The following is a 56,722-nucleotide window of genomic DNA, read 5'->3' as shown; positions in this document are numbered from 1 at the left end:
TGCACTTCGAGACCGTCACCAACGTCGCCAACATCGCCGGCCTGGCCGTGCTCGACGGCCACCTGCTCCGCGCCGACCTGCAGGACCTGCTGCAGCGGCGGCTGCCGTACGTGCCCGCGCTGCGGCGCAAGCTCGCCCCCGTGCCCCTCGGGCTCGACCACCCGTACTGGCAGGAGGAGGACGATCTCGACCTCGACTACCACGTACGCGAGATCGGCCTGCCCCCGCCCGGCGACGACCGGCAGCTCGCCGAGCAGGTCGCCCGCCTGCACTCCCGCCGCCTCGACCGCGGCCGCCCGCTGTGGGAGATCTACCTGATCCACGGCCTGCCCGGCGACCGCACGGCCCTCTACACCAAGATCCACCACGCCGCCGTGGACGGGATCGGCGGCGCCGACGTACTGGCCGCCCTGCTCGACGTCACCCCCGAACCCGCGCCCCCGCCACCCGTCGAACCCGAGCACGACCAGCCGCCGCCCGGCCTCGCCGAGATGGTGGCGCGCGGCCTGGCCCGGCTGGCCACCAACCCGGCCCACGCCGTGCGGTTCGCCGCCGACGCCGTCCCTCACCTCGACGAGATCCCCGTCGTGTCCCGGCTGCCCGGGGCCGCCCTCGTCTCCGGAATCGCCCGCCGCCTCGCCGGTGAGGGCCACGCCCCCGACCTGCCGGTGCTGCCCGCGCCCAGGACGCCGTTCAGCGGGCCCGTCTCCGCGCACCGGCGCTACGCCTTCGTCTCGCTGCCCTTGGAGGAGATCAAGCAGGTGCGCAAGGCGTTCGGGGTCACGGTCAACGACGTCGTGATGGCGGTGTGCGCGGGCGCGCTGCGCCGGTGGCTGGCCGCGCACGGCGGCGTGCCAGGCCCGGCCGCTGGTGGCCGGAGTGCCGTTCTCGGTGCGGCCGGGCGAGGGCACGGGCCGGTCGGGGGAGGGCTCGGAGCGCTCTGGGGAGGGCGCTGGGCGGTCCGGCGAGGGCTCGGGGCCGGGCAACCAGGTGGCCATCATGACGGCGCCGCTCGCCGTGCACCTCGCCGACCCGGTGGAGCGGCTGCACCACGTACGGCAGTCCATGCACCGCATCAAGGACCGCTTCTCGCTCGCGCCCGCGCGCTGGCTGCGCGAGTTCAGCGAGTCGATGCCGGCCGCGCTCATGGGACTCGCCGCGCGTTCGGCGTTCGGCCTGGTCGGCCAGGCCGCGCCGCCCATCAACCTGATCGTCTCCAACGTGCCGGGACCCCAGTTCCCGCTGTACGTGTGCGGCGTCCGGCTGCTCGGCAACTACCCCGTCTCGGTGATCACCGACGTCAGCGGCGGCATCAACATCACCGCCTTCTCCTACGACGGATGGCTCGACGTCGGCGTGGTCACCGATCGGGACATGGTGCCGGACGCCTGGGAACTGACCGACGACCTACGCGCGGCCCTCCAGGAGCTACGCGAGGCAGAACCCGGCCGGCCGCATTAGCGCCGCCCGGCCGGCTCCACTGCGCCGTTCTGGGCGCGCCCGGACGGCGTCGCTCGGCGTGAGCCGCTCGCACCCCACCCTGCCCGGCGCTGTCCGGCTCGTTCCTCCTGTGCCGTTTCAGCGTGCACCGCCAGCGGCGCCCGGCTTGCCTCGCTAGCGCCCCTGGGCCCGCGCGGAATTGTCGGTGGCGGGTGACACGCTGGGTATCGGCGTGCTCGTGGGTAGGGGGTTCGAGCAAGGGTCGGTCGGCGGATGGCCGCCGTGCCCGACGAAGCGGTCAGGCGAAAAGGCCGGGCGAAGCGACCGGGCGAACGCGACCGGCGGCGGAACGCGGCCGGGCGAACGGGGCCGGGCGAACGGGGCCGGGCGAACGCAGCCCGGTGAAGGGGGTGGTCAGCGGATGGCCAGGGTGCCGAGTGAGGGCTCCAGGAGGTCGAAGACGCGGCGGGCGATCTCCGTGACCTCGGCGGCCATGCGGTCGATCGCCGCGTCGTCGCCGTCCTCGGCGGTCAGCATGCGGGCCTGCAGCTCGCGGAAGATCAGCCGGTCGGCCGCCGCGAGCTGTGCCGCCACCGCCCGCGCCCCGACGGGGTCGCCGGGCATCTCGGCGGCGAGCTGCTCGGCGAGCGCCTCCTCGCGCAGATCATGCAGCTCGCGCAGGCGCGCCACCAGGGTGGGGCTCTCGGCGATCATGCGGGCGAAGGCGGGCCCGGTGAAGCCGATGATCGCGTCGTGGCGTTCGATCGCGGCCAGATACTCCCGCCGCATCGCGGCCAGCGCCGACTCCCCGGCCGGGCGGCGGGCGAGCGTCGAGGCGGGCCCGGCCACGAACTCCTCGTGGTGGTCGAGCGCCAAGTCCTCCTTACGGGGGAAGTAGTTGGTCACGGTCATCTTGGCGACCCGCGCCGCCGCGGCGATGTCGGCGATCGTCGTGCGGTCGAAGCCACGTTCCAGGAACAGTTGGGTAGCGTGGTCAGAGATGGCCTGCCTGGTCTCACGCTTCTTCTGTTCTCTCAAACCCAAGGTGTCGGTGCTCATGGCTCCAGTCTTACATAAAAACTTAGGTTCGACCTTATTTTAGGTTGACTCTTCGATCGAGAGAACCTAAAGTTAGGCGTGACCCAAGTTTAGGACGGCGTCCGTGCACGCAAGCGAGGAGAGGGTTTTGTCCCAAGCAGCAGAGGTTCTCGAACTGGACGACAACACCGCCGACGGTGTCACGACCGTCGGGGCCGACTCGGTCAAGGCGTATCTCAAGGAGATCGGCCGCGTGCCGCTGCTCAGCGCAGAGCAGGAGATCGACCTGGCCAAGCGGATCGAGGCCGGGCTGTTCGCCAGGGAGCGGCTCGACACCGAGCCGGACCTGCCCGACGACCTGCGGGCCGACCTGGAATGGATCGCGGAGGACGGCGTACGCGCCAAGCAGCGCATGCTGGAGGCCAACCTGCGGCTGGTGGTCTCCATCGCCAAGCGCTACACCGGGCGCGGCATGCTCTTCCTCGACCTCATCCAGGAGGGCAACCTGGGTCTGATCAGGACGATCGAGAAGTTCGACTACCGGCTCGGCTTCAAGTTCTCCACGTACGCCACGTGGTGGATCAAGCAGGCGATCACCAGGGCGATGGCCGACCAGGCCCGCACGATCCGCATCCCCGTCCACATGGTGGAGCTGATCAACAAGGTCGCGCGGGTGCAGCGCCGCCTGGCGAGCGACCTCGGCCGCGAGCCCACGCCCGAGGAGATCGCCAAGGAGTGCGAGCTCGACGTCGATCGCGTCATCGAGGTCCAGGGGTACGGCCGCGAGCCGATCTCCCTGCACACGCCGCTCGGCGACGAGGGCGACAGCGAGTTCGGCGACCTGATCGAGGACACCGAGGCCGTCTCCCCGGCCGACGCGGTCTCGTTCACGCTGCTCCAGCAGCAGCTCCGGGCGCTGCTCGACCAGCTCACCGAGCGGGAGGCGGGGGTGATCAGCATGCGGTACGGCCTCAACGACGGCAAGCCGATGACGCTCGACGAGATCGGCCGCGTCTACGGCGTCACCCGCGAGCGCATCCGCCAGATCGAGGCCAAGACCATGTCCAAGCTCCGCCACCCGTCGCGCTCACTGGCGCTGCGCGACTACCTGAGCTGAGCGCCGCCGCCTCCGGTGTGAAAGGCTGCGCAAACGGGTCATCAAGAGTGTCGCCACAGCGCTCTCAGGGCCGGGCCGTCGGCCTAGATTCCGTGGCGTGAAACGCGCCCGTTCGAGCCTCGCCCACCAAGCGACGTACGCAATCAAGCATCCGGAAAAGATCGTCCCTCACCTGCGGCGGCTGGCCCGCGACACGTGGTTCAGGCTGCGCACGCGGGACCACGTCTCCTACTACCGAGCCGTCATGCGCTCCGACACCGCCCGCGACCCCGAAGGGGCGGTCGGCTCGCACAGCCACAAGCGCTGGCTGGAGGTGGGCCGCATGCAGTTCGACTACCTCGTCGAACACGGGCTCAAGCCCGAGTGCCGCCTGCTGGAGATCGGCTGCGGCAACCTGCGGGCCGGGCACCTGTTCATCGACTACCTGCACACCGGCAACTACTACGGCATCGACATCTCGCCCGACATCCTCATCGCCGCCCAGGACACCATCGTCCGGCACAAGCTGGCCGACAAGCTGCCCCACCTGACCCCCGTACGCGACCTGCGCTTCGCCTTCCTGCCCGATGCGCACTTCGACGTCGTGCACGCCCACAGCGTGTTCTCGCACTCGCCGCTGCACGTCATCGAGGAGTGCTTCGCCCACGTGGGACGGGTGATGAAGCCGGGCGGCTGGTTCGACTTCACCTTCGACCGCACCGAGGGCAAGGAACACCACGTATTGCGCGAGGACTTCTACTACCGCACCGAGACGCTGGCCGGCCTGGCCACCTCGTACGGGTTCAACGCCACGTTCATGGAGGACTGGGAGCGCGGGCCGCACAAGCAGTCGAAGATGCGCCTGACCAAGCGCACCACCCTCTGACCTGGCCTGTCCGTCGCGGGTGAGAGTGGAGCCCGTTGCGGGCGATGGCTCGCGCCGTTGCGGCGCGAGAGGTCATGGGTGCGGCGCTCGACCGGGGCAGGCCGGGAGCAGCCATGTGCAGGGCTCTGCGGCGCCCCGGGCCCTGCGCCGGGGCAGGTTCCAGCCGGCGGACGGGCGTTAGGGTGATCACCATGCACCGCAGCCGCGTCTACGCCCTCCTCATCGACACCCCCACCCCGGAGGCCGAGGCGGCCGCCGCCTTCTGGGCCGCGGCTCTCGGAGTCACGGCCCGGCCGCTCCCTGGTGAAGAGCAGTTCATCAGCCTCCACGGAGCCATGCCCGGCCTCATCGTCGCCGTCCAGTCGGTGGACGACGCCCCTCGCTTCCATGTGGACATCGAGACCGACGACGTCGAGGCGGAGACCCGGCGCCTGCTCGGCCTGGGCGCGGAGGAGGTGTCACGCTGGCGGGAGTGCCGTACTCTACGCGTCCCCGGCGGCCACCTCATGTGCGTGCTGCCCGTGCACAGCGACCCCGCGGTCTTCGAAGCCGAGGCCAGCACCTGGCCCTGACGGAACCCGGCCTCTCGGGGCGATAATGCGGTGCGCCCGTGCCGGGCGGCTGCCTAGGGTGGGGGCACGTGAGAGACGTACGCGCGTTGCCCAAAGCCCACCTGCACGTGCACCTGGAGAGCACCGTCCGTCCCGAGACCGTCCGCGAGCTGGGCGGCGAGCCCCTGCCCGAGGGGGTGTTCCGGAGCTTCAGGGAGTTCGCCGACCGCCGCGCCCAGATCCGCGCGCTGCTCCGCACCGCCGAGCACTTCCGCCGCGTCGCGCTGGAGTTCTGCGCCGACGAGGCCGCCCAGGGCACCAGGTACGCCGAAGTGACGTTCACCGCCGCCTCCCACGGCGAGCGGGTCGGGCAGCCGGACATGCCGCTGGCGGCCGTCCTCGACGGGCTCGCCGAAGGGCGGGAGCGGTACGGCATCGAGTGCCGGGTGCTGCTCGACCACTCCAGGCGGCGGCCGATCGAGCGGCTGTGGCGGACGTACGAGCTGGCCACCCGGCACGACGAGGTGATCGGCATCGGGCTGGCCGGCGACGAGAGCCACCCGCTCGCGCCGTTCGCCGCCGTGCTCGACGCGGCCAAGGACACCGGGCTGCACCTCGTGCACCACGCGGGGGAGGCGGCGGGGGCGGCCAGCATCCGCGAGGCGCTCGACATCGGGCACGCCGAGCGCCTCGGCCACGGCATCAGGGTCCTCGACGACGACCGTCTCGTGGCCGAGGTCCGCGAGCGCGGGATCCCGCTGGAGGTCTGCCCCACCTCCAACGTGCTGCTCGGGCTCGTGCCGTCGCTCGCCGAGCACCCGCTGCCCCGGCTGCGCGCCGCCGGGCTCGCCGTCACGATCAACACGGACGGGGAGACCGCGCTGGCCGGCGAGTACGCCCGGCTCCGCGACGTCTTGGGCTACACCGACCACGACCTGGCCGACTTCGCCAGGGCCGGCATCGACGCCTCCTTCGCCCCGGAGGCGCTCAAGGCCGAAATGCGGGCCGGCGTGGATGCTTGGCTGAAGGCGGACGCATGACCCCCGCCGCCGACGTTGCGCCGTCCCGTGGCCGTGCGCCTCGCGTGTCCGGGGCCGCGCCATCCGTTGAGGCGGTGGTCGCGTGACTCCCGTCCCTGACGGCGCGCCGGCCGCTGAGATCGTCACCGCGTTCGGGGGAGCGGGGGAGCCCGTGTGGCTGGGCGGGGCGTGGCGGGCGGGGCCGGTCGTGCTCAAGCCGGTCACCTTCCTGCCGGAGACGCTCTGGCGGGCCGAGGTGCTGGCGTCCCTGCCCGAATCGCCGCGGTTCCGGCTCGCCCGGCCGATCCAAGCGAGCGGCGGCGGTTGGGTGGTGCGGGGCTGGGAGGCGTCCCGGCTGGTGGCGGGGGAGCCGGATGTACGCAGGCCGGACGACGCACTACGCGCCGGCGCGGCCTTTCACGCGGCCGTCGCGCACCTGCCGAGGCCCGCCTTCCTCGATGACCGCGACGATCCCTGGACACATGGGGATCGGGTGGCCTGGGCGGAGCGGCCCGTGACGCTGGACGCGGCGGGCCTGCTGGAGCCGCTCGTACGGGCTCGCCGCCCGATCGATCTGCCGTCCCAGGCGGTGCACGGCGACCTGGCGGGCAACGTGCTGTTCGCCCCCGGCCTGCCCCCGGCGATCATCGACTGGCCGGTCTACTGGCGGCCCGCCGCGTGGGCGTCGGCGATCACGGTCGTCGATGCCCTGTGCTGGTACGGCGCCGCCCCCGCCCTGGCCGCCCGCTGGGCGCACCTGCCCGAGTGGGGGCAGCTCCTGATCAGGGCGCTGATCTACCGCATCGTCACCGACCAAGCCCTCCTCGGCGGGGACGGCTGGACCCGCGACCGGGTGGCCGCCTACCGCCCGGTCGCGGACCTCGCCGTCACGTACGCACAACACCCCGGCTGAGCGCCGGCACCGGCGCTCGGCCTCGGCCCCGCACCGGCCCCAGCCATCCGGACAACCTCGGAAAGCGAAAGCCCCGGGAGGCGGGAAGCCCCCCGGGGCCGGAAGCACCAGAAGCGCCTGGTCAGCCGCGCGCGACCTGAACGACCGCCGCGCCCAGCGGATCCAGCGCCACCTCGCCGGACACCTGACGCCCGGTGAGCAGGTCCGTACCGCTCACGTCCACGGCCACCGACGCCCCCGACTCGGCGCTGTGGTTGAGCAGGAACACGTACTCGTACGCGTCATCGCCCCGCACCGAGCACTCCACGTGCGCAGGCACGCCCTCGAAGCGGGAGCGCACCCCCGACTCGGCGACGACCCGCGCCACCGTCTCGTCGAACGCCTCCTGCTCCAGCAGCGTCGCGAAGTACACCACCCGCCCGGCGCCGAACCGGTTCTCGACCACGGCCGCGCGCCCGGCCAGCAGCCCGTCGGCGTACGTGGCGAGGGCCGTGCCCGTCTCCAGGTGCAGGTCCTCGCGCCACCAGGTGGAGGCGGCGCGCCGCCCGTCGGCGAACTCCACGGTGAACGACTCGTGCGGCCGCGCCGGCCAGTACTCGTCGATCTTCGCGCCGATGAGCCGCCGGAACGCACCGGGGTAGCCGTCCGGCCTGACCCGGTTGTTCGCGTCCACGACGCCGGAGAAGAACGACATGATGACGGTGCCGCCGTCCTGCGCGAACTTCTCGATCCGGGCCACGCCCGCGTCGTCGATCAGGTACGCGTTCGGCACCACCAGCACCTTGTACCCGTCGAGCGAGGAGGCGGCCGACACCACGTCCACGGCGTGATGCCGCTCCCACAACGGCGTGTAGTGCCGCATCACCGTGTCGGTGTAGCTCCAGTCGTTGCGCGGCAGGCCGAAGACCTCCTCAAGGCCCCACCAGCCGTCCCAGTCGAACAGGATCGCGATGTCGGCCGACGAGCGGGTGCCGGCGACCGGCGCGAGCAGCTTCATCTCCCGCCCGAGGTCGGTGACCTCCCTGAACGTCCGCGACTCCGGCCCGGAGTGGGGCAGCATCGCCGAGTGGAAGCGCTCCTGCCCGCCCCTGCTGGCCCGCCACTGGAAGAACATCACCGAGTCGGCGGCCCGCGAGACCGCCTGCAGCGAGCCGAGCCGCATCCGCCCCGGCTCCTTGACGACGTTGAGCTTCCACTGGCTGACCGCGCTGGCCGCCTGCTCCATCAGCATCCACGGCTGACCGCCCTTGAGCGAGCGGAACAGGTCGTAGTTGAAGGCCGCCGACACGTGCGAGCCGGCGTCGGCCGGATCGGGGTAGATGTCGAGCGCGGCCGCGTCCTCCTCCTGCGCCCACTTCCAGTAGTCGGCGTGGCGGAAGAAGCGCATGAAGTTGGTCATGACCGGGATGTCGTCGCGGAACGAGCGCACGATGTCCCGCTCGGCCTTGAAGCACTCCAGCAGCGCGTCGGAGGTGAAGCGCTTGAAGTCGAGGCGACGGGTGGGGTTCATCCACGTACGCGGGATGTGCGGTACGTCCACCTGCTCCCAGTCGGTGTAGACCTGACCCCAGAAGCGGGTGGTCCACGCCTCGTTGAGCGCGTCCAGCGTGCCGTACTTGCGCTTGAGCCACTCGCGGAAGGCCACCGAGGCGGCCGGGCCGTACGACGTGGGCCCGTACTCGTTGCTGATGTGCCACATCGCCAGCGCCGGGTGGAACGAGTAGCGCTCGGCCAGCTTGGTCGTGATGCGCGCGGCGTACTCGCGGTAGATCGGCGACGACGGGTCGTAGTGCAGCCGGTTGCCGAACCCGAACGGCTGGCCGTCCTCCCTGATCGGGAACACCTCGGGGTGCAGGTGGGTCAGCCAGACGGGCGGCGCGGCCGTGGGCGTGGCCAGGTTGACGCTGATGCCGTTCTCGTGCAGCAGGTCCATGACCTCGTCGAGCCAGCCGAACTCGTACGTGCCCGGCTCCGGCTCAAGCGACGCCCACGCGAAGACGCCCAGGCTGACGATGTTGACGCCCGCCTGCCGCATGAGCCGGACGTCCTCTTTCCACACCTCCCGGTCCCACTGCTCGGGGTTGTAGTCGCCGCCGTAGGCGAAACCGCCGACACGTCGCCTGAAGGCTTCCATGCGGTCCATGCTCATCGGTCCTGGGGGGCGTCGGCCGTCACCACGACGGTGGTGAGCCGTGGCTCGTCGCCGCCGAACGCGTACACCGAACCGGTCAGCAGCACCGTACGCTCCTCGACCACGTCGGCGACCGAGCGGCGGATGGACAGCCCGACCTCGCCCGGCTCGACCACGCGCCGCCCGTCACGGCCGGTGAACGACAGCAGCCTGGCCGGCACCTCGAACTCGACCCGAGCCGACCGCCCGGGCTCCAGCTCGACCCTGGCGTACCCGACGAGCTGGGCGAGCGGCCGGGTGACCGAGGCGATCCGGTCGGAGGCGTACAGCTGCACCACCTCCGCGCCGGCCCGGTCGCCGGTGTTGCGCACCGTCACCGAGCAGCGGATCGGCTCGCCCGCCACGACCTCCTCATCGGCGGTGAAGCCGGAGTAGCCGAAGCTCGTGTAGCTCAGCCCGTGGCCGAACGCCAGCACCGGCGCCGGGTCGAGGTTGGTGACCGACCCCGCGCCGCCCAGCTTGGGGTGGAGATAGCTGTACGGCTGGCCGGCGATGCCGCGCGGCATGCTCATCGGCAGCCGGCCCGACGGGTTGACCGCGCCGCTCAGCACCCGCGCGATCGCGCCCGCGCCCTCCTGGCCGGGGAAGTACGCCTGCACGACGGCGGCGGCGCGCTCGATGATGCCCGGCACCGCGTACGAGCGGCCGGTCATCAGCACCACCACGGTCGGCGTGCCGGTGGCGAGCACCGCGTCGGCCAGCTCCTGCTGCGCACCCGGCAGGGCGAGCGACTCCACGTCACAGCCCTCGCCCGAGGTGCCCCGCCCGAACAGCCCGGAACGGTCGCCCAGCACGACGATCGCGACGTCCGACTCGGCGGCCAGGCGGGCGGCGTCGGCGATCCCCGAGCGATCGCCGTCGTCCACCCCCGTGCCGCGCGCGGTCTCGATGCGCGCCTGCGGCAGCTCCTCGCGCAGCGCCTCCAGCAGGGTCGGCGCGGCGATGCCGGTCTCCACGTCGGGGAAGTGCGGCAGCACATGGTTGACGAACGAGTAGCAGCCGAACAGCGCCGCCACCTGGTCGGCGTTCGGCCCGACGACCGCGATCTTGCGGCCCGCCGTGTCGCCGAGCGGCAGCACGCCGTCGTTGGTGAGCAGCACCACCGACTCCTCGGCGAGGCGGCGGGCGATGTCGCGGGAGGCGGGGTCGTCGAGGTCCACCTCGCCCTGCGGCTCGGGGTCGTAGTCGTCGTCCAGCAGGCCCAGCTCTGCCTTCTGCCGCAGCACCCGCAGCAGCGCCCGGTCGATCAGCGCCTCGTCGATCCGGCCCGACTCCACCGCCGCGCGCAGCGGGTCCAGGTACGTCACCCCGGTCGGCAGCTCGATGTCGATGCCCGCGCTGAGCGCCTGCACGGCCGCGTCACCGGCGTCGGCCGCCACGGCGTGCAGGGTGTGCAGGAACGCGACCGCGAAATAGTCGGCCACGACCGTGCCGTCGAAGCCCCACGTGTCGCGCAGCACGCCGGTCAGGTAGCGGGGGTCGGCGGCGATCGGGATGCCGTCGATCTCGGCGTAGGAGTTCATCACCGAACCCGCTCCTGCGTCGCGCACCGCGACCTCGAACGGGAACAGCAGCGTGTCGGCCACCTCGCGGGCGCCCGCGTGCACGGGCGCGAGGTTGCGGCCCGCGCGGGAGTTGGAGTAGCCGACGAAGTGCTTGAGCGTGGCGATCACACCGGCGGACTGCAGGCCGCGCACGTAGGCCGAGCCCACGGTCGCCACCTCGTACGGGTCCTCCGAGATGCACTCCTCGACCCGTCCCCAGCGCTGGTCGCGGATCACGTCCAGAACAGGGGCCAGCCCCTGGTGCACACCGAGCGACCGCATGCTCGCACCGATCGCCTTGCCCATCTCCTCCACCAGCTCCGGATGGAAGGTGGCGCCCCACGCGGGCGGGGCCGGGTACGTCGTGGCCCGCCAGGCCGCCAATCCCGTCAGGCACTCCTCGTGCGCGATGGCCGGGATGCCGAGTCTGGTGTTCTCACGCAGCCACCGCTGCCGCTCGGCCAGCGTCTTGCGCGCGGCCTCCGGCTCGACCGGGGTCGTGCCGAAGTGACGGGTGATGTGGCCGACGCCGTTGCGGGCGAACTCCTCGAACCCGAGGTCCTCGCTCTGCATCGAGTCCTGCAGCGGGGCGACCACGCCCTTCTTCCTGTTGACGTTCAGCCAAACGCCGACGAGCTGGGCGAGCTTCTCCTGCAGTGACATGCCGGCGAGCAGTTCCTCGACCCGCCGCGCCCGCTGCTGCGCGATCTCCGGCTCCGGCGGATCTTCAAGTGCTGGCATGACCCCTCGCGACTTTCCTGGTACCGGAAAGTTTCTGGTTAACTTTCCGATAAATCATCGTGACTTTGCCGAGCTGTTACGCTAAGGTCCGGGTCGTATCCCTGTCAATAACCCGCTCATATGGCGGAATACCGCCTGTTCAGCGGGCCGCCATCGTTCGGGCGGGTTTTCCGAAAGTCGCAACTTCACCGGTGCCGCCGGAAGGCGGCGCCACGGCCAACGGGAGGTCCTGTGCGTCGAGCCACGCTGGCCGACGTCGCCGCGGCCGCAGGAGTGTCCGTACCGACGGTCTCCAAGGTGCTCAGCGGCAAGAAACACGTCTCGGCCGCCACCCGCGACAAGGTGCTCGAAGCCGTACGAGCCTCCGGCTACGAGGCTCCGCGCCCGCCCAGCAAACCCCGCGCCGGCATCATCGACCTGCTCATCGACGGCCTCGGCTCGCCGTGGGCGCAGGTGCTGATCAGCGGCGCCGAGAAGGCCGCCGCCCGCTGGGGCTTCTCCCTGGTCGTCACCTCCTCCTACCGGCCCGACTTCGACCTGCGACGCTGGATCGGCATGGTGCGCAAGCGCAACACCGACGGCATCGTGCTCGTGCTGTCCAGGGCCGACCAGCGTGAGATCGAGGCCCTCGAGGAGCTGCTGCACGTGCCGCTCGTGCTGCTCGACCCCGTCGGCCAGCGCGACCCCCGCCTGTCCACCGTCGGCGCCACCAACTGGCTCGGCGGCGTCATGGCCACCACCCACCTGCTGGAGCTCGGACACACCAGGATCGGCTTCATCGGCGGGCCGCTCGACACCCAGTGCACGCTCGACCGGTACGAGGGCTACCTGGCGGCTCACCGCACGTTCGGCATCGAACCCGACCCCGCGCTCACCCGCTACGGCAACTTCATGGTCGGCGGCGGCAAGACGCTCGGCGGCGAACTCCTCGACCGCGACGACCCGCCCACCGCCGTCTTCGCCGGCAACGACCTCCAGGCCGCCGGCGTCTACCAGGCCGCCACCGAACGCGGCCTGCGCGTCCCCGACGATCTCTCCGTCGTGGGGTTCGACGACTCGACGCTGTGCGAGATGCTCTCGCCGCCGCTCACGACCGTACGGCAGCCGCTCGACGACATGGCGAACGAAGCCGTCCGCCTCGTCCACGAGGAGCTCACCCACCCGCGCGGGCCGTCCGGCACCCGGATCGAGCTGGCCACGAACCTGATCATCCGCCGCAGCACCGCGCCACTGAAGGCCCGGCCCTGAGCCTCAGTGAGTTGGCGGGGGTGGTGTGGCGGTGTCAGGTGTGCGCACGCCACAGCACCGCCTTCTTGACCGCCCGATCCTGACTTGACCGCCCGATCCTGAGCCTTGGTTCGGCTGATCGGCGTCGCGGCGGGGGTCCGGCCGCGCGCACGCCGCAGCACCGCCCTCCCCCGATCGACCACTCGCGACCGGGCCAGGCTCAGCACGGGTCGGCCGGAGTGCCGGCTGCCAGCGCGTCCGCCGCGGCACCTCTCGGTCGGAGGCGGAGGGGGCCGGGAGAAAGCGGCGTCTCGCCCGAAAGCCCGCGAGGGGCCTGACCGGAGCCCGCCAGCGTCTGACCGGAGTGGCCTGCGAGCATCTCGGCCAGCGCCCGGCCTACTAGCACCTCAACCCGTCCGGCTTGTGAGCGCCCCGACCCGAGCCTGGTTTGCGAGCGCCTCGCCCAAGTTCGGCCCGCGAGCGCCGCAGCCTGAGCCTGGCTTGTGAGCGCCTCGCCTGAGCCTGGTTTGCGAGCGTCTCGCCCACGTTCGGCCTGCGAGCGCCGCCGCCCGAGCCTGGCCTGCGAGCGCCTCGCCTGAGCCTGGCTTGTGAGCGCCCCCGCCTGAGCCTGGCTTGTGAGCGCCCCCGCCTGAGCCTGGTTTGCGAGCGCCTCGCCTGAGCCTGGTTTGCGAGCGCCTCGCCCACGTTCGGCCTGCGAGCGCCCCGCCTGACCTGGCTTGCAAGCATCGCCGCCCGAGCCCCGGTCGGCGAGCGCCCCCGCCCGAGCCCGGCCCGCGAGCACCTCGCGCCTCGCCTGCGACGGTCAAGCCAGAGCAGGCTGCGCCCGGAACAGATCAAGCCGGATTGGACCTGAAGGGCGCACCCACGAGGAGCGGAGCCTAGGAGCCTCGGAGCGGAGCCGGCGAGCAGGCATACCGAGGGAACGGTCAGAGGAGACCGGCGTCGCGGACCTTCATCGCCACGTGCACGCGATTGTCCGTGCCGAGCTTGGCGAAGATGCGGGTGATGTTGGCCTTGACGGTGGCCACGCTCACCGACAGATCCCTGGCGATCTCCGCGTTGGAGCTGCCCTTGGCGACCTCGATGGCCACCTCCCGCTCGCGTTCGGTCAGCTCGGCCAGCTCGCGTGCGGCGTCGGGCCGGCGCGGCTCGTAGCGTCCGGTGGCGGCGGCGATCACCTGCTGGGTGACGCTCGGCGACAGCACCGGCTCGCCCTTGGCCACCGCCCGCACCGCCTCGATCATCTTCGGCGGCGGCGTGTCCTTCAGCAGGAACCCGTTCGCGCCGATCTGCAGCGCCCGCAGCACCATGTCGTCGGCGTCGAACGTGGTCAGCACCAGGATCCGGGGCGGCGACGGCTGCCGAAGCAGCAGCTCGGTGGTGGTCAGACCGTCCTGCTCCGGCATGCGGATGTCCATCAGCACGACGTCGGGCCGCAGGTCGCGGATCACCGTCATCGCCTGCTTGCCGTCGCCCGCCTCGCCCACGAGGTCGATGTCGGACTCGCCGCCCAGGATGAGCCGCAGCCCCGTACGCACCATGGGATCGTCATCCACGATCACGACTCTCACCACGCGTCAAGCCTCCCACGGCAGCAGCGCGTCGAGGACGAAACGCCCGTCGCGTACGTCATGAGTGATCTTCCCACCGGCCATCCGCGTCCGCTCGGCCAGCCCGATCAGGCCCAGCCGCCCACCCGGCCCCGGCCTGCCCGGCACGGTCGCGTTGCTCACCCGGATCCGCAGCCCGTCGCCCGGCCGCCCGCCGATCTCGGCCCGCACCACGCTCCCCGGCGCGTGCTTGCGCGCGTTCGTCAGCGCCTCCTGCACGATCCGGTACGCGTGCCGCCCCGTCTGCGTCGGCAGCCGATCCCTCTCTGTGACGGTGTCGTGCACCTCGACCTGCTGCCCGGCGGCGCGTACCTCGGCGAAGAGCGCGTCGAGGTGGGCCAGCGTCGGCTGCGGCGCGGCGGGCTCGGTCTCGGCCGCACCGTCGTGCTCGGCCTGGTCGTCGTGCCCGCCCCGCCGCAGGGTGCCCAGCACGGCGCGCAGCTCGTTCAGCGACTGGTGCGCGTTCTCCTGGATCGCCAGCGCCGCCTCCCGCGTCTGCTCGGGCGTCAGGTCCTTCCGGTACGCCAGCCCGCCCGCCAGCATCGCCAGCAGGGAGAGGCGGTGCGCCAGGACGTCGTGCATCTCCTGCGCGATCTTCAGGCGTTCGGCCAGCTTGGCCTGCTCCACCCGCTGCGCCTGCCCGCGCCGCTCCGCCTCCAGCCGCTCCGCCTCAAGCTCGCGCCGACCCCTCAGGTAGAGCCCGAACGCGGTCACCGCGGCCAGGACGGCGGCCGAGACGATCGCGTAGAACACGGTCAGCTGGATGTCGTCCTTCCACCGGCTGTAGAACACCTCGCACGCCCAGAACAGCACCGCGACCGGCACCACCTGCCGCCACCGGCGATGCGTGGCCAGCGAGGCGAACGCGACGATCGCCGGCCCGCCCATCGTCATCGAGAAGGCCGTCGGCACCGCCAGCACGGCCGCGATCTGCCACTGCCACCTGCGCCGCAACGGCAGCAGCGCCATGCCCGCCGCGCCCGTGGCCATGTCGGCGAGCAGCATGCCCACGTTCACCTGAGGTCCGTAGGTGCCGCTGCTGATCAGTATCACCGCGGAGAGCAGCAGGGGCAGCGCGGCGAACAAGTAGAGCAGCACGGCCCCCAGCTTGTCGGTGGACCGCCCGATGTGTGACCGCCCTGCGGCTGACCGCCCGCTGGCTGATCGCCGGGTGGCTGACCGCCCGGTGGTTGACCGGCCGGTAGTGACGGCCTCAGGCATGCCGAGCCGCCCGTCCGGACCTAGGCGTTCGGCCGAGCTCGGGCGCGACAGGTCCGGACGCTCGGCCTGGTCTAGACGCTCGGCCGGGTCTGGGTACTCGGCAACACTCTGCCGCGGCGGATCCGAGGGCTCGGCGGTGTGGCTCGGGTGCGGCGGATCCGAGGGCTCGGCGGTGTGGCTCGAGCGCGGCGGACCCAAGCGTTCGGCGACGTCACTCGAGCGCGGCGTGCCAGGGTCATCGCCTGGTGTCTCGTGCACCGGGCTGGGGTCGTGGCCTGATGCCCGGTCGAGCAGGGAGGGGTCGTGGCCTGATGCCTGGTGCGGCGTGCCGGGGTCGTCACGTGCCATCTGGCGCGAAGGGACAGCGTGGTGGTCGTGCACGGCCATCAGCCTAAACATGGCCTGGCCTGCGCGTTAGCACCCTGGGTCGACTCCGCTATAGACCCTCGGCTACAACTCGCCGCGCAGGTGTAGCCCTGGCGACGGCGACTTTCGACCCTGGTCCGATGTGATCCGGTGGCGTTTCCGATGAACTTCTGATCGTGATCGAACTCCACCGCGTCACCAAGACCTACAAGGGCGTGAAGGCGCTCGACGACGTGTCCTTCACCGTCCACCCCGGCTCCGTCACAGGCTTCCTCGGCCCCAACGGCGCGGGCAAGTCGACGGCCATGCGCATCCTGACCGGCCTCATCAAGCCCACATCAGGCCGCGCCACCGTGCTGGGCAAGCCTTATGCCGAGCTGGCGCGTCCCGGCTACGACGTGGGCACCCTGCTCGACGCCGGCGCCCAGCACCCCGGCCGCACCGGGCGCGAGGTGCTCACCCTGGGCGCGCTCATGCTCGGCCTGCCGAAAACGCGCGTCGACGAAGTACTCGGCATGGTGGGCCTGACCGCCAAGGAGGCCGGACGGCCGGTGCGCGGCTACTCACTCGGCATGCGACAGCGGCTCGGCATCGGCCACGCGCTCCTCGGCCGCCCCAAGGCGCTCATTCTGGACGAGCCCGCCAACGGCCTCGACCCCCAGGGCATCCAGTGGATGCGCGAGCTCCTGCGGGACCTGGCCGCCTCCGGCTGCGCCGTTCTGCTCAGCTCACACCTGCTGTACGAAGTGGAGCAGGTCGCCGACCGCATCGTGATGATCGGCGCCGGGCGCGTCCTGGCCCAGGGCACACTCGCCGAGCTCAGCCAGGGCCGCAGCCTCGAACAGACCTTCCTCGACCTCACCTCCCGCGCATCCCGCACCCCCGCCTGACGCTGGCTTCGGCCTGGTCTCCCAGCCCCCACGACCCCGTCTTGGAACCCGATGATCTCTCTCAGTCCCGATGACCTCGTCCGCCGTAGCAATGCGACCAGGCATCGTCGCCTGCAGTCGCGACCTGGACAGGTGCCATCGTCCGCAGTCGCGACCTTGGCCGGCGCCGTCGTCTGCAGTCGCGATCTGGGCCGGTGTCGTCGCCCGCCGTGGCGGGTCGGCCCGGTGCTATGGCGTGCCATCGCAACCCGATCCGGCCCTTACCTACCGTCGAGATTCGGCTCGGCGTTTTCGCGTGTTGTCGCGGCCTGTCCTGGCGTTGTGGCTTGCTGTGGCGGCCCGATCCGGCGATGCGGTCCCGCCGTTGCGAGCGGATCGGCGTCTTCGCCCGCCGTCGCCGGCTGGCCCGACCTGGCCCCGTCTACTGCCGTTACCCGATCCGGCGACCGTGCGTCACCTGGCTTCCGGTTACGTTCCGGATGCCGGTCCGGCAAGGGCCTGCGTCGTCAAGCGGGTCTGCATGCGCGGGCCGGGCGGGCGAGCGTCGGCGGCTCCACCGGGCTGGCGTTCAAGGACCCTCCGCCGGTCGTCGCCCGCAAGGCGGCCCACGCGGCCCTGCTCGAGAGGCGGCCCATGCGGTCGTGTTCGGGAGGCGGCCCATGCGGTCGTGTTCGGGAGGCGCTGCATCTGGTCATCGAGACACGGCCACGTTGGGGGTTTCCCTGCCATTCGGCGTCGTCCGCGAAGCGTCCTTACGCAGGGTGCGCTCGATAGCCGTCCGTGAGGCGCTTGTGAGGCGGCCGTAGTTGGTCGTCGTCGCTCGCCAATTTGGCGTTGCCCGCGGAGCCTCCCGGCGCGAGTGCGCTCAACCGTCGCCTTGAGGCGGTCGTAGTTGGTCGTCGTTTCGCTGCTTGGTGTTGCCTGCGTAGCCTCCCGGCGTGAGTGTGCTCGGGTGTTGTCTGTGAGGTGCTTGCGGGGCGGCTGTCATCGGTCGTCGTTTCGGCGCTTGGTGTTGCCCCGCGGAGCCTTCCGGCGTGAGTGTGCTCGGGTGTTGTCTGTGAGGTGCCTGTGAGGCGGTCGTAGTTGGTCGTCGCTTCGCCACTTGGTGTCGCCCGCGAAGCGTCCCCACGCGACTGCCCTCGACTGTCGTCCGTCAGGCGCTGAGCTGTCGCCCGTGCAGCGCTTGCGGGGCGGCCGCAATTGGTAGTCGCCCGCGAAGTGGCCATCGAAGGATGCGCTCGGGCAGCGCCTGGCCTGGCCGGACGACCCCACGTGACACAGCACCCGCACGCTCAGCGGTCGCTCGCGAAGGGCCGCGCTCGGCCGTGGCCCTGCCACTTGGCCATCGGACGCAACGCGTGTGTGACGCGGCTGCACTTAGGCGGCACTCGTGAAGCGTTGGCGACGGCTTCCACTCGGCGGCTTCTAGGCCGGAGGGGCTGGCGGTTGCCTGGCCAGACGATCGGCGGGTGCCTGGCCAGACGGCTGGCGGGTGCTTGGCCAGACGGCTGAGCGTGGCTCGCCCCTTCTTCCCCCTACTTCTTCACCCCCACCACCGACAGAACCACCCCTTGCACCCATAGCGATTGGAGCTGCTCATGACCACCCACATCGCCCCACGAACCTGGCAGCGCAGCACGTTCGGCACCCTGCTGCGAGTTGAGACGCGGAAGCTGCTCGATACCCGGACCAGCCGGATCATGACCGCCGTCCTGGTCGTCGTCGCGGTCGCGCTCGTCGCCGGCCGGGGCGTCGTGACGGGGACAGCCGACCTGTTCACGTTGGCCGGGACGGCGGGGGCGGCGTTCGGGATTCTGCTGCCCGTGCTCGGCATTCTGTCGATCACCGGCGAGTGGCATCACCGAACGGCGCTGACCACGTTCACCCTGGAGCCGAGACGGGCGCGGGTGCTGGTGGCGAAGTGCGTGCCGGTACTGGTGGCGGCCGCGCTGGCGTGCGTCCTCGCGGTGCTGGTCGCGCTGCCGGTGACGGCGGTGGCGGCGTCCGTGGCGGGCGTGGAGGCGTCGTGGCGGCTCGAGCCGTACGAGCTGCTGGGCTGGATCGCGACGATGGTGCTGGTGACCGCCCAGGGCCTGGCGTTGGGGCTGCTGGTGCTGAACGCCCCGGCCGCGATCGTGATCTACCTGGTCAGCCCTATGGTGTGGAGCTTCGTCGGTCAACTTGGCAAGGGAGGTAAAGCCATGGCACAGTGGCTGGACCTCAACTCCACCAGCGACGTTCTGATGAGCGGCGACGTGACAGGCGGCGATTTGGCGCGCCTGGCGGCGTCTGTGACGGTCTGGATCGTCGTCCCTGCCGTGGTGGGGACCCTGCGAGTGCTCCGCAGCGACGTGACCTGATGCTTTACCCACAAGGTAGATCTATGCCGGTTTCGTGGCGATATGTTTGCCAATGTCCGGTTTTAAGAGGTAGCGTCGTAGACGTCACCGAGCAGTGACCCGCGCCTGACCAAGAGAGGCGGGGCCTGCCTCGGTTCTTCGGATCCCACGATCCACGCGGATTCCCGCTGCGCTCCACGTAGCGTCTGTACGGCGTGCTGCCCGGCTACGTACGTCCCGACGAGCGCAAAGTTCCCGTCCCCTAACAAAGGACCTGAATTTTCCTATGTCTGCTCGCCTGCGTTCTGTCGCCCTGCTCGCCGCCTCCGCCGCCGCGGCCATGACCGTCGGCGCGTCCACCGCTCACGCCGGGACCGGCGTCGAGCAGCGCGGGGTGCTGAAGGGCTCGACGACTGCGTCCTACTTCTGGGACGACGCCTCCGGCCGAGCCGGCGACACCGGGCTGCCCGCGGCGGGCAAGCCCATGCAGAAGGGCCTGGCCGCCAGCCCGAGCTGGCCCCTCATGACCGAGGGTTACGTCATCTACAAGGGCAAGAAGCTGCCCTTCTTCGTGGGTGACCGCGGCCCCGGCGCCCCGTCCAACCGCGGCGTGATGCTCGACCTGGACGCCAAGACCTTCGCCGAGCTGACCGGCGGCACGTTCAACCCGCGCACGCTGGGCGTCGACGGCGTCAACGGCGAGGGCCACATCAAGGTCGACTACATCATCACCAAGTGGGGTGACGGGGTCGGCAAGAAGAGCTACCCCGTGGCCTTCTCCACCGGCGCCTGGGCCGAGAAGGACGACAACCCGGTCATCCAGCAGGTGTCCGTCAAGGTTCCTGCCACCCGGTAAGGCCGGCCATCAGACGTCATCGAAGAGGGCGCTCCCATCGGGCGGAGCGCCCTCTTCGGCGTTTCCCACGGACGTCAGCGTCGCCGTGATACGCGGGCGTCGGCATCGCCGCTTCATGCGGGAGGCCGGTGTCGGCGTCTCATGTGAGCGTCAGCGCTGGTGTTTCATGCGGGTGTCAGCGCAGGTTCGGTACGGGCACCTTCGACCAGTCGATGTCCGAGCCGAAGTAGAAGCTCGGGTACGCCGGCTGGTTGTAGCCCGTCTGCTGCCTGGCCACGTCGACCCGGTACTGCGGGTCGTGCATGAGCGTGTACAGCTTCCTGTCGGTCACCTCGGTGCTGACGTAGATGCGGATCGCGCTGCTGTCGGCCGTACGGACCAGCAGCTCCTCGCGCCAGTCGCCGAAGACGTCGGCCACCAGGCCAGGGTTGCCCTTCGTCCAGTTGTTCGTCAGCGTGCCCTCGGCCGTCAGCAGCGTTCCCCTGCGGTGGTCGTCGATGGTGGGCGTCTGCAGGACGTCGGTGGCGGTGCCGTTGACGAGCTGCGTGGTCATGTCGGCGGCCCAGCGGATGCTCATGTTGGTGCCGGGGGTGTTCCTGCCCAGGTACTCGCCGCGCGCCGACCACAGACCGGCCTGCACCGCCTGGTCCGGCGGCATCGAGGACCACATCTCCAGGCCGCGGATGCCCGGGTCGATGTCGCCGACCATGCCGCGGCCGGTGTCCACGCCGCTGTAGCCGCCGTGGATCACCTCGCCGGTGGCGGCGTCGCGCAGCGCCCAGCCGTACGGGGCCCACGAGCCGCCCTCGTGCACGGTCCAGATCTCCAAACCGGGATGATCGGGGTCGAAGTCGCCCACGTGCATGGCGTCGCCGTGCCCGAGCCGTACGTTCTGGCCCGGCACGTTGCTCTGCGGCGGCGCTACGTCGAAGGAGGAGTACAGCAGGTCGCCGTCGTCGTCGATGGTGGCGGAGCCGTACACGATCTCCTGCCTGCCGTCGCCGTCCACGTCGGCCACGCCCATCGAGTGGAAGCCCTGCGTGGTCAGGTCGGCGTACTTCGGGTTGCTGCCGGGGACGCCGTGCGGCGAGGCGTTGAACGGGTTCGTCATTGGGGCGTGGCCGCTGTCGACGTACCAGCGCTCCTTGAGCCGCCTGCCGTCCCAGTCGTAGGCGACCAGCGTGGTGCGGGTGTAGTAGCCGCGCGCGAAGATCGCCGACGGGCGCCGGCCGTCGAGGTAGGCGACCGACGACAGGAAGCGGTCCACCCGGTTGCCCGGCTCGATCCTGGCCATCGCGTAGTCGCCCCAGAGCAGGCCGTCGTCGTCGCGTCCCGGCTTGTAGTGGACGGTCTGCAGCTCGCGGCCCGTCGCGCCGTCGAACACCGACAGGTACTCGGGGCCGGTGAGGACGAAGCCGGCGAACTCGCGCAGCCGGTTGTTGCCGCTGCGGGAGGGCGCGTAGACGTCGATGAAGTACGTCGCCAGCTCCTCCGCGTCGGCCTTGGAGAGCGGGTACCGGTACTTCGGCTCGATGCCGAGCGCCTCTTCGATGGTCTTCGGCCAGCGCCCGGCGACGACCTCCGGATGCTCATGCCACTTCGTGAACATCGCCGCCAGGTGGTCGAAGTAGTCGGCGGCGCTCATCCGGTAGTCGTCGGTGTGGGCGTACCCGGCCTTGCGGTCCTCGCGCGGCATCGTGATGTAGCGCTCGGAGACGACCTGGCCCTTGGCGCCGTACCGGATGATCTTTGTGCCCGGGGCGGTCTTCAGCATCATCTCCGAACGGCCGTCGCCGTCGAAGTCGTAGACCAGGAACTGCGTGTAGTGGGCGCCCGAGCGGATGTTCACGCCCAGGTCGAGCCGCCAGCGCAGGGTGCCGTCCAGCTCGTAGGTGTCGAGGTACGTGTTGCCGGTGTAGCCGCGCTGCGAGACGTCCTTGGAGTTCGACGGCTCCCACTTGACCACGTACTCGTACTGGCCGTCGCCGTCCACGTCGCCCACGCTCAGGTCGTTGGCCGCGTACGTGTACGCCTCGCCCGCCGGGGTCACGCCGTCGGCGGGCTTGCGCAGCTTGAGATTGTAAAACGTTTTAAGCCAAGGCCTGACAGCAGGGCTCTTCCGGCCCTCGCGGCCCCTCGCGATCGGCGCCACCCGGTACTCGGAGCGGGACGTGCCCGCAGGGTCGCGGTAGTTGGTGCTGTCGGTCACCGTGGCGATCGGACGGCCGTCGCGGTAGACGCGGAAGTCGGTGCCCGTCATGCCGTTCGGGCCGTGCCCGGTGACCTCGTCGCCGAGCAGTCGCCAGCTCAGGAACACGCCCTCGCTGGTGGAGGCCGCCACCAGGCCCCGATCGAGATGCTCAAGGCGCGGGCCCGGGCGGTGTTCGCCCTGTGGTGCGGAGGCGGCGGTGGCGGGGGAGGGGGTCATGGGCAGGCACATGAGTGCGGCTAAGCCCACGGCCATGGCGCGGCGGATGCTGCTGGGGGGTCTCATCGTGACGAGCTCCGCTCATTGAATCGATTAAATTTGGCTGGAGATTATTGGGGACTGTGAGGTTTGTCAAGGGCATGTTTCGCCAGGTGATATAGGGGGTGGCGGGGGCGGCCGAGGTCGTGAACCACCTTGAAAGCGTTCAGTGGGAGGGTGGGGAGGACCGCTGTGCGGCGCTGTGATGTACGCGCGATCGGGGGGTGCCAGCACCGTCGCTTGAGCTCAGGGCGCCTGCGCCATCGCTTGAGATCGGGGGCGTCACCGCCGCCCGCCTCGTACTGCGACGGTCGCCGTGCCCTCTGGCCGCCGTCCGTTTGCGATCGCGGCGATCGTCGCCACGGCCTGCTCAGCCGCAGCATGCGGCCTCGACCGGCTGCGGCGATCCCGCTGACAGTCGCAGGTTGCGAGTGTGCGGACGATCTTCGGAGGGGCTGGCAACCCCGGTTGATCGGAGCACGATGCGAAAGCCTGGCCCGACGTCTTGGCCTACACGCTGCGGCTGCGGGCGCAGGACCGGCATGGTCTGCCCGTGGAGCGGCCAGGCCGCCGTCAAGCGCAGGGGCGTTGCGGTAGCTCTACGGCAGCGTGACGGCGCTGGCCGCCGTCACCGGCGCGCTGCATCGGGCCGCCGGTCGCTACCTTGAGGTCATCACGTGGTGCGCCCAGAACTTCGAGGCGATGGCCGACCCGGATCAGCGCCTGGGCGCGTCCCTGGGCTACGTTCGGCTCGGTGAGGCACCCGTCTGCCCCCGGCTGCGCCGCGCGGACGCTGCGCAGGCGGGGCGGTGCTCGTGGCTGTGCAGATCGGGCGGTGTTGGGGCGCTGCACAGGGGAGGTGCCCTGCGTGGTTGCAGTGTTTGGCGGGGCGGGCTCGGTGGTTGCGCAGGTCGGGCGGTGTTGGGGCGCTGCACAGGGGAGGTGCCCCGCGTGGTCGCAGTGCTTGGCGGGGGTGCTCGGTGGCTGCGCCTGGGGTCACTGCTGCTCTCCCCGCGCCGTCGTAGGGTTGTTACTTCCGCAGGTGGCCCCGGGACTCTTCGCCCCGGGCGGTCGCCGCTTGGTCGGCGGGGCCGCCGCGCCTCCGGCCGCTCCACACCCACGCGTGCGCCGCTACGGTCATCGGCCCCCGTGCAGGAGGAAGCGGGAAGCCGGCCACCTGGTCCGGGCGTGGCCGGTCGCCCGTCGCCCCGCGCAGGTGGAAGCGGGTCAGGGGGCGAGGGTCGTGCGAACGGGGAGGGTGAAGCCTTCGGGGAGGGCGTCGGTGATGAGGCGCGTGACGGCGGACCAGGTGCAGACCCTGATCGGGGCGCTCAGCTCGAACTTGCGGGCGTCGCTCACCACGATGGTGTCGCGGGCGATGGAGATCAGGCGGCGTTTGGTCTCGGCCTCGTAAGGGGTGGCGCCGTACACGCCGGCCTCGTCGAGGGCGGTGGCGGCCAGGAACAGCGTGCGGACGCCCAGGTGTTCCAGCGCCGCGAGGTTCTCCGGGCCGCCGAAGGAGCGGGTGTCGCGGCTGTACTGGCCGCCGATGCCGATCAGGGTGATGTCCGGCCGGGGTGCGAGGGCGGCGATGGCCGGCAGCGAGTGGGTGACGACGGTGAGGTCGGCGTCGGCGGGGAGCAGTTTGGCGATCTCCAGCGTGGTCGTGCCCGAGTCGAGCGCCACCGTCGTGCCGGGCTCGATGTGGCGTACGGCTGCGGCGGCGATCGCGCGCTTGGCGTCGGCGGCCTGGATCGAGCGGTCGGAGAACGGCAGAGCCGTGGCGTCCGCCGGAGTGGCGCCGCCGCGCACGGCTCTGATCAGGCCGTCGCTCGCGAGGCGTTGCAGGTCGCGGCGGATGGTGTTGGGGGAGACGCCCAGCTCGTCCACCAGGTCGGCGGCCGAGACGTAGCCGTCGCGCGAGACGCGGCGCAGGATCGCGGCCCGTCTCCCGGGCGCGGACCCGTAACGCAGGCCAGGGTCGGGCTGCCGGTCCGCGGGCATGCCGGAAACGGAGGTCGGGACGCCCTGGGGGGCGGATGCGGTGGTGGGGACGACCTGGGGGGCGGATGCGGTGTCGGGGGCATTCTGGTCGCCGGGGCGGGTGGCGGGCATGTGGCCATGATGCACCATAAGTTGGCACTTTTCCGCCAACTTATGGATTTATAGTGACAACATGACGCCGAACGGGCTGCTGGCCGGGATCGATGTGGGCACCACCCACGTCAAGGTGGGCTTCTTCGACGGCCGGGGCGGCGAGGTGGCCTGCGTCCGGCGGAAGACGCCGTCCGACCTTCCCGCCCTCGTCAAGGTCGTGACGGACGCGCTCGGGGAGTGCGCGGAGCGGGCGGGACGCGGGCCGGAGGCGATCGGGATCGCCGGCATGGCCGAGACCGGCGTACCGCTCGACGCGGAGGGACGGCCGCTCACCCCGCTGATCTGGTGGAACGACCCGCGCGGCGCGGCGGAGATCGCCGAGCTGGGCCTGGACGACGCCACGCTCTACGCCGCCGCCGGCCGCTGGGCGGATGCCAAGGCACCGCTGGCGAAGTGGCTGTGGCTGCGCCGCCACGAGCCCGGGGTGCTGAAGGCCATGCGCTGGTGGGCGGGCGCGCCGGAGGCGGTGGCGTACGCGCTGACCGGAGTGCTGCGCACGAACGCGACGCTGGCCGCGCGCACCCTCGCCTACGACGTACGGACCGGCCGCTACGACGCGGACCTGATCGCCGAGGCAGGGCTGGACGGCGACCGGCTGCCGCCGGTGATCGGCGCGGCCGAGCCCGTCGGCGGGCTGGTCGTGGACGTGCCCGGCGTACGGCGCGGAGCGCCGGTGGTGATCGCCGGCCACGACCACGCGGTGGGGGCGTGGGCCGCCGGGGTACGGCGGCCGGGCGACGTGGCCGACTCGCTCGGCACCGCCGAAGCACTCATGGTGCCGGCGGAACGCGCACCCGACCCGCGTACCGGGATCGCGCTGGGCGTCACGGCGGACCCGGCGCTGGACGGCGAGCGTACGGTGCTCGTCGGCGGCCTGCCGACCAGCGGGGCCATGCTCGACTGGGCGCTGCGCCTGCTCGGCGGCAAGGGGTATGACGACCTGCCCGTCCTGCTCGACGGCGTGCGGCTGCCGACCGGCATCGTCGTGGAGCCGTACCTGAGGGGGAGAGTGGCGCCGGCGCCCGACCGGGGTCGGCGGGCGGTGCTGGCGGGGCTCGATGCCGCGCACGGGCCGGGCGAGCTGCTGGCCGCCGCCGTCGAGGGCACCTGCCTGCACGCGCGCTGGATGCTCGACGAGCTGGCCGCCGTGGCGGGAGCCGTCCCCGAACGGCTGGCCGTCTTCGGCGGGCAGGTCAGGATCCCGGCGTGGATGCGGGTGAAGGCCGCGGTCTCGCCGGTGCCGGTCGAGATCGTCCGCTGCCGCGACGCGGTCTGCGCGGGCGCCGCCCTCATCGCGGGCCGGGCGGGCGGCTCGCTCGCCGACGTACCGGTCCTGCCCCGCGAACGCCACTCCGACGAGCCCGGCCTGCGCGCCGCCTACCGCCCGCAGTACGAGACCTTCCTGTCCAGGGCCGCGCCATGACCCAGGACTCAGACCTTCCTGCCCGAGGCCGCGACATGACTTTCATGGCCAGAGCCCAGGACGCGACCTGCCCGGCCGAGCCCGCGGCGCGAACCGCCCGTACCAGCCGGAAGACCCACCCATCACCCGAACGGGAGCACGCATGACCACCGCCGACCAGCCCACCCTCGACCTGCTCGCCCGCCCATCGGGCGGGTTCGCCATGGTCGCCATGGACCAGCGCGAGAGCCTCAGGCAGATGTTCACCGCCGCGACGGGGCGGCGCGCCGGTGACGACGAGCTGCGGGAGTTCAAGCTGACGGTGGCGCGCGAGCTCGGCCCGTACGCCTCGGGCTTCCTCATCGACCAGGACTACGGGTTCGAGCAGGTGGCCGAAGCCGGCACGGTGTCCGGCGGGCTGATCGTGGCCGTGGACAGCCTTCAGCAGGACCCCGACGGGCCCGTCGAGGACACCGGCATCGACGACCGCGTGGACATGGAGGCGGCGCGCAAGCTGGGGGCGGTGGCGGCCAAACTGCTGCTCATCTGGCGGGACGACGACGAGCGGGAGCGGCGGCTGGAGACGGCGGCCGAGTTCGTCCGGCGGTGCGCCGCGGCCGGGCTGCTGTCGGTGCTGGAAGGGGTGGCCAAGCCCGCCCGCGGCAAGGAGGCGGAGTTCGACGGGCCGGCCGCGATCAGGGAGGCGGCCCGGGAGCTGGCCGGGCTCCGTCCCGACCTGTACAAGGCGCAGGTTCCGCTCGGCGGCGCCGCGCCCGAGGAACGGCTGGTCGAGGAGTGCGCCGCGCTGGACGCGGTGATCCCCGTGCCCTGGGTGGTGCTGTCGCAGGGCGTGGAGCGGGACGACTTCCCGGCGGCGGTCCGCGCCGCGTGCCGCGCGGGCGCGTCCGGCATGCTCGCCGGGCGGGCCGTCTGGAGCGACCTGGTCGGCTCGGCGGACCTCGCCGCCGATCTGCGCACCACGTCGGTGCCGAGGCTGCAGCGGCTGGCCGCGATCGTGGACGAGCACGCCCGCCCCTGGACCGCCCGATGACCGGCACGCCGCGCCGGGAAGGCGCGCACGACACCGGGACGCTGGACAGGGGTTGCGGTCAGAACGCCGCGACCGGGACGTCTCGCCGGGCAGGCGCTCAGGACACCGTCGCGATGCTGCACACCGTGCCCGCGCTCGCCACCTCGCTCACCACCCTGGCCAAGGAGGTACGTCCCGGTGCCCGGGTGCTGAACTTCGTGGACGAGAGCCTGCTCCAGGACACCATCGCCGCCGGCGACCCGCCGCCCCACGTGCTGCGCCGCCTCATCGCCTACGCCACCTACGCCAAGGAGTCGGGCGCGGGCGTGCTGCTGGTGACGTGCTCGTCGATCGGGGAGGCGGCCGAGCGGGCCCGCCCGTACGCGGAGCTGCCCGTGCTGCGCATCGACGAGCCGATGGCGGACGAGGCGGTACGGGCGGGCGCCAGGATCGGCGTGCTGGCCACGCTGGCCTCCACGCTCGGCCCCACCACGCGGGCGGTCGAGCGGGCGGCGGCCCGCCGCGAGGTTGCGCGCGAGGTGGTGCCGCACCTGTGCGAGGGCGCGTTCGAGGCGCTGCGCGGCGGCGACGCGGCCCGTCATGACGCGCTGGTCCTCGAGGGCTTCGCGAAGCTCGCCGGGCAGGTGGACGTGGTGGTGCTGGCGCAGGCGTCGATGGCCCGCATCGTGGAGCAGGCGGGTGACGCCGGCGTGCCGGTGCTGTCGTCGCCGCGCTCCGGCGTGGCCCAGCTCGCCCGCCAGAACGGCTGACCACCGCTCCGGACGGTTCGGGTGGCCGCGCGTCCGGCGGGGCGGACGCCGGCCCGAGCCACCGCCCTGAGGCCCTCACGCAGGTGAGCCGCCGTGCCGCTCACCTGCGTCATCGGCAGGAGTGATCGGCTTCCGCGCCCTCCTGGGTCTTGCTTGTTGTGATTTGTCAGCTTTCAATGAGCCCCATACGGCAAGATCCAGGAGGGTCCAGATGCGTGGTTTACGGGCGTCCGCAGTCGCCCTGTTGATCGCCGCCACGGCGTTATCCGGGGCGGCGCCGTCCGTTCCCGCGGTCGCCGGGCCTGGCAGATCCCGAGGCGGTCTCGCTGGTCACGCTGTCCGTGCCGGACCGGGCGGTCATGGAGCGGCTGGTGGCGTCCGGCGCCGACCTCACCGAACGCGTACGTCCCCAACCCGACGGCAGCGTCCAGGTGGACGCCGTCGTCACCCCGACCCAGCTTGCCGAGTTCCGCACGCTCGGCGCGGCCCCCGCCGGCGAGGCGAGCCCGGCCAGGACGCACAAGGACTCCCGGCCGGCGCAAGGCCGCGACCAGGTCGTGATCGAGCGGGCGGTCTGGTACAAGTCGCGCGACGGCTACTTCCTCTCCGTGGAGGCGTCGAGCAGCGCCGCACAGGCCGCCACGCTCACCGTCGAGTGGCGGGGCAAGCGCGGCACGGCGGGCAGGGCCGAGATGGTCGCGTACGTGGACGCGGGCGCGTACCTGGGCCACCAGTTCAGCACCCCGGTCCCGGCCGACCAGCAGCCGCAGAAGATCACCGTCACCTCGACCGGCGGCGGCAGGGCCGACGCGCGCGTGCGCGAGTGGCCGGACGGCGAGCGGCCCGGCAAGCACGGCCGCGGCTACCAGAAGGACTTCATCACCCAGTACATGCCGCCGGCCCAGCTCAACGAGCGCATCAAGACGCTGCACCGGCAGTTCCCCGAGCTCACCGACATCATCACGCTGCCGTACCGGACGAACGGCTACCGCCGCCACGCCCAGGCGCTCATCGGCACCGTCCCGGACAAGGCCATCGTGATCACCTCGAACGCCTACGGCTCCGAGGGCGGCAACGACCTGTCCGTCGAGCTGGTCGCCCCGGGCACGCCGGGCAGCCCGCTGCGGGTGTCGCTCGACGGCAAGCTCGTCACGGTCAGCCTGGCCACGAACGACGCGGGCGAGCCGGTCAGCACGGCGGCCGAGGTGGTCGCCGCGATCAACGCGACGCCGGGCCTGCCGCTGAAGGCGTCGCGCTACCGTACGGACCCGGGGGCCGGCGTCATGGCGCCCACGCCGCCCGTCCAGCTCGACGACTTCCTCAGCGCCCCCGCCGACGTCTCCAGGAAGCCCGCCGAGGTGCTGGCGCTGCGCATCGGCACCCGCCGCGACGGCTCGCGCACCGGCGTGCTCGCCTACGCGCAGGAGCACGCGCGCGAGTGGGTGACGCCGCTGGTCACGATCGAGGCGGCGGAGCGGCTGCTGCGCAACTACGCCGGGGACAAGGCGACCCGGCGGCTGCTGGAGCGTACGGACATCTTCATCGTGCCGACCGTCAACCCCGACGGCGCGAACTACAGCTTCTACGACTTCAACTCCCAGCGGAAGAACATGACGAACCACTGCCCGCCCGAGCAGTCCGATCCGGCGCTGCGCAACCAGTGGGGCGTGGACGTCAACCGCAACTACGCCGTCGGCTCCCATCACGACGGCTACTTCGGGGCCTCGGGCAACTGCCAGAGCGGCACGTACGCGGGCCCGGCCGAGCACTCCGAGCCGGAGAGCCGCAACGTCATCTGGCTGGCCGAGCGGTTCCGCAACATCAAGTTCGCCATGAACGTGCACAGCTACGGCGGCTACTTCATGTGGCCGCCCGGCGCGTACAAGGCGGACGGCCGCCTCACCCTGCCCAGGCCGACGCCGAAGGAGGAGAAGTTCTTCGAACGCTCGTCCGAGACGATACTCAAGGCCATCGCCGCCGAGCGCGGCACCGTGATCTGGCCGCAGCAGACCGGGCCGGTGACGGACGTGCTGTACTCGGCGGCCGGCAACTCGGCCGATGAGCTCTGGTACGACCACGGCATCTACGGCTGGGACTTCGAGGTCGGCGCCGACCTGTGGAACGCCGAGACGCGCAGCTGGCAGGGCGTGGGCTTCCAGCCGCCGTTCGAGGAGGGCCACGCCGAGGCGATGGAGTTCGCCGCCGGTCTGATCTCGCTCATCGGCATCGCCGCCGACTACCGCGAGCCGTAACACCGGGAATGACCACCGGGCGGCCGGGACCTCGCACCCGGCCGCCCGGCCGTATCGACATCCGCGACAACCCTTGCCAGCACCCCTCCGCCCCCCGCAACACCGTCGAGCCGGAACCCCGGAGGTTCTCCGTGCGCTCACCGGCCGCCCTGCTCGGCACCGCGGTCGCGACCCCCTGTTCACCGCACCCCAGCAGGTCTCACCCGCCGAGCCCGCGCAGCCCGCGCAGCCCGCCGTCCGCGACTCCGGCAACGGCCTCGAGCGCAACGAGATCGCGGCCGGCCTCCCCGAGCAGGCCAGGGGTCAGGCGGCGGTGATCAGCGGCAGGGACGAGGGCGGCGCGGCGGTCGTCATGTTCGGCACCGAGCCGATGTTCCGCAACCCCCCAAGGGCCTGTTCCCGCAGGTGGCGCGGGCCCGGTACTGGGCGTCATCGATCCACTCCGCAGCGGTCACAAGTCCATGATCTGCTAGTATTCCGGTACTCCATCCCTTCCGGCCGGAAATCACCTTAGGTTCCGGCCGGAAACTGCGTTCATGACCCTTTTCACCGTACGTCCCGTCATTCCCTCCGACCGGGCGGTCGTGGAACGCCTGTGGCTGATGTTCCGCCACGACATGTCCGAGTTCCAGGGCGGGCTGCCCCTTCCCGACGCCACCTTCCGCAGCGAGCGGCTCGAATCCGCCTTCACCGGCCCCGGCTGGGCGGCGTACCTGCTGAGCAGCGGCGACCGGCCCGCCGGGTTCGCGTTCGTGCGCGGCCTCGACGGGCCGGTCCGCGTGCTCAACAGCTTCTTCGTGGTGCGCGGCGCCCGCCGCTCCAGCCTCGGCCTGCGGGCCGTCAAGGAGGTCATCGCCCGGCACCCGGGCCGGTGGGAGATCGCCTTCCAGGACGCCAACGCCGGCGCGGTCGCGTTCTGGCGGCGCGTCGCCACCGAGCTGGCGGGCGACGCCTGGACCGAGGAGCACCGCCCCGTGCCCGGCAAGCCCGATGTCCCGCCGGACACGTGGATCTCGTTCGCGACCGCATGAGCGGATCCCCGCCCCCGGCAGCGGTAAGCCCGGGGGCGGGGAGCGGTCAGCCGGCCGGGGCGTAACCGGCAGGCCGGGTGGTGAACGTGCCCCGCCCCTGCGTACGGCTGCGCAGCCGGGACGCGTACCCGAACACCTCGGCCAGCGGCACCACCGCCGTGATCACCACACTGCCGGCCCGCGCCTGCGAGCCGGACACGCGCCCGCGCCGGGCGGCGAGGTCGCCGAGCACCGCGCCCGCCATCGCGTCGGGCACCGTCACCGTCACCTCCACCACCGGCTCGAGCAGCACCATCTCGCAGGCCCGCAGCGCCTCGCGCAGACCGAGCCGGCCCGCCGCGCGGAAGGCCATCTCCGATGAGTCCTTCACGTGCGTGGCGCCGTCGGTCAGCGTCACCCGCAGCCCGGTCACCGGATGCCCGCCGAGCGGGCCGCTTTCCAGCGCGTCCCGGCAGCCGAGCTCGACCGCGCGCACGTACTCGCGCGGCACCCGCCCGCCGGTCACGGTCGACGCGAACGCGAAGCCCTCATCCAGCGGCTCCACGTCCAGCACGACGTGGGCGAACTGCCCGGCGCCGCCGTCCTGCTTGACGTGCCGGTAGAGCACCCCCGACACGCCGCGCACGACGGCCTCGCGGTAGGCGACCTTCGGCCGGCCGACCGCGACCTCCAGCCGGTGGTCGCGGCGCAGCTTCTCGGCCGCCACCTCCAGGTGCAGCTCGCCCATCCCGGACAGCACGGTCTGGCCGGTCTCGGGGTCGGTCCGTACCGACAGCGACGGGTCCTCCTCGGCGAGCCTGGCCAGCGCCGCCGCCAGCCGGTCGCTGTCGACGCTCTTGCGCGGCTCGACCGCCACCGACACCACCGGCTCGGTCGCGGCCGGCGGCTCCAGCAGCAGCGGGGCGTCCTGCGCGCACAGCGTCGTACCGGCGCGGGCCGCCTTCGGCCCGACGACCGCGACGATGTCGCCGGCCACCGCCACGTCCGTGTCGGCGTGCCGGTCGGCCTGCACGCGCAGGATCCGGCCGACGCGCTCGGTCTTGCCGGTCCCGGCGTCCAGCACCGTGTCGCCCTTGCGCAGCGTGCCCGAGTAGACGCGCAGGTACGTCAGCCGCCCCGACGCCGCCGAGGTCACCTTGAACACCAGCGCCGCCAGCGGCGCCTCCGGGTCGGCCTGCCGCTCCTCGCCCTCCTGGCCGCGCACGGCGGGCACGTCCAGCGGCGACGGCAGGTAGCGGACCACCGCGTCGAGCAGCGGCTCGATGCCCCGGTTCCGGTACGCCGAGCCGCACAGCACCACCACGCCCGCGCCCGTACGGGTCAGGTCGCGCAGCGCGGCCGTCAGCGTCTCCTGGGACAGGGACGGCCGGGCGCAGAACTCCTCCAGCGCGCCCGCATGCAGCTCGGCCACCGCCTCCTCCAGCAACCGGCGCCGCCGCGTCGCCTCCTCCACCAGGTCGCCGGGCACCGGCCCGGTCTCGTAGGCGTCACCCGACCACACCAGCGCTCGCATGGCGATGAGATCCACCACGCCGGTGAAGCCGTCCTCACGGCCGATCGGGAGCTGCACGACCAGCGGCGCCGGGTGCAGCCGCTCGCGGATGGACTCCACGGCGGCGTCCAGGTCGGCGCCCGGCCGGTCCAGCTTGTTGATGAACGCGATGCGCGGCACGCCGTACCGATCGGCCCGCCGCCACACCGACTCGCTCTGCGGCTCGACCCCGGCCACGCCGTCGAAAACGGCGATCGCGCCGTCGAGCACCCGCAGGGAACGTTCCACCTCGTCGGAGAAGTCGACGTGGCCGGGCGTGTCGATGAGGTTGATCCGGTGGCCGTCCCAGGTGCAGCTCACCGCCGCCGCGAAGATCGTGATGCCGCGGTCGCGCTCCTGCGGGTCGAAGTCGGTGACGGTGGTGCCGTCGTGCACCTCACCGCGCTTGTACGTGGCGCCGGTGATGTACAGCATGCGCTCGGTGACGGTGGTCTTACCGGCGTCGACGTGCGCGAGGATGCCGAGGTTGCGGACGGTGGCCAGAGCGGAGGAAAGGTGAGCACGCAAGGTCCCACAGCCTTTCGGTGACGTTTCCGAACAGGACTGCGCGATTGGGCCCCGCGAAGGGGGTCTTCGTCAGGGCAGCAGCCGGCGCTGGCCGCGCAGCGGGCGCCGGGGCGACGAAGACACCTGGATCACCTCATGACGCGACGAGGGGATGACGACGGCGATGCGGTGGCGCATGGCCGGTCTCCCTTCTCTCGTCGCGTGATGATGCCGGTGGAAGAGTGTACTGATCTAGGAACGTCCGGCAACCAGTTTTTCCGGCTACTTTCGGCTTATCTGAAATATGCGGATAGTGATAATTGATGGCTCGTGAGGGTCATTTGGGCGTGCGCCGAGAATGCGGAAACCCCGCGTACGGCGGGGAATCCGCGCACGTCAGCGCCCTTCCGGCCCGATGAGAAGGCGTTTGATGCCGCGGAGTCGATGGTAGGGGCGTAGGTAGCAGGGGATGAGGAGATCGCCCCGCTATCGGAAGCCTTCATCGTGAAGGCGTGATAGGCGGTCTCCGCGGTCGCGAGACCGCCGGATCGGGGGAACCCAATGCGCAAGACCCTCACCGGGCTGGGCCTGGCGTTCTTTCTCACGCTGGCACCGGCATCCGCAGCACTGGCCGAGGTACCGGCCGGGCCGGTCGCACAGAGCCAGGTGACACCGGCACCGCAGGAGAACAGGGACGAAGGAGGCGGCAACGCCGGCCTGTGGGGCCTGCTGGGCCTCCTGGGTCTGATCGGCCTCGCCGGCATGCGCAAGCAGCGCAATCACGTCGGCAGCGCGGAGCACATCACGCACCGCGGCAACAGGCCGTAACCAGGCCGATCCCCGGCCGCCCTGCCGGGGTGACGTCCCGACGTGACACGGCTGCCGTAGCAGGTCGGCCGTGTCACACCGGAGCGTCTTCGGGGCTGTTCACATTCTTCACAGGGTCACGTGCCCGACGTGGAAGACGCCGTCAGGGTCGTAGGCCCGCTTGATCTCGCGCAGCCGCGCGTAGTCGTCCTTCTCGTACGCGGCCGCCGTCCGCGACGGGTCGGCCATGAAGTTCAGGAACCCGCCGCCGCTGGCGTGCGGCCGCAGCTCATCTGCCAGTCCCGGCACCACCGTGTCGACGATCACCGACAGCCGCGTCGAGCGCCGCCCGACCGGCCCGGTGTCCGGACCCGTCCTGCCCAGCGCGCCGCCCCAATGGCGCACCTCCACCGTTCCCGCCTGCTCCGACGCCCGCAGCAGTACGCCGATCACCTCGTCGCCGACGGCGTCGAACAGGTCGAGATGCCGCACCGGCGTCCCGCCCATCGAGCTCTTGGCGAACGTGGTCGGGCGGATCTCGTCGAGCAGCGGCTCGCCCGCGGCCCGCCACAGCGGCGCGAGCAGGCGCCGGGCCTCGGCGGACGGGCCCGCGTACAGCACCTTGATCATCACCACGTGCCGCCCGCGCACCGCCGCGGGCGTGCCGTCGTCGTCCGGCATGCGCCGCAGCACCACCGCCGTGCTGATCTCGTCGGGCGCGTCCTCGATCCAGCGCCGGTAGGCCGCCAGCGTGTCCGCCGCCGCCTCGATCGGGAAGTACGCGAACCCCGAGCACACCTCCGCCACCGGATACAGCCGGAACTCCAGCGCGGTCACCACGCCGAACCCGCCACCGCCGCCCCGCAGCGCCCAGAACAGCTCAGGGTGGCCGTCCGCGCTCGCCGTCACGTGCCGCCCGTCGGCCAGCAGCACCTCGGCCCGCAGCACGCTGTCGGCAGCGAACCCGTACGCGCGGCCCAGCCAGCCGAGCCCGCCGCCCAGCGTGTAGCCGGTGACCCCGACCGACGGCGCGGAGCCCGACAGCGGCGCCAGCCCGAACGGCGCGGCCGCCGCCAGCACCTCGCCCCACTGCGCCCCAGGCCCCACCCGCGCGACCTCGCGCACCGGGTCCACCAGTACCGACGCCATGGGCGCGGTCTTGACCAGCACGCCGCCGTCGCAGGCGACGTGCGTGCCGTGACCGGTCGCCTGCACCGCGAACAGCAGGCCGTGGGCCCGCGCCGCCAGCAGCGCCGCCCGCAGGTCGCCGGCCCCGTACGCCTCGGCCACCACGGCCGGGCGGGCGTCGAGCGCCGGGTTCACCGCGCGGCGCTGCTCGTCGTAGCCCGGCTCGCCCGGCCGGTGCACGGGGCCGGTGAAGCCCGGAATGCTGATGTCGTCCCGGATGTCCTGAATGCGGTGCGGCTGGCTCATCTGTCGGCCCCTTCTCGGCTCGCGCTCCCGGGACCGCGCCTTTCGGGTCCCTTGTGAGCTTCAGAATCCGCCGTTTCGGCCGCCCGCGAATCGGTCGCCCGTCGCCGCCCCGGCTACGCCGGCGGGCGTAAACGCGGGGCTGGGGCGTACGCCATGAGGATCATATGGTTAGGTAAGGCTAAGCTAATATCCAGTCCTTCAGGGCAAAGCCCGCGCAATGAGGAGCATCCATGTCCGCTGCCCCGCGCCGCACCCTCGCCGCCCTCGGCATAGCCGCACTCCTCGGCGCCAGCGCCTGCGCGGGGACCTCCGCCGTATCCTCCGCCGGGCCCTCCACCGGGTCCCCGGCCACCCCCTCCGCGTCCGGCGGCCGGACGCAGGGCGAATGGACCTGGACCGACGACCGCGGCAAGACCATCACCCTGCCTGAGCGGCCCGAGCGCATCGTGGCCCAGTCGGGCGCCGCGGCGGCGCTGTGGGACTTCGGCGTGCGGCCGGTCGGCGTCTTCGGCCCGCACAAGCTGAAGAACGGCGGCCGCGACCCCGAGGTGGGCGAGGTCGACATCGACACCGTCGAGTCGATCGGCAACGTGTGGGGCGAGTTCAACGTCGAGAAGTACGCCTCGCTCCAGCCCGACCTCCTGGTGGCCGGGATGTACCAGAAGAACACCCTCTGGTACGTGCCCGAGGAGTCACTCGACGCCATCGACCAGATCGCGCCCACGGTCGGCGTGCAGCTCAGCGGCAAGCCGCTGCCCGGCATCATCGAGCGGTACGGCGAGCTCGCCGCCGCGCTCGGCGCGGACCCTGACGCCCCCGCCGTGGCCGAGGCCAGGAAGCGGTTCGACGCGGCGAGCGCCGCGCTGAAGGAGCTCGCGGCCAAGCGGCCCGGCCTCACGGTGATGGTGGTCACCGCGACCCCGGACGCGCTGTACGTCGCGTACAAGCCGGACCACCCCGACATCGCCTACTGGAGCGAGCTCGGCCTGAACATCGTCTCCCCCGAGCGGCCGACCGAGAGCGAAGGCGGCTTCTGGGAGGTGCTGAGCTGGGAGAACGCCGACAAGTACAAAGCCGACGTGATCCTCGTCGACGCCCGCGCCCAGTCGATGAAGGCCGAGGAGATGGCCAAGAAGCCGACCTGGGCCGACCTGCCCGCCGTCAAGGCCGGCCAGGTCTACCCGTGGCACGCGGCCGAGCGCTACAGCCACCTCGGCTACGCCAAGGTGATGGAAGAGCTGGTGGCCGAGCTGGACAAGGCCCGCGACGACGTCGTCTCCTGACCGCGGTTCTCACGTCACCGGGACGATGACCGCCGTTCTCAGGTCACCGGGACGATCTCCGCGCGCACCAGCGCGCCGTCCTCGATCGTGAGCAGCCCCAGCGTGCCGTGCGGCTGGCGGCGGCGGTCGGTGGGGGAGCCGGGATTGAAGATCCGCAGGCCGTCGCCCGACTCGTCCAGCGGGATGTGCGAGTGACCGAAGACGACCAGGCCGGCGTCCGGGAAGCGGCGCCGCATCCTCGCCGTCCTGCCCTTGGCCGGGCCGCTGTCGTGGATCATGCCGACCCGCAGCCCGTCCAGCGTCAGCTCCAGCGTCTCGGGCGCGTCCACGTCGGGGCCGTCGTTGTTGCCCTTGACGACGTGCACCGGCGCGTACGCCGCCAGCTCCTCCAGCACCGACGGCACGCACACGTCGCCCGCGTGCAGGATGACGTCCGCGCCGCGCAGGTGCTCGGCCACGCGCGGCGGGCACGAGCGCCAGCGCCTGGGCGCATGCGTGTCGGACAGCGCGACCACCTTCACGCCGTCACCCCTGCCCGCCGCACCGCACGCCTCACTCCAGCGCCGCCGCCCGTTCCTCCAGGTAACGCTGCTCGGGCAGGCTCGTGGTCAGCCGCGCCGCCTCGCGGTACGCCGCCACCGCCTCCGCCGTGTCGCCCGCCAGCTCCAGCAGGTGCGCCCGGACGGCCACCCGCCGGTGGTGCCGCGCCATGCGCCCGTCGGCGGCCAGCTCGTCGAGCAGCGCGAGCCCGGCGCGCGGCCCGCGCACCATGGCCACGGCCACCGCGTGGTTGAGCCGGACCACCGGGTTGTCCTCGATGCCGAGCAGCATCTCGTACAGGGCCAGGATCTGCGGCCAGTCGGTCTCATCCGCCGTCGCCGCCTCGTCGTGCACCGCCGCGATGGCCGCCTGCAACTGGTACGGCCCCACCGGCGACGTCGCCAGCGCCTTGCTCACCAGCTCCACGCCCTCCTGGATGAGCGCGCGATCCCACAGGCCGCGGTCCTGCTCGGCCAGCGGGATCAGCCGCCCGTCACCGTCGGTGCGGGCCGGCCTGCGGGCCTCGGTGAGCAGCATCAGCGCAAGCAGCCCGGCCACCTCGCCGTCGCCGGGCAGCAGCCGGTGCACCGCCCTGGCCAGCCGGATCGCCTCGGCCGTCAGATCGGTCCTGAGCAGCTCGGGGCCCGAGGTCGCGGTGTAGCCCTCGTTGAAGATCAGGTAGAGGACGTGGAGCACGACCCGCAGCCGCTCGGCCCGCTCGCTCTCCGGCGGCATCGCGAACTCCAGGCCGCTCGCCTTGATGCGCTGCTTGGCCCGGCTGATGCGCTGCGCCATCGTCGCCTCCGGCACCAGGAACGCGCTTGCGATCTGCGCCGTCGTCAGGCCGCCCACCGCCCGCAACGTCAGCGCGAGCTGCGACGGCGCCGACAGCGACGGATGGCAGCACAGGAACAGCAGGGTCAGCGTGTCGTCGGAGTCGCCCGGCCGCTCCTCGCCCGGCGGCGCGGCCACGTGGGCATCGGCGGGGACGCCGACCGCCACGCTCTCCTCCCTGCGGCGGCGCGCGTTCTCGCTGCGGATGTGGTCGATGACCCGCCTCGATGCCACGGTCGTCAGCCAGGCCCGCGGGTTGTCCGGCACCCCCTGCTCCGGCCACTGCACGGAGGCGTCGAGCAGGGCCTCCTGCACCGCGTCCTCGCAGGTGTCGAACTGCTCGTAGCGGCGCACGAGCGTGCCCAGGACCTGCGGGGCCAGCTCGCGCAGCAGCGCCTCGACCTCGCTCACGCCCTCACCTCGCACGTCCCGCCTTCCACCTGGCCATCGTAGGGGCGGTACGGCGTCCCGCGCCGATTTCCGGTGGCGCGCGCATGACCGCCGGGAGATGTCCTGACGTGCTGACTATGCTCGGCGGAATGCAGCACACAGACCATGACAGGCCCGACCTGAACGGCCGTGACCTGGACGGCCCCGACCTGGACGGCCCCGACCTGGACGGGATCGCGCGGCGGCTGCTGGAGGTGCCCGGAGTGGTGGCGGTGGCGCTGGGCGGCAGCCGCGCCCGCGGCACCCACCGCCCCGACTCCGACATCGACCTCGGCCTCTACTACCGGGGCCGGCTCGCCGTCGACGAGCTGCGCGCGCTCGCACGCGAGATCACCGGCGCCGACACCGACGTGACCGAGCCGGGCGGCTGGGGGCCGTGGGTGAACGGCGGCGGCTGGCTCGTCGTGGACGGCTGGCACGTGGACTGGATCTACCGCGACCTCGACCGGGTACAGCGGATCTGGCGCGACTGCCGGGCCGGCCGCTACGAGGTCGGCTTCCAGGTGGGTCATCCGCTCGGCTTCTACTCGCACGCGTACGCGGGTGAGGTGGCCCTGTGCCGGGTGCTCGCCGATCCCGGGGGAGAGCTGACCGCGCTGCGCGCCGAGGCCGTCCACTACCCGCCCGCCCTGCGCGACGCGCTCATCCAGGGACTGTGGGAGTGCGACTTCGCCCTGACGATCGCCACGTACGGCATGCTGGGCAACGACCCCTCGTACGCGGCGGCCACCCTGTTCCGCGCCATCGGCGTGGCCTGCCAGGCGCTGCACGCGGCCGAAGGCGTCTGGCTGATCAACGAGAAGGGCATGATCGCCTCCGCCGCCCGGCTGCCGTCGGCTCCCGAACGCTTCGCCGAGCGCGCCCAGGCGCTCCTGGCCAACGTGGGCGGCACTCCCGAGGAGATCGGCCGCACCCTCGAAGACGCCAACGCCCTCATCGCCGACGTACGCGCCGCCTGCGGAGCCACCGGCTAAACATCAGATGTCTGACACGCTGATAACTTGGGCTCCGGATGTGAAGCGATGAAGGGAGAGACGTGGTGACGCAAGCGTCCACGACGGACGGCGCGAAAGCGGTCACGGACGGTGAGGTGGCACGATGACGGTCGTCTCCCGCCCCGCCGACAGCGGGCCCGTGCTGCGGGCCGGAGAGGTCGCGTTCATCCGTGACGGCCGTCACCTGCTGAGCGACATCTCGCTCACCGTGCACCCCGGCGAGCACTGGGCGCTGCTCGGCGCGAACGGCGCGGGCAAGAGCACGCTCCTCGCCCTGCTGGGCGCGGTCAACCATCCGAGCCGGGGCGTGGTCGAGGTGCTCGGCCGCAGGCTGGGCCGGGTGGACGTCCGTGAGCTGCGCTCCTACCTCGGTCACGTCAACCCTCGCCACACCCCCGACGGGCCCATGCGGGTGCGCGAGGTCGTGCTGACCGGGCTGACCAACACCGCCGCGCTCGTGCCCCGCTGGCAGCCAACCGAGCAGGAGGCGGAACGCGCCGACCGGCTCCTCGCCATGCTCGGCATGAGCGCCAAGGCCGGCGACCGGTGGCCCACCCTGTCGCAGGGCGAGCGCGGCCGTACGCTGATCGCCCGCGCCCTCATGCCGCAGCCCCGCCTGCTGCTCCTCGACGAGCCCGCCACCGGGCTCGACCTGGCCGCCCGCGAGCAGCTCCTGGCCGGCATCGACGCCTTGCGCGCCCGGCACCCCTCGCTGGCCACCGTCCTCGTGACCCACCACCTGGAGGAGCTGCCCGCCACCACCACGCACGCCATGCTGCTGCGTGACGGCCGCTGCCTGGCGAGCGGCCCGGTCGGCGACGTCCTCACCAGCGAGCTGGTGAGCGCCTGCTTCGACCACCCGGTACGCCTCGTGCGCGGCGACGACGGCCGCTGGGCCGCCCGCGCCGCCCGCGTCCCGGTCACCGTGCCCGGCGAGCCCGTCCCCGCCGCCTGACGCTTTCGGCGGATGGCGGAACATACCTGTCCGCCTCGTCTCCAAGGCCGGCCGGAACCGGCTCGCCGCCCAGGCCGGCCGCGACAACCGGAGAGTGGCGGATAGTCGAACGCGCGTGCCGCCTGCCCGCCGTGCGGGTCGGCAAGCAGTACCGCATCGCCGAGGACGACCTGGCCGCCTTCGCCGGGCTGCCCGCCGAACGGCCGCTGAGCCCGCGCCGCGCCGAGGCGACCAGCGTCGTCCAGGTGGACGGCATCGACCGGGCCGGCATGGACCGGATCGGCACGATGGTCCTCGGCGCGCTGTCGGCCGAGCGGAGCGGGCTGCGCGTCGAGTTCGCCTACGACGAGGAGCGCGCGCAGCTTAAGATCATCGTGCTCGGCGGGCTGGAGGAGACCGCCCAGGTCCTGCGGATCGTCGACGCTCTCGTACGGCCATGAGCACCCCAGGAGGGAACCCGATGCCCGGCGTCCACTGGTACGACCCCCAAGCCGCGCCGTTGAACGAGGCTCGCGACGTGATCGACCTCATCGGCGAGGCGTGGTCGAGCGGCGCCGCGTGGGTGGCCGTACCCGCCGACCGGCTGCCCGGCGGCTTCTTCACGCTCAGCACCGGCGTGGCCGGCGAGATCGCGCAGAAGTTCGTCAACTACGGCGTCGGCCTGTCGATCGTCGGCGACGTCTCCGGCCACATGGCGGCGAGCTCGGCGCTGCGCGCCTGGGTGCTGGAGTGCAACAGGGGCCGCCACATCTGGTTCGTCCGCGACGGTGATGAGCTGACCGCCCGCCTGGCGGGCGCGTCCACCTGAACCCCGGAGGCGTCACGTGGAAGGTGGCGCGGCCTGGCCGCCGTTCCCGTTCTGGGCGGCTCGGGCGGCCGCCGCCTCGATGCCGTCGAGCAGCACGGCAAGCCCGACCGAGAACGTCTCGCTCACCCGATGCTCCAGGTACGGCTCGTCGCCGCCGGGCTCGGAGTCGTCCGACTCCACCCACCGGACCAGCGGGAACCGGTCGGCGAAGCCCGGCGCGACCTCGTCGAGCAGCGACGCGCGCGCCTGCCACCACTCCTCATCGGACACCCCGGTCGCCGAAGGGGCCTGGCGCGACTCGGCGACCGTCGTGGCGGCGCCCCTGACGAAGTCGAACAGCAGCGCCACCATCCCGCGCACCCGGCGCGGGCCGAGCCCGGTGCCGCGCAGGATCGCGACCAGGCTCTCCAGCATCGCGAACTCGTTGGGCCCCAGCACGGGACGCGCCTGCGACACCTGCAACGTCCAGGGGTGGCGCAGGTAGAAGGCGAGCGTCTGCTCGGCCCACGCCGTCAGCGCCGACCGCCAGCCGCCGCTCAGGTCGTACTCGGCGGGCAGCTCGGCCAGGGCGCGGTCGTACATGAGGTCGATCAGCTCGCCCTTGCCCGGCACGTACGTGTAGAGCGCCATGCCGGTGCGGCCCAGCCGCTCGCCCACCCTGCGCATGGACAGCGCCGCCATGCCCTCGGAGTCGGCCACCTCGATCGCGGCGTCCACGATCGCGTCGACGCTCAGCCCCGGTTTGGGCCCAGGCCGCGCCTCATTCGGCTCGCCGCTGCGCCACAGCAGCGCCATCGACCGTCGCGCGTCACCCTGACCGGCGTAGACGACCAAGCCGAACTCCCCGGAACCGACAACTCCTTACGGCATAAGATATCAGCGGCCCGGTCACCGGCCGTCACGCTCAGACGCCAGAGGTGATCTTGAGGAGGGCGACGCCGCCGATGATGGCGACGAACGAGCCGAGCTTGACCGGGGTGATCTTCTCCTTGTAGATGAGCGCGCCGAGCACGACCGTGCCGATGGAACCGATGCCGGTCCAGACGGTGTAGCCGACGCCGACGTCCAGCGTCTTGAGCGCCAGGCTGAGCGTGAAGATGCCGCCGGCGGCGGCCAGCAGCGTGAAGACCGACGGCCAGAGCCGGGTGAAGCCCTTGGTGGCGTTGGTGCCGAGGGCGAAGGCGATCTCGAAGACGATCGCGATGGACAGGTAGATCCAGGCCATGATCAAGCTCCTTGGGTTGCGAGGGGTGTCAGGCGGCGGTCGGCTCCGTGGGCTGCCGCTTGGCGCCCGTCAGGCGGTCGGCCATCTTGAGCCCGAGCACGCCGCCGATGATCAGGACGAAGGCGAGGGCCTTCCAGGCGTTCATCTCCTCACCGAAGATCAGGGTGCCGAGGACGACGGTGCCGACCGAGCCGATGCCGGTCCAGACGGTGTAGCCGACGCCGACGTCAAGGGTCTTCAGCGCCAGGCTCAGGAAGAAGATGCCGCCGGCCGCGGCGACGGCCGTGAGCACGGACGGCCACAGCCGCGTGAAGCCCTCGGTGGCGTTGGTGGCCAGCGCGAAGACGACCTCGAAGACGGACGCGATGAGCAGATAGATCCACGCCACTAGTGCCTCCTATATGTATGTACGTGCAAATAAGTACGAGCTATGTTGTATGTACATGTATCCTCCTGTCAAGCCGATCTCCAGGACGAAGAGAGGCTCAGCGATGACCCGTACGGCACCCGCCGCCCCCGATCCAGAGCCGGCTTCCGAGCCGGTTCCCGGGCCGGTTTCCGGCTCGCCCGCCACTGACGCTCCAGGTGACATCACCGCCACCTGGCAGCGCGTCCTGCTGCTGCACTCCCAAGTCGAGAGCAGGCTCGCCGCCGCGCTCCAGCGCAAGCACGGCGTCGGCCTGTCCGAGTACCGCGCGCTCGGCCACCTCGCCGCCTCTCCCGCCAGCGAGCTGCGCATGCAGGAGCTCGCCGACAAGCTCGGGCTCAACCAGAGCTCGGTGACCCGCCTGGTCGCCCGGCTGAACGCGGCCGACTTCGCCTACCGCGACCTGTGCCCTGACGACAAGCGCGGCGTCTACGCCGTCATCACCGACGCCGGCCGTGCCCGTTACGCCGAGGCGCGCCGTACGTACGAGGAGGCCCTGCAGGCGGCGCTCGCGGAGGCGGGAAAGGCCGACCCGCACCTGACCGCCGCGCTCACGGCCCTGGCCGAGACCGCGCGGAGCGGCGGCAAGTGACGCCGGACGGCGCCCGCGACCACGCCCGGCTTCTGCCGCACCCAGGCGCTCGCCCGCCGCCGACCGGTGCCTACTTCCGCGTCCCGGCGGCGACGGCGGCCAGCATCTCCCAGGCGGCCTCGGGGTGCAGGGTCTCGGCCGGATCCTCATGGAACGGGTCGAACACCACCGTCTCCGCGCCCATCTCCCGCAGCCGCTCCAGGTCGTCCATGACCTGCTCGATCGTGCCTTCGCCCAGGCGCCGCTCGGCGCCCGTCACCGGCCGGTCCGTCACGCGCAGCAGGATGCGCGGGGCCAGCGCGGGCGCGGGACGCTCCTGCCCGGCGGCCATGTCCCGCAGCTTCGCCCACGTCTCGCGCAGCCACGGCAGCGTCATCCTCAGCGGATGCCACGCCTGGCCGAAGCGCAGCGTACGGCGCAGGGCCGCGTCGCTGCCGCCGCCCACCCAGATCGGCACCCCGCCGGAACGGTAGTCGCTCTCGTTCGCCCAGGCGGCCTTGATCGTCGCCAGGTGCTCGTCGGTCAGCCGGCCGCGCCGCTCGTGCGCCACCCCGAGGGCCTCGAACTCCTGCCGCGCCCAACCGGCGCCCACGCCCAGCACGAACCGGCCGCCGCTGAGGTCGTTGAGGTTGGCCGCCATGCGGGCGGTCAGCAGCGGGTGGCGGTAGGGGACGATCAGCACGGTGGTGCCGAGCGTGAGGCGGGTCGTGGTGCCCGCCAGCCAAGCCAGGGTGGTGAACGGGTCGTAGAAGGGGGCCGGGTACTGCTCGGCGACGTCAGGCGTGATCACCACGTGGTCGGAGACCATGAGCAGGTCGTAGCCGAGCCCCTCGACGGTGAGCGCCCACCGCCGCAGCGTCTCGGGGTCGGTGCCGGGGCCGAAGTTGGGGACGTTCACGCCAAGTCGCATGATCGCAGGCTACCGGTGATCGTCTCGGGGGAGTGCGAACGGCCGAGGGAGTGGGAACGGCCGCCGCGGCCCGGGGGAGGCCCCGGGCCGCGGCGGCCGGAGGCCGGCTGAGTCGTCGTCCGCGTCCCAGCCGAAGTGGTGCACGTGCTGCTTGCAGGCGTTGGCGTGGCGCGTGCCGGCGAAGACGCCGTGCTTGGTGATCCAGTGGTAGGTGCTGTCGTCGTTGAGAGCGAGCCCGCACGCCCTCGGGTGCTTGTTCCACTTGTGGTCGGACCAGATGTCGGCGGCCGCAGTGCCGGCCGTTCCGAACACGGCTGCCGTGATGAGCAGCGCGCCGCCGGCGGCAACGAGGCTACTTCTCATGATCTCCCCCTGTAATCACGAAGTGACATCGGCCATCACTATACGTAGCGATCTTGTGGCGGGGTGCTCGCCACGCCCCGCTATTCGATCAACAGGAGGCCGCCGCCCGGCAAAGCATCCACCCGCCTCTGCAATGCGCGGGGCGTGCCATCATGGCGGCTCATGACCAACTTGGCGGAGGTGCTCCGCGACGCCCAGGACGGCCGCTTTCCCCTGCGGACGGCGGCGTCACCCTCGTGCCCCAGCCGTCGCCGCGCGACCTCGGCGTGCTCTCCTTCACCGCGCACGCCGTGGTCTTCGCCGACGTCGACCCCGCCTGGATCAGGGAACGCCTGCCTCCCGGCGACCTGGACGCCCCGCTCGGGCCGCCGTTCCTGCAGGAGCTGGCGGCGCTGACCGGCCGGGCCGCCGGCAACCTCGACCTGCTCGCCGTGGCCTGCCCGCTGCCCGGGTCCGCGCCGCTCGCTCTGGAGGAGCTGCGCGACAGCGACCACCCGAGGGTGGCGCGGGCCCGCCGCTACCGCGACGACGTCCGCGTTTGGGTCGCACCCGCCCAGGACGACGGGACAGGAGGCGGCGTGGCCGGTCTGCTGACGGTCGGGCGGGGCGTGGGCGGACGGTGGGAGGTCGCGATCGAGGTCGAGCCCGCTCATCGGGGCCGCGGGCTGGGCCGCCTGCTCGCCGCTGCCGCAAGGCACCTGGCGCCCGCCCCGGTGTGGGCGCAGGTCGCGCCGGGCAACGCGGCGAGCGTCCGTGCCTTCATCGCCGCCGGGTACGCGCCCGTCGGCGCCGAGGTCCTGCTGTCACCGGAGCCCTGACCACCCGGCGGGGGAGCGGGATCCCCGCGCGGGGGGAGCCACAGGGTGCGGGCCGGTCGGCAAGGTGAGGCGCATGAGCCGCTGACGCCGGAATCGCCTGGACCGGCCTGCACGTCGCCTCGAAGGCCGCCTGCGCCCTAGCGGGCCGCTGGCGGGCACCGGCTCAGCGCGGCCATGGCCTCAGCGGGAGCCGCAGGCACGACGGACCGCGCGGCCCGGTACGCCCATGGCGACGGCGCGGCACCCGGATGAGAGATGGCGGCCGCGGTCAGGCCGCGTAGTCCGGGGTCATGGCGGCGGCCAGGGTGAGGTGGGAGGCGGCCTCCTCGTGCCTGCCCTGGCGCTGCAGGGTGCGGCCCAGGAGGTGGCGGGCGTAGGAGTCGTCGGGCGACTCCTCGACCAGCGACTCCAGTGTCGTGCGCGCCCGGTTGAGCTGCGCCGACGCGAAGTACGCCCGCGCCGCCAGCATCCGGACGCCCCGGTCGCCGCCATGCTCCTCCATGAGGGGACGCAGCAGCGTCAGCGCCCCGAGCGGGTCGCGCTGGTCGAGCAGCGACTCGACGTGCCGCAGCCGCTCGACCTCGGCGGGCAGGCGGCGCGGGGTGTGCCCGGCGGCGTCCCGGAGGAACGCGGCGATCGTCTCCGGCGACTGCGCGCCCTCCAGCGCCAGCCCGTTCGCGACGATGGTCGGCGACGTCCGCACGCCCTTCGCCTTGCCGATGAGCAGCAGCTCCCGGGTCAGCTCGGCCCCAGGCAGCGCCCGCCAGGCGGCGGTGCCGGGGAGCAGCGCCTGCGGGCCGGCGCCGCCTTCGGACGGTGCCCGGCGGCCGGCGGGATCACCGGCCGGTGCCTGCGGGCGGGCGGAGTCGCCGGACAGCGCGGAAAGGGCGGCGGTGCCGGTGTAGCCGGCCTCGTCGGCCAGGCCCGCGTCCGCGGCGATCTCGGTCAGCACGGCGACGTCGCTGATGTCGCGTACCTCGACGAAATGGGCGCGCAGCAGCCGCTCGGCCACGCGGTCCTGCAGCGCGGCCCCGCCCTTCTCGTACGCCAGCGCGATCAGCCGGTGCGCCTCCAGCGTGGCGACCCGGTAACCGGAGCCCCACTGCGCGCCCAGCCCTTCTGACGCGGCGATCTCGGCGACCCGGGCGCGGTTCTCGGCGGGGGAGAGGCCGGGCGCGCAGGCCCGCAGCGCCTCGTCGGCGACGGGGTCGCGCAGCACCTGCTCCATCGGCACCGCGCGGGCGGGCGCGGACGGATCGATCTGGAACGGCCGCCACATCACCTCGACCGGCTCGCCGTCCCAGGACGCGAGCGCCTTCTCCAGCCGTCGCTTGCCGATGTGGGCCCACCCGCAGACCACGTCTGCCCAGATCTCGATACGCATACCAGCAAGCTATGCGACAAATGTTGATTAGTCAACACATGTCGCTTAAGCGATGCCTGTCGTATAGTGAGGTGCGTGAACCCGGACGATCCGAGAGCCCGGCGCACCCGGGCCAGGCTCAAAGAGGCCGTACGCCACCTGGCCGCCCAGCAGGAGCCCGCCACCATCACCATGTCGGCGCTGGCCAAGCGCGCCGAGGTGAACCGCGCCACGATCTACCTGCACTATCCCGACCTCGACGCGCTCGTCACCGACGCCATGGAGGACACCGTCGCCGCCGTCGCCAGGGCCGCCGCGCTGTGCCCGCTCGACGCGCCCCGCGACCGCGCCCCAGAGCCGCTGGCCGAGCTGTTCGCGTACGTCGCCGCCAACGCCACCCTCTACGCCCGCATGCTCGGCCCCCAGGGCAGCGCCCGCTTCTCGGCCCGCATGCGCGAGCGCCTCACCGCCGAGCTGGCGGGCCGGTTCGCCGGCGGGCACCGCCCCCCTGGGTGGGATGACGTGCCAGGCCGACGTGCACGCCGCCTACCTGGCAGGCGCGCTGGCCGGCGTCATCGCCCACTGGGTCGCGGGCGGCTGCCCCGGCGGCGCGGAGGAGGCGGCGCTGGCGTTCTGGAAGTTGTTCCGTACGGGCTGCCGGGCGGATGCCTGAACGTCACGGAAGCGTCCCTTTCGGCGCCTGCCGGAGGTGGATATCAGGAAAGATCAGATTCCGGCCCCTCACCCGCGCCATTCTTGGAGGGTGCACACGACTGACCTCCTTCACTCCCTCTACGCCCGGCGGCTGCGCCGCCAGGTGATGTCCGGCCCCCTGCCCCGCCACGTCGGCCTGATCATCGACGGCAACCGGCGATGGGCCAGGCAGAAGGGCATGGCCAACCCGAGCATGGGTCATAAATACGGCGCCGATCACATCCAGGACGTGCTCTCCTGGTGCGAGACGATCGGCATCAAGCATCTGACGATCTTCCTCTGCTCCACCGAGAACCTGCAGCGGCGCGGCGATGAGGAGGTCGCCTTCCTGCTGAAGGTGATCGAGCAGATGGTCGAAGACCGCTTCAACGTCGCCGACTCGCGCTGGCAGGTGCACGTCGCGGGCTTGCTCGACATGCTGCCCGACACCACCGCCCGGGTGCTCAAAGACGCGGTCGAGAACACCCGCACCTGCCAGACCGGCTTCCACCTCACGCTCGCCATCGGCTACGGCGGCCGCCAGGAGGTCATCGAGGCCCTGCGCGAGCTGCTGTACGAGCGGGCCGAGGCCGGCCAGTCGATGGTCGAGCTGGCCTCGACGCTGACCGTGGACGACATCGCCCCGCACCTCTACACGGCCGGGCAGCCCGACCCCGACCTGGTGATCCGCACCAGCGGCGAGCAGCGCATGTCGAACTTCCTGCTGTGGCAGTCGGCCTACTCCGAGCTGTACTTCTGCGAGGCCTACTGGCCGGCCTTCCGCGAGATCGACTTCCTGCGCGCGCTGCGCAGCTTCGCCGCCAGGCAGCGGCGTTACGGCGGCTGAGCCGGAAGGCCGCACCCCCGTACGCGAGTACCCTTGGCCTGCCGCCCCGTACGTGAAGAGGAGAACCGCCCGGTGCCAGGAACCCACCCGCGCGAGCTCGGCCTGCTGTCCGACTGTGCGAGCTGCTTCGGGCTGTGCTGCGTGGCGCTGCCGTTCTCGGCGTCGGCGGACTTCGCCGTCGACAAGGACGCCGGCCGGCCCTGCGCCAACCTGCGCGACGACTTCCGCTGCTCGATCCACTCGCGGCTGCGCGAGAGCGGGTTCAACGGGTGCACGGTGTTCGAGTGCTTCGGGGCCGGGCAGAAGGTCTCGCAGGTCACGTACGAGGGGCGGAGCTGGCGCGAGGCCCCGGAGACGGCCCGGCAGATGTACGCCGTGTTCCCGGTGATGCGCGGGCTGCACGAGCTGCTGTGGTATCTCGCGGAGATCCTCACCCTGCCCGCCGCCGCGCCCGTGCACCCCGACGCCCGCGCCCTGCTGGAGGAGACGGAACGCCTCACCCGCGAGAGCGCCGTCGTGCTCGAACACCTCGACGTCGGCGCCCACCGCGCGCGGGTCAACGAGGTGCTGCTGCGGGCGAGCGAGCTGGTGCGTCACGGGCTCGGCGGCAAGCGGCACCGCGGCGCCGACCTCATCGGGGCCCGGCTGCGCGGCGCCCGGCTGCGAGGGGCAGACCTGCGCGGGGCGTACCTGATCGGCGCCGACCTGCGCGGCGCCGACCTGCGGCAGGCCGACCTCATCGGGGCCGACCTGCGCGGCGCGAACCTGACCGGCGCCGACCTCACCGGTGCCGTCTTCCTCACCCAGGCCCAGGTGAACGCCGCCATGGGCGGCCCCGCCACGCGCCTGCCCGCCGCCCTCACCCGCCCGGCCCACTGGACGGGCGGCACGGCGGCGGGCGCTCCGGCGGCCGGCGGCCGAGAGACCGGCGGCTGGGCGGCAGGCGCTTCGCGATCGGCGCGCCCCCGCCCCAAGACCCGCCGCCTCAGACGAGGCCGCTGAGCCCCGTACGGCGGGGAGCCTCCGACACCCACAGCAAAACCGGGACGTGTAACATCCCCTTTCATGCGGATGGGAGAAGGGGTCGAGTGGGGTCTGCACTGCTGCCTGGCGCTGGCCTGGCTGGAGGATGAGGCGCCGATCCCGACCGGGAAGCTGGCCGAGCTGTTCGAGCTGCCGCCCGTCTACCTGAAGAAGCGGCTGCAGGACCTCGTACGCGCCGGCATCCTCGCCTCCGTGCCCGGAGTGAAGGGCGGCTTCCGGCTGGCCAGAGCGCCGGAGCGCATCACGCTCCTCGACGTCGTGGCCGCGATCGAGGGCCGCGACGAGGCGTTCAGGTGCAACGAGATCCGCCGGCGCGGAGCGGGCGCCGAGGAGCCCGCCGGCACGTTCGCCAAGCCCTGCGGCGTGGTGATCGCGATGCGCCGCGCCGAACTGGCCTGGCGCAGGGAGCTGGCCGCGCAGACCCTCGCCGACCTCATGCGCGAGGCCGCGCCGTCCGCGCCGGGGCGCACCCGCCGCCACTACGCCCGTCTCACCGGCTGAGACCGGAGCCGAGGCCACGTGAGGGCTGAGGCGCGCTTTCCACGACCACGATCCAGGTGTCGCTTTCTCGGGAGGAAAAAGGGGATGTTGGATGTCCCGGTTCAACGGCGGCGGGCGTTCGTGCCCGTGGCCGTGCTGGCCGTCGGCACGTTCGCCGTGGGGACGGACGCGTTCGTCGTGGCCGGATTCCTGCCGCAGCTCGCCGCGTCGCTGGAGGTGAGCGAGACGGCGGCGGGGCAGTCGGTCACCGCGTTCGCGGTGGCGTACGCGATGCTCTCGCCGATCCTCGCCACCGTGACCGCCCGCCTGTCGCGGCGGGCGCTGCTGGTCGGCGCGCTGCTCGTGCTCGCGCTCGCGAACCTGGGCTCGGCGCTCGCGCCGACCTTCGCGGTGCTGCTGGTGACGCGCGTGCTGGCGGCGGCGGGCGCGGCGGCGTTCACCCCGAACGCCGGAGCCGTGGCGGCGGCGCTGTCGCGGCCTGAGGTGCGAGGACGGGCGCTCGCCACCGTCATCGGCGGGCTGACCGTGGCGACGGCCGCGGGCGTGCCGCTCGGCGGGCTGGCCGGTCAGGTGCTCGGCTGGCGGGCCGCGCTCGGCCTGGTGGCCGGGGCGTGCGCGGCGGTGGCGGTCGCGGTCTTCGCGATCCTGCCCGCGCTGCCCGGCCAGCCGCCGGTGCCGCTGCGCGAACGGCTCAGCGTGCTGCGGCGTCCCGCCGTCCCCGCCGTGCTGGCGCTGACCGTGCTCGGCATGGCCGCCACCTACACCGTCTACGCCTACAGCGCCCCGGCGATGAGCGCCGTCGGCGTGGAGTCCACCGCGTCGATGCTGTTCCTGTACGGGGTGGGCGCCATCTTCGGCAACATGGCCGCCGGGTACACCATCGACCGGTGGGGAGCGAGCCGCGTGCTCATGGGGGGATATGTCGTGATGGCGGCCAGCCTCGCCGGGCTGGGATGGCTGGCCGGCGGGCAGGACGTGCCGGTCGCCCTGGTCGGGCTGCTGGCCGTCGGATGGGGCGCGGGCACCTGGTGCCAGACCCCGCCCCAGCAGCACCGGCTCATCGGCGTCGCACCTCAGGAGGCGTCGCTGGTCGTCTCGCTCAACGCGTCGGCCATCTACGTCGGCATCGGCGCGGGCACGCTCATCGGCGGCCTGACCCTGGCGCAAGGGGTGGCGGTGACGTACGCGGCGGGCGCGGTGCTGGCGGTGCTCGCCCTGCTGCTGATCGTGGCCACCCGGCGCATCTGACCACTAGGCTGGCCTATCGCAGCGATCATGGAGGAGAGCGGCATGGGCATCACCGCGTACACCGTCACCGACCCCGTCGCCCAGCACGGCGAGGGGCCCGTGTGGTCCGCCCGGTGGGGCGGGCTGCGCTGGGTGGACATGCTGAAGGGCGACGTGCTCGCGCTCACCGAGGCCGGCGAGGTGCGCCGCCGCCACGTCGGCAAGGTGGCCGCCGTCGTCCGCCCCCGCGTCTCCGGCGGCTACGTCGTCGCGGCCGAGCGCGAGCTGCTGCTGGCCGACTCCGACGACCTCGACGCGCCGCTGCGCTCGCTCGGCGAGGCGTGGACCGACCCCGGCGTCCGCATGAACGAAGGCGGCTGCGACCCCGACGGCCGGTTCTACATCGGCAGCATGGCCTACGACGAGACCCCAGGAGGCGGCTCCTTCTACGTGGCCGAGCCCGACGGGCGGCTGCGCGTGGTGCTGCCCGAGGTGACGATCTCCAACGGGTTCGGCTTCAGCCCCGACGGCCGGCTCGCCTACTACGCCGACACCACCACCGGCCGCGTGGACGTCCTCGACTACGACCCGGCCGGCGGGCTGAGCGGGCGGCGGCCGTTCGCCGTCATCGACCCCGGACAGGGGGCGCCCGACGGGCTCACCGTGGACGCCGAGGGCGGCGTCTGGGTGGCGCTGTGGGGAGGCGGGGCCGTCCACCGCTACACCCCCGGCGGGCGGCTCGACGCCGTCATCACCCTCCCCGTACGCAAGGTCACGGCCGTCGCGTTCGGCGGCGAGCGGCTCGACCGGCTCTACATCACGACCTCGGCCCTCGACATCGACCGGGCCGAACAGCCCGAGGCGGGCGCCCTCTTCGCCGCCGACCCCGGCGTACGCGGCCTCCCGGTACTCCCCACCACGCTCTGAAGCCGGCTCGCCGGAGGCGGGCCGGGCGGCGTCGGCGGGGTGACCTGGGCCGTCGCAGGCGGGCCACGCACGTGGTGATCAATCGGTAACGTGAGCGCATGCGTTCGCGCGGTGCGTCGTTGGATGGGCTGTTCGCCGCTTCGGCCGTCGCCCTGGAACTGCTCATCAACGGTCACGCCGGCGAGGGCATGCCGACGCCGTCCGAGTTCGCCGTGGCGCTGCTGGCCGGTCTGCCCATGGGCGTCGTACGCCGGCGTCCCGGCCCGGTCACCGTTCACCTCGCCGCGCTCCTGGTGATCGCCGGCCGGTTAGCGCCGGGCGCCGACAGCGCGCAGGTCCTGATGTGCGTGGCTCTCTGCGTCACCGGCTATCGGCACGGCTTGAGGGAGGCGCGCGGCCCGATGCTCGCCGCCGTACTGGCGACCGCCCTGAACGTGGCCGGCCCCGGCGTCACCCCGGGCACGATGGCGCTCGCGCTCCTCCTGCCTGCGGTGCCCGCCGCCATCGGCGCTGGGTTGCGCCGCGCCGCGCACGCTGACATCGGCGACGACCTGCGTAGTGCCGGGGACGCCGCCATCGGCGCTCATCCGCGCCATGCTGACGACGACGGCACGATCGACGTGCTCCTGGCCGGCGCAGGCGCGCTGCTGGCGGTGCTGAGCACGTGGGACATCTGGCACACCGGCGGCCAGCCCCTCGCGATCGTCCAGGTGGCCACGGTCGTCGCCGGGCTGGCGCTCGGCCTCGCCAGGAGGCTGCCCGGCCTGGTGGTGGCCGTCGAAGCGGCGCTGCTGCTCGCCGCGGACGCCCACCTGCACGGGGCCACCGACACCGGCATGCTGCTCCTGCTGGTGGCGATCGGCGTGTTCGCCAAGCGGGTGTCGTCGTGGGCGTGGACGGCGCTGGTGTACGCGGCGGGCTGTGCGTGCGTCGCGGTGGCCGTGTTCGAGTCCTTCAGCCGGATCACCACGCTGCGCGTGATCGTGCTGGTGACGCTGGTGGCGATGCCGGTCGTCGCAGGCCGCTATCTCGGCATGCGCCGCGCCGTCACCGCCGCCGAGCGGCTGCGGGCCGAGGAAGCCGTACGCCTGACGCTCGCGCGCGCCCGCGCGGACCTGCTGGCCGAGCGCGAGCACATCGCCCGGGACGTGCAGACGCTGGTCGCGGGGCACGTCGGCGCGATGGTGCTGCGGGCCGGTGATGCCCGGGCCGCCGTACCCGACGGGCCGCTCGGCCACGCGCTCGCCGACATCCGCGAGACCGGCGACCAGGTGCTGCGCGACCTGAGCAACCTGCTGCACGGCGGCGACCCGCACCTCGAGGCGCCCGACCTGATACGCGCGGCGGCCGGCCGCATGTCCGCCGCCGGCCTCGTGGTGGACCTCGACCTCGACCCCGGCATGGCGACGGTCTCGCCGGTGCTGCGCGCGTGCGCCGCGGGCGTCGTCCAGGAGGGGCTGACGAACGTGCTCAAACACGCCGGCCCCGGCACCCGCGTAGCGGTCACGGTCACCGCCTCGGGCGGCGGAGCGTCGGTACGGCTGCACAACGGCCCTCCACCCGCCGCCCCGGAACGCCTGCCCTCCTCCGGACACGGCCTGGCCGGCATGCGCAAGCGCGTCCGCGCCCTGGGCGGCACCCTGGACGCCGGCCCGGACGGCGACGGCGGCTGGCTTCTGTCAGCCGCTCTGCCACCCCGAGCCCCCGAGTGAGGCCGCCACCCGGCCCGAGGCTCACGACACCACGCCTCCCACGGCAGCGCCCACGGCGACGCCGCCGGAATCATCAGCACGCTCGCTCCCGCCAGGCCCCAGGCGATGAGCGCGAGCGGGTTCACCTCGTCGCCGAAGCTCTCGTTCATCAGGAAGTATCCGGCCGAGCAGGCCGCCGCCAGCAGTCCCGTCGCCAGGCCCAGCCCGTCCAGGCGGATCTCCTGCCATGCCTCCACGACGATCGCCAGGCCGGCGATCGCGACGATCGTGCCCGCGTACGCGGACCGGGGCAGCCGCCGGCGGCGTACCAGCCGGACCCAGGCCACCACGAGCACCGGCGACAGCGACACCAGCAGCAGCGCGATCCCGACCGGCAGCCGGGTCCACACCGCCTCGATCGGCGTCATCCCGGCCGCGACGAGGTACTTCGCCATCGGACCTGAGAACGCGAACCCGCACGCCGACCCGATCGCGAGCGCCGGGCCCGCCCACCGCATGCCGTCACCACCTGCGCTGTCATGACCGTAAAGGATCTTTGATCATGTCAGTACGCCGCTGAGGCCCGCAACGCGATTTCCGCTCGTACGAAGAGCCCGCGGGGCGCACCCAGCGCGGGCGCTTGACGCGAGGGGGCACCCCGTCGCCTCGCGCAGCGACCCGCTGGGGTGTTGAGGCTCGGTCGGGGAGCCCGGTCGGGTGGCCGAGGTTCAGTGGGGCGTACGGCCGGGGCGATCCAGTCCGGCGGCCAGCTCGGCGATGGCGGCGTCGAACTGGCGGCGCAGCACCGCGATGTCGCGCACCCTGCCCGGCTCGTCGGCCCAGCGCGACCAGCGGTCGATCACGACCCGCAGCGCGCTCAGCACGGCCCCCGCGCACACGATCGGATAAACACCCGCCTCATCGAACCTCCCGCCGTCCTGGGCGGTCACCTCGCGCGGGACGGTGCGGGCAGGCGCCGCCTCGGCCTGGGCGCGTGGGGTGATCGCCTCGGTGCGGGCGGAGGCCGCCTGCGTGGGGGTGATGCGTTCGGCGATGGCTTCGGCCAGCGCCTGCTCCTGGGCGGCGAGGACGGCCAGCTCGTACGGCACCAGCGACGGTGTGCTCCTGACCAGCCGGAGCGCGCGGATGTGGTCCCGGCCGGCGGCGTCGCTGTCGTTCATGACCGCGAGCACCGCCTCGCGGAAGGCCGTCAGCACCGGCTCCTCCGGCGGGCGGGCACGGAACCGGGCGATGAGCTGCTCGGCGGCGGCCGACAGGGTCGCCACCACCGCCTCCTCCTTGCTGGAGAAGTAGTTGAAGAAGGTGCGCAGCGCGATGTCTCGGCCGCGCCGGCGATCTGCTCGACGGTGACGTTCTCGACGCCGTGGCGCAGGGAGAGGCGGAGCGCGGCCTCGCTGAGCGCCGCCCGGGTGGCCTGCTTCTTGCGCTCGCCCCGCCCGACGACCGCACCCGCCGCCGGACGCTCACCGCCGCGCAACACCACCTGGCGGACAGGACACCGCGCTCGGCCCCCTCCGCCTGGTACGAACGGTCGCAGCGCGGCTCGGCCGGCAGGACGCCGGTGCGGGGTCAGGTGAGGGGGTGGGTGGCGGCGGTGTGGCAGGCGCCGAAGCCTTCGGCGCGGAGCTCCACGCGGCCCGCCCGCACCCGCAGCGCCACCTCGGTACGGTCGCCGGGCGATGCCACCCCCGCCGCGGCCGCCAGCGCGCCCGTGTCGTCGTGGACCACGCGGAGCCGGGGCCAGGCGGCGCGGGGGAACGCCTGCCGCAGGCACGTGCTCACCTCGGCGACGACCAGCCGCGCCAGGGGCATCAGCTCCTGGGGCGTGCCGGTGACGATGACGGCGGTCACCTCGGCGTCGGGCGGCGCGGCGCGTACGGCCTCCTCGGCGGCCGACAGCCGGTGCAGCCCGAGCACCGCCACCACGCCGTCGCGCTCGGGATGGGCGGGCTCCCCGGTGACCGCGTCGAGCGTCCCTGCCGGCGGCGACCACGGCGTGCCCGGCGACCGTACCTCCGGCACCATGGGCGCCACGAACCAGCGGTCGCCCAGGTCGAGGTCGGCGAGCTGCTCGCACACGCGGATCACGTTGAACGGCTCGACGAACCCGGGCGCGGCGGCCGAGAGCTGCGAGGACCCCTGCAGGACGGTGAGCGCGGCCTCGGCGAGCCGGACCAGCCGCCCGTCAGGTTCGCGGGGCGGCCGCAGCCGCTCCATGGCCAGCCCGAGCAGGATCGCGTTGAGCCGCATGAGCTGCGCGTACGGCTTGCGCGTGGCCTCGTCGGCGAGGATCTCCGGGATCAGGTGCATGCCGAGGCGGCTCGGCTCGCGTTCGCCGTCGCTGACCAGCGGCAGCCGGGTCACCCATGCCCGCGCCACCTCCCCGAGCGCCTCGCGCACGGTCAGCGCGGGTTCTTCCGGCGGCCGTACGGGTGCGCGCTCGGCCAGGTCGGCGAGCACCGCGAAGTAGAGGGCCCGCTTGCCGGGGAAGTTGGAGTAGACCGCGCCCCGGGTCAGCTCGGCCCGGTCGGCGATGGCGTCGATCTTGGCGTCGCGGTAGCCGCGTTCGGCGAACTCCTCCTTGGCCGCCGCCAGCACCTTCGCCCGGTTGCGCTCCTGCGCCTGCGCCCTGGTGAGCCGGACCAACCGCCCTCCTCCGTTTCGTGCCTTCTCAGCAGGCGTCGTCCGTGCCTTCAAGCCGTGGGCTCGAAGACGGTGTCATGCGCCCAAGCACGTTACCGGGCGCTGCAAGCGAGTTGCCGGAGGTCTCAAGCCAAGATACCGTCACCATCCAGATGATGACATCATCCGAAATGGAGGCGACGGATGACCGACGTGCCGGAGATCGACCTGTCCGACGTGGCCGTGCTG

At 72.4% G+C, this 56,722-nt stretch carries 50 protein-coding genes and 2 pseudogenes (2 of these 52 only partly in view); 33 read left to right on the top strand and 19 right to left on the bottom strand.

What is annotated here, in order from left to right:
* Window positions 1-740, top strand: a pseudogene (locus WBK31_RS18190) (wax ester/triacylglycerol synthase domain-containing protein); its annotated part reaches 34 nt to the left of the window's first position; the annotation flags it as partial.
* 139 nt (window positions 741-879) lie between these two features.
* Window positions 880-1,461 (top strand): WSD1 family O-acyltransferase, encoded by a 582-nt coding sequence (locus WBK31_RS18185; protein WP_378788426.1) that lies wholly within the window; start codon window positions 880-882, stop codon window positions 1,459-1,461.
* A 393-nt stretch (window positions 1,462-1,854) separates the two neighbouring features.
* Here WBK31_RS18185 and WBK31_RS18180 read toward each other — a convergent pair whose 3' ends face one another.
* Window positions 1,855-2,499 carry a TetR family transcriptional regulator gene (locus WBK31_RS18180; RefSeq protein ID WP_364052687.1) on the bottom strand — a complete coding sequence of 215 codons (645 nt, stop codon included), beginning with the start codon at window positions 2,497-2,499 and terminating at the stop codon, window positions 1,855-1,857.
* Between the two features lie 157 nt (window positions 2,500-2,656).
* Between WBK31_RS18180 and WBK31_RS18175 the strand changes: the two are divergent.
* The 5 genes and pseudogenes from WBK31_RS18175 to WBK31_RS18155 form a co-directional block, all read left to right on the top strand.
* Window positions 2,657-3,595, top strand: a pseudogene (locus tag WBK31_RS18175) (RNA polymerase sigma factor); the annotation flags it as partial.
* Window positions 3,596-3,692: 97 nt separating this feature from the next.
* Window positions 3,693-4,460, top strand: coding sequence for a class I SAM-dependent methyltransferase (locus tag WBK31_RS18170; RefSeq protein ID WP_364052681.1), 768 nt, complete (start codon window positions 3,693-3,695; stop codon window positions 4,458-4,460).
* Window positions 4,461-4,651: 191 nt separating this feature from the next.
* On the top strand, window positions 4,652-5,032 hold the full coding sequence (locus WBK31_RS18165) for a VOC family protein (RefSeq protein WP_364052678.1): 381 nt from the start codon (window positions 4,652-4,654) through the stop codon (window positions 5,030-5,032).
* 68 nt (window positions 5,033-5,100) lie between these two features.
* The gene (gene add, locus WBK31_RS18160) at window positions 5,101-6,051 is read left to right on the top strand and encodes an adenosine deaminase (protein WP_364052675.1); all 951 of its coding nucleotides are present in this window, start codon (window positions 5,101-5,103) and stop codon (window positions 6,049-6,051) included.
* An 82-nt stretch (window positions 6,052-6,133) separates the two neighbouring features.
* Window positions 6,134-6,943 carry a TIGR02569 family protein gene (locus WBK31_RS18155; protein WP_364052672.1) on the top strand — a complete coding sequence of 270 codons (810 nt, stop codon included), beginning with the start codon at window positions 6,134-6,136 and terminating at the stop codon, window positions 6,941-6,943.
* Window positions 6,944-7,064: 121 nt separating this feature from the next.
* Here the strand turns inward: WBK31_RS18155 and WBK31_RS18150 are convergent, their stop codons facing one another.
* Window positions 7,065-9,077, bottom strand: coding sequence for a beta-galactosidase (locus tag WBK31_RS18150; RefSeq protein WP_364052669.1), 2,013 nt, complete (start codon window positions 9,075-9,077; stop codon window positions 7,065-7,067).
* A gap of 11 nt (window positions 9,078-9,088) precedes the next feature.
* On the bottom strand, window positions 9,089-11,419 hold the full coding sequence (locus WBK31_RS18145) for a glycoside hydrolase family 3 N-terminal domain-containing protein (RefSeq protein WP_364052666.1): 2,331 nt from the start codon (window positions 11,417-11,419) through the stop codon (window positions 9,089-9,091).
* 231 nt (window positions 11,420-11,650) lie between these two features.
* On the opposite strand from WBK31_RS18145, the gene WBK31_RS18140 reads away from it, so the two are divergent.
* Window positions 11,651-12,667, top strand: coding sequence for a LacI family DNA-binding transcriptional regulator (locus WBK31_RS18140; protein ID WP_364052663.1), 1,017 nt, complete (start codon window positions 11,651-11,653; stop codon window positions 12,665-12,667).
* Window positions 12,668-13,593: 926 nt separating this feature from the next.
* On the opposite strand, the gene WBK31_RS18135 is transcribed toward WBK31_RS18140, so the two are convergent.
* Together WBK31_RS18135 and WBK31_RS18130 are read right to left on the bottom strand one after the other, a co-directional pair.
* Window positions 13,594-14,223, bottom strand: coding sequence for a response regulator (locus WBK31_RS18135; RefSeq protein ID WP_378788433.1), 630 nt, complete (start codon window positions 14,221-14,223; stop codon window positions 13,594-13,596).
* A gap of 21 nt (window positions 14,224-14,244) precedes the next feature.
* A complete protein-coding gene (locus WBK31_RS18130; protein ID WP_406675282.1) occupies window positions 14,245-15,375 on the bottom strand; it encodes a sensor histidine kinase in 1,131 nt (376 codons plus the stop codon).
* 665 nt (window positions 15,376-16,040) lie between these two features.
* On the opposite strand from WBK31_RS18130, the gene WBK31_RS18125 reads away from it, so the two are divergent.
* From WBK31_RS18125 to WBK31_RS18115, 3 genes are all read left to right on the top strand, one after another.
* Window positions 16,041-16,754, top strand: coding sequence for an ABC transporter ATP-binding protein (locus WBK31_RS18125; RefSeq protein ID WP_364052654.1), 714 nt, complete (start codon window positions 16,041-16,043; stop codon window positions 16,752-16,754).
* Window positions 16,755-18,340: 1,586 nt separating this feature from the next.
* The gene (locus WBK31_RS18120; RefSeq protein ID WP_406675281.1) at window positions 18,341-19,114 is read left to right on the top strand and encodes an ABC transporter permease; all 774 of its coding nucleotides are present in this window, start codon (window positions 18,341-18,343) and stop codon (window positions 19,112-19,114) included.
* Between the two features lie 265 nt (window positions 19,115-19,379).
* Complete coding sequence (locus WBK31_RS18115; RefSeq protein ID WP_364052648.1) at window positions 19,380-19,949, top strand: hypothetical protein; 570 nt, start codon at window positions 19,380-19,382, stop codon at window positions 19,947-19,949.
* A 175-nt stretch (window positions 19,950-20,124) separates the two neighbouring features.
* On the opposite strand, the gene WBK31_RS18110 is transcribed toward WBK31_RS18115, so the two are convergent.
* On the bottom strand, window positions 20,125-22,413 hold the full coding sequence (locus tag WBK31_RS18110) for a rhamnogalacturonan lyase (protein ID WP_406675280.1): 2,289 nt from the start codon (window positions 22,411-22,413) through the stop codon (window positions 20,125-20,127).
* 1,230 nt (window positions 22,414-23,643) lie between these two features.
* Window positions 23,644-24,531, bottom strand: coding sequence for a DeoR/GlpR family DNA-binding transcription regulator (locus WBK31_RS18105; RefSeq protein ID WP_406675279.1), 888 nt, complete (start codon window positions 24,529-24,531; stop codon window positions 23,644-23,646).
* 61 nt (window positions 24,532-24,592) lie between these two features.
* Between WBK31_RS18105 and WBK31_RS18100 the strand changes: the two genes are divergently transcribed.
* From WBK31_RS18100 to WBK31_RS18080, 5 genes are all read left to right on the top strand, one after another.
* On the top strand, window positions 24,593-25,996 hold the full coding sequence (locus tag WBK31_RS18100; protein ID WP_364052642.1) for an FGGY family carbohydrate kinase: 1,404 nt from the start codon (window positions 24,593-24,595) through the stop codon (window positions 25,994-25,996).
* Window positions 25,997-26,138: 142 nt separating this feature from the next.
* Window positions 26,139-27,026, top strand: coding sequence for a hypothetical protein (locus tag WBK31_RS18095; RefSeq protein ID WP_364052639.1), 888 nt, complete (start codon window positions 26,139-26,141; stop codon window positions 27,024-27,026).
* Window positions 27,023-27,775, top strand: coding sequence for an aspartate/glutamate racemase family protein (locus tag WBK31_RS18090; RefSeq protein WP_378788440.1), 753 nt, complete (start codon window positions 27,023-27,025; stop codon window positions 27,773-27,775). Before WBK31_RS18095 ends, WBK31_RS18090 begins: the two co-directional genes overlap by 4 nt.
* Window positions 27,776-28,116: 341 nt before the next feature.
* Entirely contained in the window at window positions 28,117-30,027 is a 1,911-nt protein-coding gene (locus tag WBK31_RS18085) for a M14 family zinc carboxypeptidase (RefSeq protein ID WP_406675278.1), read from the top strand.
* A gap of 536 nt (window positions 30,028-30,563) precedes the next feature.
* Window positions 30,564-31,058, top strand: a complete 495-nt coding sequence (locus WBK31_RS18080) for a GNAT family N-acetyltransferase (protein WP_406675277.1) — start codon at window positions 30,564-30,566, stop codon at window positions 31,056-31,058.
* Window positions 31,059-31,104: 46 nt separating this feature from the next.
* Here the strand turns inward: WBK31_RS18080 and fusA are convergent, their stop codons facing one another.
* The gene (gene fusA, locus WBK31_RS18075; protein WP_406675276.1) at window positions 31,105-33,117 is read right to left on the bottom strand and encodes an elongation factor G; all 2,013 of its coding nucleotides are present in this window, start codon (window positions 33,115-33,117) and stop codon (window positions 31,105-31,107) included.
* A 540-nt stretch (window positions 33,118-33,657) separates the two neighbouring features.
* Between fusA and WBK31_RS18070 the strand changes: the two genes are divergently transcribed.
* Window positions 33,658-33,924, top strand: coding sequence for a WGxxGxxG family protein (locus WBK31_RS18070; protein WP_364052624.1), 267 nt, complete (start codon window positions 33,658-33,660; stop codon window positions 33,922-33,924).
* Between the two features lie 108 nt (window positions 33,925-34,032).
* Here WBK31_RS18070 and WBK31_RS18065 read toward each other — a convergent pair whose 3' ends face one another.
* Entirely contained in the window at window positions 34,033-35,337 is a 1,305-nt protein-coding gene (locus WBK31_RS18065; RefSeq protein ID WP_406675275.1) for an FAD-binding oxidoreductase, read from the bottom strand.
* A 230-nt stretch (window positions 35,338-35,567) separates the two neighbouring features.
* Here WBK31_RS18065 and WBK31_RS18060 point away from each other — a divergent pair, with 230 nt between their 5' ends.
* Window positions 35,568-36,620, top strand: coding sequence for an ABC transporter substrate-binding protein (locus tag WBK31_RS18060; RefSeq protein ID WP_364052618.1), 1,053 nt, complete (start codon window positions 35,568-35,570; stop codon window positions 36,618-36,620).
* Between the two features lie 38 nt (window positions 36,621-36,658).
* On the opposite strand, the gene WBK31_RS18055 is transcribed toward WBK31_RS18060, so the two are convergent.
* Both WBK31_RS18055 and WBK31_RS18050 read right to left on the bottom strand, forming a co-directional pair.
* A complete protein-coding gene (locus WBK31_RS18055) occupies window positions 36,659-37,141 on the bottom strand; it encodes a metallophosphoesterase family protein (protein WP_364052615.1) in 483 nt (160 codons plus the stop codon).
* Between the two features lie 31 nt (window positions 37,142-37,172).
* Window positions 37,173-38,405 (bottom strand): RNA polymerase sigma factor, encoded by a 1,233-nt coding sequence (locus WBK31_RS18050; RefSeq protein ID WP_378788445.1) that lies wholly within the window; start codon window positions 38,403-38,405, stop codon window positions 37,173-37,175.
* Window positions 38,406-38,533: 128 nt separating this feature from the next.
* On the opposite strand from WBK31_RS18050, the gene WBK31_RS18045 reads away from it, so the two are divergent.
* The 4 genes from WBK31_RS18045 to WBK31_RS18030 all read left to right on the top strand — a co-directional run bounded on the left by WBK31_RS18045 (window position 38,534) and on the right by WBK31_RS18030 (window position 41,202).
* Window positions 38,534-39,418, top strand: coding sequence for a nucleotidyltransferase domain-containing protein (locus tag WBK31_RS18045; RefSeq protein ID WP_364052609.1), 885 nt, complete (start codon window positions 38,534-38,536; stop codon window positions 39,416-39,418).
* 124 nt (window positions 39,419-39,542) lie between these two features.
* Complete coding sequence (locus WBK31_RS18040) at window positions 39,543-40,394, top strand: ATP-binding cassette domain-containing protein (RefSeq protein ID WP_364052606.1); 852 nt, start codon at window positions 39,543-39,545, stop codon at window positions 40,392-40,394.
* Between the two features lie 131 nt (window positions 40,395-40,525).
* Complete coding sequence (locus WBK31_RS18035) at window positions 40,526-40,834, top strand: DNA-binding protein (RefSeq protein WP_378788447.1); 309 nt, start codon at window positions 40,526-40,528, stop codon at window positions 40,832-40,834.
* Complete coding sequence (locus WBK31_RS18030; protein WP_378788449.1) at window positions 40,831-41,202, top strand: DUF4180 domain-containing protein; 372 nt, start codon at window positions 40,831-40,833, stop codon at window positions 41,200-41,202. Before WBK31_RS18035 ends, WBK31_RS18030 begins: the two co-directional genes overlap by 4 nt.
* Window positions 41,203-41,214: 12 nt before the next feature.
* Here the strand turns inward: WBK31_RS18030 and WBK31_RS18025 are convergent, their stop codons facing one another.
* The 3 genes from WBK31_RS18025 to WBK31_RS18015 form a co-directional block, all read right to left on the bottom strand.
* Window positions 41,215-42,036, bottom strand: a complete 822-nt coding sequence (locus tag WBK31_RS18025; protein WP_378788451.1) for a TetR/AcrR family transcriptional regulator — start codon at window positions 42,034-42,036, stop codon at window positions 41,215-41,217.
* Window positions 42,037-42,106: 70 nt separating this feature from the next.
* On the bottom strand, window positions 42,107-42,427 hold the full coding sequence (locus WBK31_RS18020; RefSeq protein ID WP_364052594.1) for a multidrug efflux SMR transporter: 321 nt from the start codon (window positions 42,425-42,427) through the stop codon (window positions 42,107-42,109).
* A gap of 28 nt (window positions 42,428-42,455) precedes the next feature.
* Window positions 42,456-42,815 (bottom strand): multidrug efflux SMR transporter, encoded by a 360-nt coding sequence (locus tag WBK31_RS18015; RefSeq protein WP_364052591.1) that lies wholly within the window; start codon window positions 42,813-42,815, stop codon window positions 42,456-42,458.
* Window positions 42,816-42,918: 103 nt separating this feature from the next.
* Between WBK31_RS18015 and WBK31_RS18010 the strand changes: the two genes are divergently transcribed.
* The gene (locus WBK31_RS18010; protein ID WP_364052588.1) at window positions 42,919-43,446 is read left to right on the top strand and encodes a MarR family transcriptional regulator; all 528 of its coding nucleotides are present in this window, start codon (window positions 42,919-42,921) and stop codon (window positions 43,444-43,446) included.
* Window positions 43,447-43,516: 70 nt separating this feature from the next.
* On the opposite strand, the gene WBK31_RS18005 is transcribed toward WBK31_RS18010, so the two are convergent.
* Together WBK31_RS18005 and WBK31_RS18000 are read right to left on the bottom strand one after the other, a co-directional pair.
* Window positions 43,517-44,356, bottom strand: coding sequence for an LLM class flavin-dependent oxidoreductase (locus WBK31_RS18005; protein ID WP_378788454.1), 840 nt, complete (start codon window positions 44,354-44,356; stop codon window positions 43,517-43,519).
* A 9-nt stretch (window positions 44,357-44,365) separates the two neighbouring features.
* Window positions 44,366-44,719 carry a hypothetical protein gene (locus WBK31_RS18000; protein WP_406675274.1) on the bottom strand — a complete coding sequence of 118 codons (354 nt, stop codon included), beginning with the start codon at window positions 44,717-44,719 and terminating at the stop codon, window positions 44,366-44,368.
* A 236-nt stretch (window positions 44,720-44,955) separates the two neighbouring features.
* On the opposite strand from WBK31_RS18000, the gene WBK31_RS17995 reads away from it, so the two are divergent.
* Window positions 44,956-45,537 carry a GNAT family N-acetyltransferase gene (locus WBK31_RS17995; protein WP_406675273.1) on the top strand — a complete coding sequence of 194 codons (582 nt, stop codon included), beginning with the start codon at window positions 44,956-44,958 and terminating at the stop codon, window positions 45,535-45,537.
* Between the two features lie 268 nt (window positions 45,538-45,805).
* On the opposite strand, the gene WBK31_RS17990 is transcribed toward WBK31_RS17995, so the two are convergent.
* Window positions 45,806-46,921, bottom strand: coding sequence for a DsbA family protein (locus WBK31_RS17990; protein ID WP_406675272.1), 1,116 nt, complete (start codon window positions 46,919-46,921; stop codon window positions 45,806-45,808).
* Between the two features lie 75 nt (window positions 46,922-46,996).
* Between WBK31_RS17990 and WBK31_RS17985 the strand changes: the two genes are divergently transcribed.
* The 8 genes from WBK31_RS17985 (at window position 46,997) to WBK31_RS17950 (ending at window position 54,373) form a co-directional block, all read left to right on the top strand.
* Window positions 46,997-47,677 (top strand): TetR/AcrR family transcriptional regulator, encoded by a 681-nt coding sequence (locus WBK31_RS17985; protein WP_378788457.1) that lies wholly within the window; start codon window positions 46,997-46,999, stop codon window positions 47,675-47,677.
* 43 nt (window positions 47,678-47,720) lie between these two features.
* Window positions 47,721-48,440 (top strand): polyprenyl diphosphate synthase, encoded by a 720-nt coding sequence (gene uppS / locus WBK31_RS17980; protein WP_364057431.1) that lies wholly within the window; start codon window positions 47,721-47,723, stop codon window positions 48,438-48,440.
* Window positions 48,441-48,512: 72 nt separating this feature from the next.
* Window positions 48,513-49,442, top strand: coding sequence for a pentapeptide repeat-containing protein (locus WBK31_RS17975; RefSeq protein ID WP_364052570.1), 930 nt, complete (start codon window positions 48,513-48,515; stop codon window positions 49,440-49,442).
* A 63-nt stretch (window positions 49,443-49,505) separates the two neighbouring features.
* Window positions 49,506-49,985 carry an Rrf2 family transcriptional regulator gene (locus WBK31_RS17970; RefSeq protein WP_364052567.1) on the top strand — a complete coding sequence of 160 codons (480 nt, stop codon included), beginning with the start codon at window positions 49,506-49,508 and terminating at the stop codon, window positions 49,983-49,985.
* Between the two features lie 84 nt (window positions 49,986-50,069).
* Window positions 50,070-51,233: an MFS transporter gene (locus tag WBK31_RS17965; protein WP_406675271.1), complete on the top strand. Its 1,164-nt coding sequence runs from the start codon at window positions 50,070-50,072 to the stop codon at window positions 51,231-51,233.
* Between the two features lie 42 nt (window positions 51,234-51,275).
* A complete protein-coding gene (locus WBK31_RS17960; RefSeq protein WP_406675270.1) occupies window positions 51,276-52,139 on the top strand; it encodes an SMP-30/gluconolactonase/LRE family protein in 864 nt (287 codons plus the stop codon).
* A gap of 98 nt (window positions 52,140-52,237) precedes the next feature.
* Window positions 52,238-53,851 carry a two-component sensor histidine kinase gene (locus WBK31_RS17955; protein ID WP_364052558.1) on the top strand — a complete coding sequence of 538 codons (1,614 nt, stop codon included), beginning with the start codon at window positions 52,238-52,240 and terminating at the stop codon, window positions 53,849-53,851.
* A gap of 105 nt (window positions 53,852-53,956) precedes the next feature.
* The gene (locus WBK31_RS17950; RefSeq protein WP_364052555.1) at window positions 53,957-54,373 is read left to right on the top strand and encodes a hypothetical protein; all 417 of its coding nucleotides are present in this window, start codon (window positions 53,957-53,959) and stop codon (window positions 54,371-54,373) included.
* A 185-nt stretch (window positions 54,374-54,558) separates the two neighbouring features.
* Here WBK31_RS17950 and WBK31_RS17945 read toward each other — a convergent pair whose 3' ends face one another.
* Window positions 54,559-55,119: a hypothetical protein gene (locus tag WBK31_RS17945; RefSeq protein WP_406675269.1), complete on the bottom strand. Its 561-nt coding sequence runs from the start codon at window positions 55,117-55,119 to the stop codon at window positions 54,559-54,561.
* A 301-nt stretch (window positions 55,120-55,420) separates the two neighbouring features.
* Window positions 55,421-56,497: a TetR/AcrR family transcriptional regulator gene (locus WBK31_RS17940; RefSeq protein ID WP_364052549.1), complete on the bottom strand. Its 1,077-nt coding sequence runs from the start codon at window positions 56,495-56,497 to the stop codon at window positions 55,421-55,423.
* Between the two features lie 180 nt (window positions 56,498-56,677).
* On the opposite strand from WBK31_RS17940, the gene WBK31_RS17935 reads away from it, so the two are divergent.
* A protein-coding gene (locus WBK31_RS17935; RefSeq protein ID WP_406675268.1) for a cytochrome P450 crosses the window boundary here: on the top strand, window positions 56,678-56,722 show its beginning. The gene runs 1,137 nt beyond the window's last position; only the first 45 of its 1,182 coding nucleotides appear in the window; its start codon is at window positions 56,678-56,680; its stop codon lies beyond the right edge, outside the window.

It is taken from the genome of Nonomuraea sp. N2-4H, from assembly GCF_045291505.1.
GTDB classification, from domain to species: Bacteria; Actinomycetota; Actinomycetes; order Streptosporangiales; family Streptosporangiaceae; genus Nonomuraea; species Nonomuraea fastidiosa.
This window is presented reverse-complemented; position numbering and strand designations above follow the sequence as displayed.

Excerpts from the sequence above, each read along its gene's own strand:
- WBK31_RS18180 (WP_364052687.1), bottom strand. The coding sequence starts at position 2,499 with ATGAGCACCGACACCTTGGGTTTGAGAGAACAGAAGAAGCGTGAGACC.
- WBK31_RS18165 (WP_364052678.1), top strand. The coding sequence starts at position 4,652 with ATGCACCGCAGCCGCGTCTACGCCCTCCTCATCGACACCCCCACCCCG.
- WBK31_RS18150 (WP_364052669.1), bottom strand. The coding sequence starts at position 9,077 with ATGGAAGCCTTCAGGCGACGTGTCGGCGGTTTCGCCTACGGCGGCGAC.
- WBK31_RS18145 (WP_364052666.1), bottom strand. The coding sequence starts at position 11,419 with ATGCCAGCACTTGAAGATCCGCCGGAGCCGGAGATCGCGCAGCAGCGG.
- WBK31_RS18115 (WP_364052648.1), top strand. The coding sequence starts at position 19,380 with ATGTCTGCTCGCCTGCGTTCTGTCGCCCTGCTCGCCGCCTCCGCCGCC.
- WBK31_RS18110 (WP_406675280.1), bottom strand. The coding sequence starts at position 22,413 with ATGGCCGTGGGCTTAGCCGCACTCATGTGCCTGCCCATGACCCCCTCC.
- WBK31_RS18105 (WP_406675279.1), bottom strand. The coding sequence starts at position 24,531 with ATGCCCGCCACCCGCCCCGGCGACCAGAATGCCCCCGACACCGCATCC.
- WBK31_RS18100 (WP_364052642.1), top strand. The coding sequence starts at position 24,593 with ATGACGCCGAACGGGCTGCTGGCCGGGATCGATGTGGGCACCACCCAC.
- WBK31_RS18095 (WP_364052639.1), top strand. The coding sequence starts at position 26,139 with ATGACCACCGCCGACCAGCCCACCCTCGACCTGCTCGCCCGCCCATCG.
- WBK31_RS18090 (WP_378788440.1), top strand. The coding sequence starts at position 27,023 with ATGACCGGCACGCCGCGCCGGGAAGGCGCGCACGACACCGGGACGCTG.
- WBK31_RS18080 (WP_406675277.1), top strand. The coding sequence starts at position 30,564 with ATGACCCTTTTCACCGTACGTCCCGTCATTCCCTCCGACCGGGCGGTC.
- WBK31_RS18070 (WP_364052624.1), top strand. The coding sequence starts at position 33,658 with ATGCGCAAGACCCTCACCGGGCTGGGCCTGGCGTTCTTTCTCACGCTG.
- WBK31_RS18065 (WP_406675275.1), bottom strand. The coding sequence starts at position 35,337 with ATGAGCCAGCCGCACCGCATTCAGGACATCCGGGACGACATCAGCATT.
- WBK31_RS18060 (WP_364052618.1), top strand. The coding sequence starts at position 35,568 with ATGTCCGCTGCCCCGCGCCGCACCCTCGCCGCCCTCGGCATAGCCGCA.
- WBK31_RS18045 (WP_364052609.1), top strand. The coding sequence starts at position 38,534 with ATGCAGCACACAGACCATGACAGGCCCGACCTGAACGGCCGTGACCTG.
- WBK31_RS18040 (WP_364052606.1), top strand. The coding sequence starts at position 39,543 with ATGACGGTCGTCTCCCGCCCCGCCGACAGCGGGCCCGTGCTGCGGGCC.
- WBK31_RS18030 (WP_378788449.1), top strand. The coding sequence starts at position 40,831 with ATGAGCACCCCAGGAGGGAACCCGATGCCCGGCGTCCACTGGTACGAC.
- WBK31_RS18020 (WP_364052594.1), bottom strand. The coding sequence starts at position 42,427 with ATGGCCTGGATCTACCTGTCCATCGCGATCGTCTTCGAGATCGCCTTC.
- WBK31_RS18010 (WP_364052588.1), top strand. The coding sequence starts at position 42,919 with ATGACCCGTACGGCACCCGCCGCCCCCGATCCAGAGCCGGCTTCCGAG.
- WBK31_RS18005 (WP_378788454.1), bottom strand. The coding sequence starts at position 44,356 with ATGCGACTTGGCGTGAACGTCCCCAACTTCGGCCCCGGCACCGACCCC.
- WBK31_RS18000 (WP_406675274.1), bottom strand. The coding sequence starts at position 44,719 with ATGAGAAGTAGCCTCGTTGCCGCCGGCGGCGCGCTGCTCATCACGGCA.
- WBK31_RS17990 (WP_406675272.1), bottom strand. The coding sequence starts at position 46,921 with ATGCGTATCGAGATCTGGGCAGACGTGGTCTGCGGGTGGGCCCACATC.
- uppS (WP_364057431.1), top strand. The coding sequence starts at position 47,721 with ATGTCCGGCCCCCTGCCCCGCCACGTCGGCCTGATCATCGACGGCAAC.
- WBK31_RS17970 (WP_364052567.1), top strand. The coding sequence starts at position 49,506 with ATGCGGATGGGAGAAGGGGTCGAGTGGGGTCTGCACTGCTGCCTGGCG.
- WBK31_RS17965 (WP_406675271.1), top strand. The coding sequence starts at position 50,070 with ATGTTGGATGTCCCGGTTCAACGGCGGCGGGCGTTCGTGCCCGTGGCC.
- WBK31_RS17960 (WP_406675270.1), top strand. The coding sequence starts at position 51,276 with ATGGGCATCACCGCGTACACCGTCACCGACCCCGTCGCCCAGCACGGC.
- WBK31_RS17955 (WP_364052558.1), top strand. The coding sequence starts at position 52,238 with ATGCGTTCGCGCGGTGCGTCGTTGGATGGGCTGTTCGCCGCTTCGGCC.
- WBK31_RS17950 (WP_364052555.1), top strand. The coding sequence starts at position 53,957 with ATGAGCGCGAGCGGGTTCACCTCGTCGCCGAAGCTCTCGTTCATCAGG.